A 56823-nucleotide genomic window follows, 5' to 3' on the forward strand; every position below is an offset into this window, starting at 1 on the left:
GATTGAGGACGCATTGAGCCAGACGTATTACGCAACTGGAATACGATATTATGTTTCATCCGAAAAAGGGAAAATATATCTGAGAAAGCGGAAGGAACAAACGTCTATGCCGATATTATCCTTAGATAGTAATATCCAAAGCTACGATATGTCCAGATCAATTTACAAGACGAGAACCAGGCTGACATTGGTTACTTCAAAAAATGCCAAGAAAGGTAGTTTCGTCAATTCTTCCCTTGAAAAAAAGATAGGTAAATTTGCAGATATTCAGACAGTAGATGAAGATGTTACAAAAACAGAGCTTAATCAGAAAATATCTACGTTCAAAAAAGATACCAGTATTGTAGATCAGGAGTTAAGCATTACCGCTACTGGTGATATGAGGTGTGTATCTGGAAAATGTGCTTATGTTCAAATTTCCCCTATTGGAGCCAAAAGGATTATGTTCATTGAGGAAGATACACATACTTTTGAAAATGGACATCACAAAATGAGCCTGAAACTCAGCTATGAAAAAACAAAATAAATGAGGGCAGAGGGGTGAAATATGGCACAAAATATTACGGAAATCATTAGAGCGATTGCAGAGCAGAATATGCCCCATATCGTTATTGGATATATACAAACAGTGGAGCCACTGGAAGTTATACTTGTTGATGATATAAATATCAGCCTGTCAGACCAGTCTGTGATTATTCCTTCTGGAAAGCAACCATTACAGGTAGGCGATCAGTGGTATTTGCTGGCAGTGAACAGAAACAAAATATACTATTTCTTAGACAAAATATGAAGGGAGGGCATGAAGCATGGATGAAGATGAAAATGTTGATTTGTTTTCTGATGAGGAAGATGATCTGGAAGAAAGCATAATCTATCGAACATACAGAATGGATTTTCAAAATAAACGAATTATCGGTATGGTTGATGGATTAGAGGCTGCCGGACAAAATATGTTTAAGGCATTGCAGACAAGAAGATATGCCTATGAAATATATGACGATCAATATGGTAGCGACATTATGAATAAATTAGGCAACCTTGATTTATCTCCTGGGTATCTGGAGGCCGATATACCAGCAATGGTATCAGATACCTTTTTGAATATGGAGGAAATTTTAGAAATTGACGATTTACAGTTTGAGATATTGGATGCGGATTCCATTTATGTTTCATTTGCAGCAGTAACTATATTTGGTGGAACCATAGTAGAGGGGGACATTAACGATGGCTGATACGATGGAGAAAAAAATACAGGATTTCAAAGCAGCAATGGCAGAAATGCTTGCAAACGCCCCTTTGGAAGTTGATACAGAACTCGTAGGAAAGCTGAAAAATATTGAAGATTTACCTTTGAATGAGATTACGCAGGATGTTTTAATCGAACAGTTTTATGATATAGGCGAATACCTAAATGTAGACACAAGGCAAGGAAGTATTTACTGGGATGCATCTATGGGCAGTATCATACGAACCAGTATGTTTCTTGAACAGTTGAAAATGGTAAAAGAAATCATATCTATATTCACCTGCACAGGCGATGTATTATATGAAAAAATGAGAGTACGGGGATTGAAGAAAAATCCAGAAAATCCTACGCCGGCTACATATTATGTTTCATTCGTTGGAATGGTTCCGGAAATGGACTCTAAAATGTCAGTAGATGATTATTTCTTTACATTATCAAGTGATTCGGAAGGAAGATACATTCTTATATCTGAAGATATGGGTACCGAAATGAATAATCTGGTACCTGGGACAAAAGTTATTCCCGAACTGGATGTAGATGGACTTATCAGTGCAACCCTCGGAGAGCTGGCTATTCCTGCGATTGATGCAGAAAGTGATGATTCCGCAAGAGAACGTTTGATAAATCGTATATCAGGACCGGACGAGAATGGAAATAGATCTCAGATACGAACATGGTGTGAATCTGTGGAAGGTGTTGGAGCAGCACGAATCATACCTTTGTGGGCCGGACCGAACACAGTAAAAGGTATTATCATTTCAGCAGTTGGAGGAGTGCCGTCACAGACAGTTGTAGATAATGTCCAAAATCATCTTGATCCTGGCTATACCGGAATGGGGGATGGGGTTGCCACTCTAGGACAGTTTTTTACCGCCGCTGCTGTAGAAGCAGTAAAGATTGATATTACTGTTTCTGTATTGAAGAAAAATGATGCGACATATTCTGGAATACAAGAAGCATTCAAAGAATTGATATGCAAGTATTTTGTGGAAATGTCATTGGAAGAATATACAAGCGGTATGGCAATCCGCTATGCGCATGTTGGTTCCATTCTTGAAAGTATGGACGAAGTTATTGATTATGACAAACTGAAACTGAATGGGAACTCGGCAAACATCTCCTTTTCCATTTTGCAGATTCCTGTACTTGGGGAGGTAACTGTTGATGGAAATATTTTATAATTCATCTGCACCTGGATATGAGGAAATTGTTAGCTATGGTCCAAAGTGGTGGACAGAGTACAAAGAAATGAACGCTGTTTATATGTTTGAAGGATGGCTTCTGGATATTATGGCAAAGAAAATGGAACAGGAAGTTAAAAACCAGTTTCCATCGCAAGCCGACCTTCCGACTTTACTTGCGTATGAAAAGATGCTTAGAATTGAGAGCGATGTGGAATTGACCATACAAGAAAGAAGGAGAATAGCTGATATATATTATTATGGAACTGGTCATTTAAGTGGTAGTGTTATCTTACAGCTTATCAGAGCATATACCGGTCACGAAGGAAAGGTGTACTGGGATGGATACACACTATGCATTGAATTTAATAATAATGATGGCAGCTTTATTTCTTTGGGAATTTTGCAGAAAATAATCAGGAGAAGAATACCGGCACACATCCCTTTCCAGACGAAATGTACCTGTAAAGTAAGCCTTGGGTTAAGTGTAGAAACAGGAGCATGGGAGAAGTGTTTTATACAGGCAGGCTTGCTTCCAGACGTAAATATGGGATTAGGCATAGCCTGTGATGGAATTGCTGTAAAAACAACAGCACAAGCTGTTAAGATTACATATCCAATTGCCGGTGATTCTGGAAATGCCGGTATATATCCAATAATCAGTACCGAATTGCAGACAGCAGGAGGAGATGTACTTCCGAAGGTAAAAACTGAAAGCTGGAAAGTAGTATATCCTGTCTGCGGTGATGCATTAGGAATATAAAAAGAAGGAGGCTCCAGGATGGCATTGCTTACAAATGCAGCAATTCAGGGGTATCGTGATTATACGAAACGCCGGATTGCTTATGCAAAGTATAAGATAGGCTCAACGTATTACAAAACGCCTATTGAATCAGTGACGATTACTTCAAACGAAATATTGGAGATAGCTTTCAAGATTGAGTTATCTTCCGGATCCGGTGAAGTGTCAGAAGTGCAACTGTATGATACTGATAACCAGTTATGGCTCTCTAAGGCAGAACGATTGAAAATGGATTCTGTTGCAGAGGGCTTTTCTTATATCGTACAGTTGGAAATCTCAGAAGTTCTGAAAACATCATAACGGAAAGAAGGTGAGAAAATGAGAAGTCTTGTGAACTGGAAAGACATGGTGTGCGAATTTCCCAATAGATTTGTACAGACTGTTGATGGGGACAAGGTTACCTTGCAGAGATCACCCGGAACAGTGAAAACGCAGGGAACTCCGCAGAATGCAACCAATTTTAATACAATGGATTTGGCTGCACTGGAAGCTATGCTGATGTCTTCCGAGGCAATGAGAATGTTGCTGCGACAGAATGAGGAGCTGAAAGGAATTACCGGTGAGGTAATCGAAGCTACTCTGACGAACAGCCAGGTATATCCGCATAACAACTCTATCAAAACCTTACAGATCGTTACTCCGAGAAATACCAAAGATTATACGATCACTGTTGAGGTTGTGAGCGTTACCGGCGGTGCGGCTGGTGAATTTGAAATCAGTGACAAATTACTGAATGGGTTCAAGATCAAATATACCGGTTCTGCTTCAAACGTTGCAGTTCGGTGTTATGTAAGAGGAGGCATCTAAAATGGCAAATGTGATCATTCCGAATCAGGAAAGAAGGGCAGATGCAGAATTTATCATGAAATCCTACGGGGTGGATAGAAATAATTCTGTAATGAGAGAAGCGGCGGAAGTAGCAGCTGCAAGAACAAATGAAGCAGTTAGATCAGCAGAGAGCAGAAGGAGATATTACTGATGAAAGTTATCAAATTGCCTGAAAATGGCACGAATTTTGTAGATTATGAAGTCAGTGGAAAATCTATTGATTTTGGCGATGGAGAAATGTCTTTCCGGGTTGATAAAAAAGAGAGAGACTACGAAGTGACTATTGATATTTGCCAGGATTATACCGGCGGTCTTGTAATGGGAGCCAGTGCCGGTGACAAATATGTAGCTCAGCTTACTATCCCGGCAAGGGAATATACAGAAACAGAGAAAGAAAATCCGAATTATAATCCGGATGCAGAAGGAGGAACTGAACAGCCGACTATTATGGAACGCAAAGCAGTTCCTTTTTCTATGGATAAATGTACACTGACTTTATGGGAAATGGAGGAGTAAACGATGCCGAATTTTGACGATCTGAAATTATCTATCGAAGCACTGTCCGGTGGAAAGAACACCGTATTATTTGATGATCTGGGAATGCCTTCTGTAATGGTTCCATTCCCGAAACTGAAAATGTCTGATCTGATTGCAGGAGGAAGTGAAAACATTCACCCGGCATTCAGTGTGGACGGAGTAGAAAAGAGCGTCATCTATGTTTCAAAATATCAGAACATCGTCCTGAATGAGCGTGGATATTCTCTTCCAATGCGTGACCCAAGAGCAAGCCTGAATTTCGATCAGGCAGTTACATATTGCCGAAATAAAGGAAAAGGATGGAGCCTTACACCTTACTCTCTGTGGTCCGCTATTGCTTTATGGTGTCGCAAAAACGGAACCATGCCGAGAGGCAACAACAATTACGGTGCCGATCACGCATACGGACATGAAAAAGGCGTTCCGACTCATTACGATAGTGGGAAAATTGCCCGATGTGCAACCGGATCTGGACCGAACACATGGAACCATAACTGGATGCCGGATGGAATTGCAGACCTGAACGGCAACGTTTGGGAATGGTGTGCAGGTATGCGGCTGAAGGATGGAGAAATCCAGATCATTCCATATGCAAACTGCATGGCTGCTGATGCAAGTATGGGTGCAAGCTCCACCCTTTGGAAAGCCATTGCCGCAGATGGCACACTGGTTGAACCTGGAACTTCCGGCACTCTAAAATGGGATGTTGTTTCTGGAAAGATTCAGCTTACTGAAGGCGATATAACACCGAAAGATCAGGGCTATTGGTTACCGTATAACACGATGTTAAACGATGGACTTTTCGTTGTTCCAGAGCTGGCAAAAGCTCTCCTTCTGTATCCGGATGAGCCGGGCGGTGATTATGGTGGAGATTATCATGGACTGAATACTTCGGGAGAGCGTTTGCCGATCTGTGGTGGCGGCTGGTCCGGCACTTCGAATGCTGGTGTGTTCCGCGTGCACCTGCACTATTCACGTTCCTACTCGTTCACGTGCATCGGCTTCCGCTCCGCTTACTGTGAACTGTAAAACTGAGAACTGTGTACTGTTCTGCCCTACGATAGTAGGGCAATAGAAAAATGGAGGCTGCGAAAGTATGGAGGAAAGCCAGAACACTGGAACTGTTACAAAAGATGATTCCTTCCAGATTCTTCAGAAGGTCGAAGATATGATAGGCTATGCATATCCGTTCATAAAGAAATGGAGTGTTGCCGATAAATATGCCATTGGAAATGATCTGATGGATTGCATGAAGAAATTACTTCGATTATCAGTAGATATCAGGGAGAAATATTATAAAAAAACTACTCTGGGAGATTTTGACAGAGAGAATAAAACTCTGCAAGAATTTATCAAAGTAGCATATGACCTGAATATTCTAAAAGGGTTGTCCAGTTACAAAGAATGGAACAGACGTTCAGAAGAAATAGGCAGAATGATAGGCGGATTCATTAATAAAGTGAATGAAATAAACTCTGTTGCTGACAATACGGCTACTCAACAACAGAAATCTTCCAGATATGGAAACAGCCGATACAAAAGACATTAAGTATTTTCGTAGGGAATGGGTTATAGCGTTTGCCGATCTGTGGTGGCAGCTGGAACAACACTTCGAATGCTGGTGTGTTCAACGTGAACCTGAACAATTCACGTTCCAACTCGAACACGAACATCGGCTTCCGCTCCGCTTTACCCTCATATGCCAGAATCGGGAACTCTAAGGACTACCGACAGTGCGAGGGGATAAAGGAACCTGTTTCCACTCCGGCTGAAAAGTAGGAGAAAAATGGTGCTGTGTTGATGGCACTTTGCAGACATGGCATCGGTTGTGGAGGCTGCCAGTACCTATGAGAAAACCGTCAAACACAACAAAATGATGAAATGCAGAGGGAGAATCAATGAAAATCAAGCATGTTTTTGACTTGATATTCTCTGACGAAAATCTGTATGAGGCAATCCAGGATGCATCAAAGGGCAGAAGATACAACAAAGATGTTCTTCGCGTCCAGCATGATATTTGGAATGTCATTGAACAGATACAACAGGATGTACGCTCTGGTGAATACACGATTGATAAGCATTATATCTTTTATGTTTATGAACCTAAAAAGAGAATGATCATGTCGATCACGTTTTACCACCGCATTGTGCAATGGGCGATATATCGTGTCATAAATCCCCTGTTGGTAAAAGGATATATCAAAGATTCTTATGGCTGTATTCCTGGAAGAGGTTCACTTGCTGCCATGCAAAGATTACGGTACTGGATAAAGTCTGTAGAACATAAGCCTGGCACATGGTACTACCTTAAACTGGATATCAGCAAATACTTTTACCGGATATCTCACGAAGTATTGAAGGAGATTCTGGAAAGGAAAATTAAAGATCAACAGCTTTTGCAAATTCTGTATAACATTATAGATTGCCAGCATACGCCATTTGGATTACCACCCGGCAAAAGTCCAGGAGAGGTGCCTTTGGAGGAAAGGCTTTATGATGTGGGTATACCGGTAGGAAATTTGTTATCGCAGGTATTTGCGAATATTTACTTGGATGTACTGGATCAGTTCTGTAAAAGAACACTGTGCATCCATTTTTATGTCAGATATATGGATGATATTATCATCCTGTCAGACAACAAAGAACAGCTTCACATATGGAAAGCTGAAATCCAGGAATTTATAGAAACAACATTACGGTTATCTCTGAACCAAAAGACTTGCATACGTCCAATATCACAGGGCATAGAGTTTGTAGGCTATCGGATATGGCCGCATTATGTAACTATCAGGAAAAGTACCACATTGGAGATGAAACGCCACCTCAGAAGGAAAGTAGAGGAATACAATGCTGGACTGATTGAGATGGAAGTGGTGACTGCCACATTGAAATCCTATTTGGGTATGCTGGATCACTGCGATTGCAAAGAGTTCCGGAAAGAACTGATTGATTCGGTGGTCCTTGATAGAAACAAGGTTATAGGAGAAATAGCCTATGAAGTTGAAAATTATAGCGAAGCTATGGTCTGCGGTTTATGACCTCCTGTTCTACATTGATGGAAAATCGAATAAAAGTCTCGACCAGATACACAATGATCTGGATATCATAGAGGCTATGTGTCGCCCGTATGCAGATGCAGACGATGTGGAATGGCAGGAAGAAACGTCAGGAGGGGGAGGAGGTGAGAACGATGGATGAGTATATCACTCGTGCCGAACACGAAGAGTTTTGCAGAAGGTTGGATTCTGAGAATAATCGGCAAAACCGCAGGATTGAAATCCTGGAAGGCACGACAAAGCAAATTTCAGAGCTGACAACCTCCGTACAGAAACTTGCAATGTCAGTTGAAAGTATGGTGAAAGAACAAGGCCGCCAGGGTGACAGATTGGAAGCACTGGAAAACCGGGACGGAGAAATGTGGAGGAAGGTTACAGGATATGTCCTGACAACCATCATAGGGATTGCAATCGGTTTCCTGTCAAAACAGATAGGCTTTTAAAGTTTTCCACATTTTTATCCACAAGCTCACATAAATGAGTTGATAACAAAACAGAGCTCGTTTATTTGCTGTTTTAACGGAGTTTTGTTCTTATGTGAGGAAATGTTTGCCAAAGTATTTCAAAGCTGTGCCTGAGCCTGTCAGAATGATTGTACAGCGTGTTAAGAGGTAGGAAGGAAGTAAAGAAGTTGAGTAGAAGAAATTCTCGCCGTAAGAGGCAGAAAAAAAGAAAAGTACAGGAGCTGATTAAAAAGCTTGGTACATTGAACATTGTGCTTATATGTGTATTCGTTTACATGATGTATATAAACTGGAAAATGCTTGCAGTATTCTCCCAGTGTGGTTCCGCACCGGAATCAGCGTGGTGTGCTTTGATTGCAGCATTGCTCGGTGAATGCGGCATCTGTGGATGGATAAAAACCAGTAAAGAAAAGCACAGAAGGAAACAAGACTATAATGAGCCGTCTGATCCTGGTGGAGAATATCAGGGAGATACAGGCGATAATGAAGGAATGGAGGATGAAGAATAATGATGAATTTTGAAACATTTTTACTGTTACTGATGATCGTATCTGTACTGACCGGACTTGTGACAGAAGGAATCAAGAAGCTACTGGATGAGGCAAAAAAACCGTACCGGTCAAATCTGCTTGCTGGAGTTGTTGCGGTCATTCTGTCCGTTGCAGTAGATACCGGATATATGATTCTGACTGAAACACTTATGAATGAAAAAATGGCAGTGATTTTAATTGCTTTAGTGTTGCTGTCATGGCTGTGTGCAATGGTCGGATACGATAAAGTGATTCAGGCAATTTCTCAGTTCAAAGTATTGTGATTACTGTTGCAGGCATTGCAGCGGTTGGAGGCATTTGCCTTCTGGCTGCACTGGCAAGAGAAACCGGAAGATGGTTTGAAGATGTCTGCGGATTTATGGACGAGCTGGACGAGACTGGAGGTGATCGGAGATGAAACAGGAAAACATTACCGTATTAAGAAAAATTCTGTATGCAGTGGAAAGTGGGGGTCAGGTATATGGCCGCCAAAGTTATTCTGCATTTGCAGGAGTAGGAGCAAATACACCGAATGAAAAGGCAATCACGATTGGAGCCGGTCAGTGGTATGCAGACGAAGCAAGATTACTTTTGCAGAATATCCAGAAGAAATATCCGACAGATTTTTCCAAACTTGATACTGCCGGTATTGCCGCTGATCTGAAAAAAAGCTGGGACAGATATGGAGTATCTGCCACATCAACCAAGGGGAAATGTATTATTGCGATTATTTCATCGGCGGCTGGTATTAAATGCCAGGACGAATTGATGGAAACGCAGATCAAAGAATACGCAGCCAGCCTTGGCAAGACGTATGGAACCATGCCAGATACAGCTATGATGGAGTGCATTAACATCTACCATCAGGGCGGTGCATCCGCATTAAAACGAATCCTGGCAAAAACAGCAAAACCATACACAGCAAAAGGGATTTATGCAGCATTGAATACGGATCCAGCCGACCCGGCACCGAATCAGGTTGGGGATTACACTGGCAGACAGAAAAAAGTGTATGAGTTTATTACAAAATATGCTGATGGAGGCACTGAACAGAAGGGAGGAACTACAGTGACAGTAAGAATGTCGAATTGCGGACATGACGAAAACGGGAGATATGCAGGAGGAAAAGCAGGGGACCAGACCGGAACAGAATGGTATCTTCGCTCTTGGTATGCATATCCAACTGGTGGATGGAATTATATTCTTCGATGGAAGGATGAAAGTCTTGGGAATCTGTTTGCTGATCTTGCCATCGAAGCAGCACTGAATGATATGATCGGTTACGACCAGGGAACCGCAGGAAATTCTGCTGATCGTTATACGTTTCGACAGCAGATGAAAGCGGTAGGGTATCGCCCTTCCAAAATCACAAAACCTTGTGAATGTGATTGCAGCGAAGGAACAATCGTACTTATTCAAGCTGTAGGACACTTGAAAGGCATCAAAGAGTTGCAGGAATGTAATGCTACATATACCGGTAACATGATGGATTATTTCAATTCTGCAAAGGGAAAGAAATATTTTACAGTTCTGCAGGGGCAGTACCTGAAGGATTCGAGCCTTGCAAAGAGAGGAGACATCAACCTGAATACAGGACACCATGTAAACGTAACTGTTGATAATGGCTCTAATGCAGGAAAAGGAAACGCAACAAATACTACCACAACAACGACAGGAGGCAGCGGATATATGTTTAGCGTAGGAAACGTTCAGAACGGAAGCAAAGGAAATGACGTTAAGTTATTACAGAGATTACTGAAAAGCAATGGATTCAAGGGGAAGGATGGAAAGAACCTGACTATTGATGGAGAATGCGGTACCAATACAGTGTATGCAATCAAAGCATATCAGACTAAAAAAGGCCTGAGTGTAGATGGATGTGCAGGACCGGCAACTTGGAAAAGCATTCTGCTCAGATAAAAATCTGATTGTAGAATTTTGTAGAACATGGTAACATAAATAAGTCGCGAACCTCCGACAGGAAGGAGGTGGAACCATGGAACTTATTATCACATTCATTGTCTCTGTACTGGCAGGTATTGTTAGCTACTTTATCTGTAAATGGTTGGAAGGAGACGAATAGCGACAACCAGCCTAAAGGAATAAGCCACCTTACATAAACGGAATAGAAAAAGCCAAGGGATTGCGGCCCTTGGCTTTTTCGTTTTCTCCGATGGAATTTGGTTCCATGGAAAATGCTATCACATTCATTAGCTACTATTATCATATGCTATAGCCAGTAAAAAGTCAACTTCAAAATATTGAGTTTACTACACTTCCCCGATGCCTGAATGGTGTCGGGGCTTTTTTATTTGCCCCGGTATAATCCTGGTGTAAACAGAGCATATGTATTTAACTATATTTATATACTCAAATACTAAGTTTAAATCTCGTCAAGCCATTTGTAAGCCAATTTGTCCCTGCCATTGTTGGAGAAAAAATCTGGTGCAAATGAGCATATATTTTTATCTTTTCTCTTAATCTTATTCTAAACCTAAACCTCAGTCAGCCAAAGGCTTAAAAGCGGCTGACAAATTAAAGCCAACAAATGTTGGAAAAACAACTCATTTTCGTGAGATGTGTAAACAAAAGAATAATAAAAAATTCGTGGAATATTTACAAAAATGAATTTAAAAGCAACTTGTTACAATGGCTTTGTAAATCTTATCATCAACTTCAATTAAGCTTCTTTTCCCATCTTTAAATGAAATAGCAACCACATAAATTCCCTTGCTTTTAGCTGAAACACCACCAGCAAGCATACCAACAGGGCCTAAAAGGGCACCTCCAACAAGTCCACGAGCAATGCCACTTTTGGCACTCTTTCTATGCTCATCTGTAATCAGCTCATAATTTTCTACAGTGTTTTTGCTAATGGACGTTTTTTCTTTTCCCCATCCTTTTTCGATTAATACAGTGCCGAGAAATGACGACACAGGTTGATTTTCGTAATCACCTGCGATAACTCTATTTTTTGCCTTTGCCATATTATTTTTCCTCCTTATGATGGTAAATATCTTCGTATCCAGTAAACTCAATTCCTTTTGGAGTGAGTTCGTAATATTTTTTTTCAAAACAGTTTGTATTGACGGAAAAGAGAACAGTATTAATAAGGTCCGCTTTTTTGCCAGATCCTTTTATTCCATTTTTATTGAGTAGATCTTTCAAATTTGGTACTGATAATTTAGACAATGTAAAAGAGACAGGAGCGTAGCATAAAAGTCCACTATCAAATGCTGATATAATCACTTTACAATAATCAATATGATACTCAAATGTAAAATATCCTGGAATATAATCAAGAGAAACCGGCTTATGATGTAAGTATTTTACGAATAAAAGTTCCTGTTCGGTAAATTCCATTGCAAACGTATCAGTAGGAAGATTGGCAACATGATTGATAATAATATTTCTGGCTGGTTTCAAAGCTGCTTCATGCTTATTTTGAGCTGCTTTAGATTTTGCCATTGATTTTGCTGTGAATTCATCCCATCTTCCCTCGTATTCTTTGTTAACATCATCCATATACTTTTGCCTCATAGCTGCAAGTTCTTCTTCTGTCATTCCTGTAGTAGAAGCATGCATAGACGATGCTCTTTTTACAGCTGGACTTGTTGGAGCAGGTGCATCCTCCGGAAGAGATGAATAAAAATTATGAATATTGCGTAGCCGGTCATATTCATGCTGATAATCCTTGCCTAATTTTCCCATAGTGTTATGCAGTTGCTGTTCATAGTCCGGATCATATTCTTTATCAAAATCTTTTGGTTTGTGCTGAATCATATCTTCTTCGGATATGTAGTTAGTATCGGTGGAGTAGATCAATTCATTTTGAGGAATAGCAAGCAGTGTTTTTACAATTCTTTTCACAGGAAGGTTTTTATTATCGGATAAAGCTGCTTGATATAATTCGAGAGCATTTCCGGTAATTCTATTTTTCTTATAACAATCCGCAAGCCTTTTCTTTGTTAGAGATAATTGATATTTGGACATATCTGGATAGGAATCGATACGATTCAATTTACTGAGAATGGCCTTTTCTGTATCAACAGAAAAAGACACTTCCAATGTATCGAGTAATTCTGAAATGTAGTTGTTGATTTCATAGGGAGATAAATGAGCCATAGCAACCCCCCCATGAAGATACAGAAATGATTAAGAAATTGTCAGATTTTTTTCGGGGGGGGGGGTGAAATTTTTGTTCTTTTTCATAAAAAAATCTCCTTTTTATTTTAATGATACCACTGTTAATGAAATGCAACAACCACAATAAAATGAGTTATGAGCTGGTCTAAGAAAAAACTCAAATTTTGTAAAATAGGGTATTGACAACTACCTACTACGTGTTATATTAAACTCAATAAAACGAGCTAAAACGCATAAAAACTCAATATAACGAGAGGATGGGAATAATGGCAAGCAGAAATTATAAGTACTATCAACCCAATGATAAGGATTTAAAGGATAATTACGGTGATTGCGTCATTCGTGCCTTAACAAAAGTCATGGATAAATCCTGGATGCAGGTATTTGATGATCTGATTCCATATGCTAAAAGACATCAATGTATGCCAAATGGAAAACAGTGCTATGAGAGTTATTTGAAAGAAAATGGTTTTACATATCATGGAATAAGTAATAAAAAAGGGGCAAAAAGACCAACTGTTGATCGCTTTGCGAAAGAACATAAAAACGGAACATTTTTTCTGAATGTTGCAAATCACTGCGTAGCAGTTGTAGATGGATATTATTACGATACATGGGATTCCGGATCCTGTTGCTTATACGGTTACTTGGAAAAAGAATAAGTCGAAACGGTCAGAAATGACCGTCCACCAGGAATGACCGCCTGGTGCTGATGATGGCAGGTCAAAGCGGTTGGTATTGGGCAACAAGTTTTACTGGTTTTTAAGGTGAAAATCAGGGGCGGTAAGCAAGACTGAGTAGAGAACGCCTGAAAATGCTCAATGACAGATAACAAGTTTGCTGATTTTAAAGCGAAATCAGATACGGGAGTGGAAGCACCGGAGCAGCACTGCACAGGCTGCAAAGTATGAGACAGCCATATAAAATCACATACCCAATCGCCTATTTTTTATGGCACGAAAGAAAGCACTTCGTAGATATTTATCTACGCCCTGGGCGGTACAGGGAAATGCCAGAGCTGAGAAAGAATGAAAAAGGGGCATAGAATAATGGACGGTTATGTAACGATTGCAGATTTTGGAGAATGGTCAATCGCAGAAGAATACGGAAGCGAAAAAACCATTCAGGAATCAGAAAGAATATTAAGATACTGCAATGAAAGAGAAAGAAGAAACCACAAAATAGAGGCGAGGAGGAAAGAGGAAATCGAAGCAATTCTTTCTAGTGCATTTCTTGGAGCAATTTCCGTAGGGGTTCCGGGAATCATGTTTATCTTGTGGCTTCTGGAAATTATATGATTCAAGGAGGGGCATGAACGATGAGCAAAGAGTACAGAAAAAGATTATTCGCTCTTATGGATGAGATTGATGATCTTGCAAAAATGGGAATCCGGTTGGAAAAAGAAGAGATTACAGGCAAGGTAGAAATGCCGCAGAAGCCAGAAAAAGTACAGCCTAAAATCGAAGTGAAGAAAAACAAGATGGAAGAAATTCCAGAGGAACCTACCGGTCCTAACCATGATACAACCAGACGGTATAGTGCAAGTTTCAAGAAGTTCATTGTAAATATGCATAAGATTCAGGGAATGACTTTCGATGAAATTACACAGCGATATGGAGTAGCAAAAGCTACTGTCACAAAATGGTGTACCGATGCAAGGTACATTGATGGAATTAATCTGGAGGTAATGAAGTCAAAAGCAGAGGCGTTGGAGAAAGAGAACGAAAAGCTGAGAGAAGAAAATGCAAGACTGCAGAAAATGATTGCTCTTGCATTCGGTCAGGGATTGGAGGCACAGGCATGAAATATTACCACGCTACAACCAAAGAATGTATTGCTAAGATTATAAAAGATAGAGTTATAAAGCATTCATGCGGCGGAGTTGTATTCCTCTGTACCAATCCAATAGATGCCTGTAAATTTATTGCGATTAGAGGAGAAAAAGAAGCGTATACAATCGAAGTTGATTTGCCAGAAGATTGTACAAAAGAATCGAATGATCATTCAGAAGACTTTTTCAAATGTAAAGCATATACATATTTTGGAGACATAAAGCTGATCGGAAAGGAAAAAGTTCAAAAATACAAATTTGATTTATGAGGAGGTCAAACAGAGGTGACAGCATTACAGCAGATATTCCAAGGATATTACGAAAATCGGATTGAGAGTGATGAACCGGATCCAGAAAGAATGGCAGTTACATATAAAAAAGTTATCGGCACTCTAAATAAGCTGCAAATCGGGCGTGACGGTATAGACGATATTATGTTATGGGTAAGTCAGTACGGAGCAGCAGCGGAGGAAACAGGATTCTATGCAGGGTTCAAGATGGCATGGGAATTATTGAAGAATATGCAGGAGGGCACAGAATAAAGCAAAAAGGATGGCTCAATAAAATGAGCTGTCCTTAATTTTTTCTCATTTTTTGTAAAACAGGGTATTGACACTACTAACCTACGTGTTATATTAAACTCATAATAACGAGTTATAAGTAAATAAAACTCAATATAACAAGTAAGGGTAAAGGTGATAGATATGACAAGAGAACAGAAGATTGAATGGTTAAAAAAAGCAAGTAATGAAGAACTTATGAAACAGTATGATTCTTCTTTAAGAAATAGTGATAAATATACTTTTAATATGGAGTACGCAGAGGATTTGGAAATTTGTAGAAATGAGATTTTATACAGAATGAGCAAATAGGTGAGTATATGGAACGATACGAATTGGCAAATGGAAAAGTGTACGAGATTAGCAGATGGAGTGATACCTGCACAGTAGCATATCAAGGTAAGGTAGTTTATACCGGTTCCTATGCAGGATGCAGAAAATACATTAACAACCAGAAATGAGAAAGAGAGGACAAAGGACATGGCACAGATCATTCAGTTTCCAGTAAAAACGCCGGAAGTCAGCAATAGTTATGATAATCTTTCCAGACTGATTGCTGTTGCAACTACAAAAGAGGTCCTTAATTTTTATATTGAGAACATAGGGCAGTTGGAAAAAACAGGAAAACTGCTGAATGGCGAAGCACAAAAGCTGACAGAGCAGGGACGAGAAAAACGATTGGAGATGGCAAGACCGGTTCCGATAGAAAAAGAAGTTGCCGAGGCTCCTGGAGTATACCGCTATACGCCAGAAATGGGAGGCCAGAAACCAGATTGCCAGATGGAGGCATCCAGAGGATATTACGGAAAACACTGGTTCATTGATACTCCACTGGAACTTAAAGGCAGAGGCATTGAGTTCATAAAGAAATATCAGGAAAAGGACTTCTGCTCAAAAGATCATAGAGTTGGTTGGAATGAATACCGGGTAACAAACAGAGCTTTTGAAAAGCTGAAAGAAAAATACAGCATCTCGCAGGAATGCCTGCTTGATTGATAAAGCAATCTGCCTCAGAAATCTGGGGCAGAAAAAATAAGAGGAGGAATCAAAGAAATGAAATATCGTTATTACAGCACGCAGCGTCCGGTTATGCCGGGAAGCTACCCTAATAACAGATACGTGAAGGTACTGGAAATCCATAATTTCGATCAGAAAGAATTTGTACAGGAGATCGGACAGGAAGCATGGGGCTATATTGAATATGATAAGCCGCTGGACTATTTTGAGGTTATGGCTTATGAGTTGGTCGCAGTAAAAATCAAGACACTTCATTTGAGATACAAGGGCGTAGACGATTGGGGTAGATATGTATATGAGGATGAGAACGGAAAACTCTGGAAGAATGTAAACTGCTGTACCCCAAGAGAGGTATGCGAAAGAAGAGGGGATACGTTGAACTCATCCGCAGGCAACGAATTTGACGGAGAGCCAGACTGCTATATGGGTGCACATATCCAAGTAGTATATTTGCCTGATGAGGCGGTGCAGGATGAATAATGCAGATAAGGCATACCGGAATAAAGAAACTGGAAAGATGTTCACATACAAGGAAATGCTGAAGGAATGGCGAGAACGGTATGAAGGCATCAATCCGGTGACAGGGTTGTATCAGTATCATTGGCATACCAGATATGATTATATACCTAAATGATCTGAAGGAGGCGAGACATTATGTGTGGAATACTTGGCGAAGATGAATACTGGGAACACCGCCGGGAGGAATGGGAGAACCCAAAGACATTCAGAAAATGCAGTGCATGGGATGGGGACGAGCCTGTATACGAAAACGGTAATTTATTCCTAGATGGTGAAATCGAGGAGATTGAAAAAGAACGGGGCTATCCGATGGAAGAACTGTACGAAGGCGATCTGCTTGAGATAGTGGAGGAACAGAAAGGAATCGTGGCTGATTCGGCAGAATGGAACGGTAACTGGGAGTGTATTGAATACAGATACCGAGTAGCATAGGAGGAAGAAATGCAGAGCATTGTAGAATTTATCAAAGAAGAAATGTCAAACAGAGGAATGACATACGATTTATTGGCAGAAAAAGTAGGGACAACCCGGCAGAATCTTTGGACGAAACTGAATAAGAATACCAGACCAAATTTCGAGACGGTACGAAAGATTCTTGCAGCTTTAGACTATGATCTGGTGGTTGAGAAAAAGAAAGGTACAGCGGATCCGGGAGAAAAAGAAATTGCAGATTTTTTTGCAAGTACAGATGAAGAACAGGTCAGCTATGAATGCATTCAGGCATTGTTTGCAACAATGGGGTATTCTCTGAAATTGAAAACTCATAAAATTGAGCAAAATGTAAAAGAGGGTATTGACAACTACTAACTACGTGTTAAATTATAGTCAAGAACTCAATATAATGAGTTTTGAGGAATAAGAACTCAGAGTTCTGAAAGGCAGGTGAGAAAGTGGAGGAATACAGCAACATGCCAATGACAGCAAAGGAAGCAGCCAGAGCAATGATGTGGGTAAAAGCACAGGGGCTGAGTGATAGCAAGGCAATAGAACTTATCAATTTTATCACTGACACAAATGTTCCGAATGGAACAGAGAAAGAGGAAACACCAGAAACAAAAGAATAAGGCTCCGGAGCCTACCTGAGAAATAGAACCGGAGCCAAAATCCAACGAACCGGGGCGGTTTTCACCTGCCGCCGCCTCGGTTTGATATTAACACAGGGGCAGGAAGAAAACAAGGGGGCATGACATTGAATGATGAAATTGTGATCTGCAAAGAATGCAAGAAACCTGAATACTGTGGCGAAATGAGATGGCTCAGTGGTCGGTGTGTATGTCGAGACTGCTACAAAGCAAATTATGAGCAGGAAACTAAAAGACCTTATACATGGGATGATCTGGACGGGAAGCGTCCAACGATGGATGAATACAGAAAACAGGAGCGAAGAAAATGCGAAAATATGAATTGAGTATCAGTGCAGATTATGTTCCGGGATGGGGCGTAACAGAAGCAGTAAGAGAGTTCTTCCAGAACTCCATTGATGAGGAAACCAGAGACAGCAGCAACAAAATGTTATTTGAATATGACAAGGCAGAAGAAAAACTGATAATCGGAAACAAGCATAGCGAACTGGATATTAAAACACTTCTGTTTGGCACGACCACAAAAAATGATGATGATACGATGATTGGGAATCATGGAGAGGGGTACAAGATTGCAACAGTTGTTCTTCTGAGATTAGGTAAAACAGTTGTATTCAACAATTACTGCAGGCGTGAAGTGTGGAGACCGAGACTGGTAAAATCCAGAAAATATGATGGAGCTTTAGTACCTACATTTTTTGTAGAAACTGCGGCAGTATGGGAGAAGGTACCAGAGCATAGCCTTATGATTGAAATTTCCGGAATTACACCAGAAGAATATGAGGCAGTTAAGAAGTCCAACCTTCATTTACAGGGAGATTACCAGAAAATCGAAACAATGTATGGAGATATTCTGGAAGGCCCGGAACATAAAGGAAAGATATTTGTCGGAGGATTATATATCTGTGAGGAATCCAGACTTGACATTGGAGTAGATTTCAAACCATGTTACGTGAGACTGGAAAGAGACAGAAGCATGGTAGATTCATTCGATGTTCGCTGGTATGCTTCCAAAATGGTTGAAAATGCTCAGAATGCAGAACTATTGAAAAAATCTATTGATTCATACAGTGGCCAGTTCATCATGTGTGAGTGCGTACCGGAAGACCTGAAAAATGAGATCGCAGAAGATTTTATCAATGAATATGGTGCGAAGGCCGCACCGGTTACAGACCAGAAAGATATGGAAGCCTTGAAAAAGAGAGGCTACAAGCCAGTCATTGTTTCCGAGGCAAAGAAAAAAGTTATCCTTGCTTCTACATATTTTGAAGATGTGGAGGAAGAAAACAGAAAGATCAGAGAATCTCAGAAACCGTTATGTGAAAGATTCTGTGATTTTGCAGAAAGAATCGAATTTAAGCTGAATGAGGACGAAATCATTGAGCTGTACGGATTCCTGGATGAATTATCAGACGAAGAGGAGGAAAAGGAAGAATGAAAGAACGAATCTACTACGAAATCAATGAGCAGTCTGCAAGGTCTGCTCATGAGATGATGTCGTTCTGGGATTACAAGGAAGGCAGCCTGACAGAGGAATACAAAGGATATGTTGGCGGGGCGTATGATCTGGCGGACAAGGTTGCTGAAAGCAGACCAGAGGAAGCCGACAGGGTATATGGCATTGCAGAGAGATATTCAAAAAAGATGGCTGCCAATCTGAATGATCGAAGTCGCATCGGATGTATGTGTCCATCCGTTATGATCTGCGGACCGGCAAACTTTCCAGTAAGGAAGAAAGAAAAACAGAATGCTGCATCCGATAGAAACTATCAAGAGTTCCAGGAAATCCAGAAGATGCTAAACCGGATCCGAAGCATTGGAAACGGGAAGGGCATTATCAAATCTGGCGATGTGGATGCAGTAGAACGTTTGGAAAAGAAACTGAACGGATTAAAGGAATTGCAGGAGAAGATGAAAGCTGCAAATACCTATTACAGAAAGAATAAAACTCTGGACGGTTGCCCTGTATTGACACAGGAACAGATTGACAGCCTGAAAACAGAAATGCAGAAAGATTGGCATTATGAGGACAAGCCTTTTGTCACATACCAGCTTTCAAACAATAATGCAGAGATTCACCGGGTAGAAGGCCGCATTAAGAAACTCAGAGCGGCTAAAACAGAAGGAAATACCGAGAGTGAAAATGAGTATTTCCGTACCGTAGAAAATGCGGAAATCATGCGTTTACAGCTGTTCTTTGATGGTAAACCGGAAGTAGAAGTGCGAGATATTCTGAAAAAGAATGGATTTAGATGGAGCCGAAAAAATAATTGCTGGCAGAGACAGCTTACAGATAATGCCAGATATTCACTGGAAAGAGTGAAAAAGGAACTGGAGGCGTTGAAATGACAATTCGAGAGGCCGGAAAAGGGATTGTTAAAAAGGGATACGGATATTTAAACACATATAGAATTGGATTTACAAATAAAAATGGAGAATCTGATGAGACAGAACTGGATGCTGAAGATATGAATGATCTTGCAAAATTGTGGAGTTCACTTTGCTCAGAATTTAATTGTAAAGCAAATAGTGTTACATATGTGGAGGTGAAAAGATAATGGCAAAAAGACGCATAGGAGGAGGGTACACAACTACCAGAGAAGTGTACAAGACCGTAAAGAAATATGATCATCAGCAGTTTGATGCGTTTTGCACACGTGTTTATACAAACGGTTTCAATGATGGCAAAAAATCAGTAACAGAAAAACCGGTCAGAACAATTACAGATGAACAGCTTATGGAAGTGATCGGAGAGGTCAAAGGAGTTGGACCGGCACTGAGAGGAAAGATCAAAGAGGCAATCGAAGCGAAGTTTGGGAGCATAGGAAATGGCAAGAAAACAGAGGAGCAGAAAGGAACAGCTTGCTGAGGTTATCCGGGAATCGCATGAACAGTGGAAAAGGCTCTGGGAAAATGGCGGCAGCGATCCGTTTTGGACTGATGGAGTAAACCTGAACCTGGTAAGGAATCACATCATATATGGGCGTAGGCTATGTGAGGAAGAATTGCAGGAAGGGGATTACCCGGAAGAATACTATTTACCGCTTCCAGAAAAGGTACCACCAAATTATATGGTGAAAAGTGATGAGATCAGGCGAAAAGCATCTGAGCTTATGCGAAGTATAAAGGAAAATCCAGATTATATAGGATTATTCGAAAAAAGCGAAAAGAGCCAGAAAGAAGCAACCATAATCAAATACATCTCTGGATATAGTCAGAGTATTTCAGAAAATGATCTTGTTGCAATGCGAAGATTCGTGCACTGGGATTTTTTAGGAATGATGCAATCCGCAAAAGAAGAACTGAGAGATACTGCACCGGATGTAAAAATAGAGAAGCCTTTACCAGAAGGACAATTATCAATATTTGATTTATTCAATGTTTAAAATACAGGAGGATTTGACTAAATGAGAGAAAATCTTTTCAAGGCAAAGAGACTTGATAACGGTGAATGGGTAGAAGGATATTACTACAAAATGTCAGAAACCACATATTGCTTCAAAGGAGACTATGAAAGAAATCCAGTTCCAACACATCATTATATTGTATTCAGCAGAATGACGGATTGGGGACTGCCAAACGTGTTGTATCAGGCAGAAATCGTACCGGAAACACTTTGTCAGTACACTGGTCTTACTGATAAGAATGGCGAAAGAATCTGGGAAAATGATATTTTGATGTGTCATGGAAATCCTATTGAACTTGTAAAAGCTGTGTTCGGTAAGTTTAAAGTAATGAGTATCAGAACAGGGAAGGCAATAGATGAAGTCATTGGATGGCACTACGAAGTCATGCCAACAGATGCAATCAGCAGAGCAGAGCCTTTCTGCTATCCAATGCCACTTACAAAATTTTATATTACACGCTGCGAGATGGAAGTAGTCAACAATCCAGAAATTAAAAAAGCATAGGAGGAAACGAAAATGGCAAAAGCAGTTTTTAAAGCAAGGGAATTTACAGTAAAAGCGAAAGGTTCTAAGGAATTTGTTTCAGAAGAAATGGTGCGAGCAAAGTTATTTGCCGCAAGAAAAAAGAAGGAAGCGGAATCTATGTCCGTATTTGCTGCGGTTATTAAACCGGAAAAAAGCGGTACAGAAGAGAAGATAACACCAACAGATCAGGTGGAGAATGGCGTGGAACATGAAGTCGTAGCAATTTACGATAACGCAGGAATCCCATCATTTATGCACCGTTTCCGTAAAGTGACAAATAAAGAGCTGTTCGGTGGAAGTGATAAAGTCCATCCGGCATTTATTGTTGGAGGAAAAGAGTACGATTCGATTTATATTTCAGTTTATCCGAATTGTGAGATCAACGGTAAACCATACAGCCTTCCACATCAGAAGCCTTGGACCAACATTACAAATGATGAAGCATCAAAGGCTTGCTTCTCCAAAGGCGAGGGCTGGCACATGATGACAAGGGCTGAATGGGGACTGCTTGCAAATCTTAGCCTAAAAGGTGGAACCTTGCCACATGGAAATACGAATTACGGAAAGTACCATGCAGATTCGGAAGAAAAAGGCGAACCGATTGATGACAGTGGAAAAACAAAGACAGGATCAGGACCGGCAACATGGACGCATAACCATAAAATAACCGGAGTGCATGATCTTTGCGGTAACGTATGGGAAATGGTAAGAGGATTACGAATCAAAAATGGTGTTCTGGAAGTAGCAAAGAACAACGATGCAGCTATGGATATTGACCTGACACCGGAAGGGGATTGCTGGGAGGCAATCAGAGATAATGAGGGAAAAATCGTCAGAATCTCAGTTGATGATGATAACATCTGCGTTACAACGGATCCGGAGATTGAACAGGACTATACCGGAACACGATGGAGTGATGTACAGATTAACTGCGATAGTGAGCAACTCAAAGAATTGGCATTATTCGTAGGGGAACCGGACACATATTGCTATATGGATTGTACAGACGGAGAATATTTGCCGATCTGTGGTGGCAGCTGGAGCCACGCTTCGAATGCTGGTGTGTTCTGCGTGAGCCTGTACTATTCACGTTCCAGCTCGAGCGCGTACCTCGGCTTCCGCTCCGCTTATTATGGGAAACTGGATAACTGATAAACTGCATTGCCCTGTGGAAACAGGGCAGAAAGGATAAAGAAAATGACCGAAGAAAAATATGTTACATACAGACACTTGAAGAAAGGCCAGGAAATATCTGGAGCCAAGCAGGGAAATTCCTGGCATGGTTTTAAAGGATATGTAAAAGAGATAAATGCAGCTTATGTAATTCTCGAATTATGGAATCCGGGAGGACCAGAAGAACGGTATCCATCAGAAGAAACTCTGTTCGGAGTAGAAATGACAGAGGATGAGATCAAAGAAAAATACAACAAAATGGCAGGAACAGTTGTAAAAGCAATTCAGAATTGCCTTGAAAACTACGAAATTGGTTATCACGAAATGTTTAATTCCTGGTTATCATCTGATCCATGGGAAATGGCACAGGCATGTGTGAAGAAAAACCTGACAATTATTGGAAGCTGCTATGATATTACCCCGAAACATGCAATGTTTTCAGGTGAATTACTGGACGTGGGAATTTGCGCAGAGGATGAGGACGGAGACCGCTTCTGGTGTCATTTTGGAAGTAGCGATATAGAAATTATGAAAAGAAGATACGAACGTTACCAGGGATATATGAAAGAAAAAGGAGCGCGGTAAATGGAAAGATTAACAGAAGATTCTGCTTTAGAAGGAAGAGCGTGGATAAAGCAGTGTGCGAGTGATTGCCCGTATGATGGTGAATATTGCGGAACGGATGAATGCCCTGTGTTGAGTGCAGTATCGAATAAGTTGGGAGAATATGAGAGAGCCGAGGAAGACGGCTTGCTGGTGAGATTACCGTGCAAGGAAGCGTATTCACAAGAAGGAGACAAGGCTTATCTTATTTATAATAATTCTGAAATTGTCGAATGTACGCATATTGGACTGACAATCAATATGATAAGTGGAAAACCTTATATTGCGCTTGCCACAGATGAGAGGGTTTCCCCTTATAGAAGATCAGACTTAAACAGAAGCTTTAGTACTACGGAGTGGTGCGATGGTACGACGGAGGTTGAGGCGAGCGAAATTGGTAAAACTTTATTTTTTGATCTTTGGGAAGCTGAGATGAAACTGAAGGAGATGGAAAAATGAAACCTATGCGCGCAAAAGAAGCAAAAGAACTTTTGAATGATATTGCAGACAGGATAGATAAAATTTATACCCTTACCGAAAAAGAGCGAGAAACGTTTGAACAGGCAAAACTGGCATTAGAAAGTCGGAGTCCAAAGAAACCTATACTTCGTATGAACGAGAAAAGTCCAGTATTTATAGAATATGCAGACGGGCATGGAGAATGCGAGATACAGACAAATAACTGGTGGAGATGTCCGGAATGTGGGACAGTAGTCGGAGAAAGGAAAATACTTTCTGGAAGGAAACCACGTGATTTCAGGAAAAAGGTGTTCTGCGAGAAATGCGGCCAGAAGCTGAAATGGGATACGGGGTTCGATATAGAAAATCTGACTGAAGAACAGAAAGAGGCTGCAACAGAGCTGTTTACATTGAAAAAGAGTTTTGTACTCACAAATGCAGACAGAATCCGGAGTATGACGGATGAAGAACTGGCAGAATGGTTACATAATATACAACCATTTGAAAAAAACGATGATTATTATATTTCTATGGCAGGAGAGGGAGAACAGGAAATCTATATCCGTGATAGTTATGGTGATATACTGGAGTGGATGAAAACAGAAAATACATTGGAGTATGCTGGGGACGATGAAAAAAATGGAACAGCGGAAAGGGATGGTTTATGATGGAGGGAAAGTGCAGACTAAGTTGTCCGGAAAATTTGGACTATTGCTGTATATGCTGTCCGAATAAGAAGGAATGCAAGACACAATGTGATAATCTGGACAGTTATGAGTACACAGAAAATTGTCCTGAATATGTAAAGGAGAAATTGTAGGTTATGAATAAAGTCATTTTGATGGGGCGTCTTACCAGAGATCCAGAGGTAAGATACTCTCAGGGAGATAATGCGACAGCTGTTGCCAGATTTACGCTTGCTGTAGATCGAAGAATCAAGAGAGACAATGAGGCATCCGTAGATTATATTAACTGTGTATCGTTTGGAAGATCAGCAGAGTTTGCAGAAAAATATTTCCGGAAAGGTACAAAGATTGTAGTTGCTGGAAGAATTCAAACAGGCAGCTATACGAATAAAGACGGACAGAAAGTATATACAACCGATATAGTGATCGAGGAACAGGATTTTGCAGAGAGCAAAGCCACCAGTCAACAGAATAATTCTGGAAATGGCCAGAATACTTCTAATAATCGACAGGCACAGCAGCCAAAGCCACAGACAAGTCCTGATGGATTTATGAGTGCGGACGATGATGATTTGCCATTTAACTAAGGGTAAATTACTTCCTATATAAATACCCAACAAATGTTAGATTCTGGTTACAATTCATAAATATCCGGGATGCCATGCTGATCCTCTAAAACAGGACTACCCTTTTTCTCTTTGATTTGCTATAATAGGCATATTGAAGAAAAAAAGGGTTTTTTTAACTTTAATACCTGAAATCTGGTAAAAAGAATATACCACCGAAAAGGAGAACGATATATGGATACACCGATCATTGCTCAGTACTACAAAGAGACGGAACCTGAGAAACGCAAAGCACTGCTCGATCAGGCATTCGCATCCGGAGAGGATATGGAGGCCAATGAGATTCGTCGTGAGATCTGGGAAGCAAGATACAAAGGAAATACCAATGATGGCGGAGTTGCTGACGGTTATCTTAAATTCTGGATGGCACTGGAGTTTAACCGTAATGCCGGACACAGGGTCTTTGGGGCGGGAAGAGCGCAAAAAGAGATACGGCGGGAACTGGACGATGTAAAATTCCGTGAGATTCAGAATAAGAGTCCGATGCACGAAGCACTGCTTTACAGAGAATGCAGACATCTTGTCAGATTTTATATGGCTCTCTGTGAAAAGGATAAGAATTATAACACAGTACTCTGTGGACTTGTTACGATCAAAAAAGACAGTGCAAAAGCAAAGCTTCAGAGAGATATTTATGAAACTGCAATACGTCTTCCGCAAGATCTGGGGCTGCAGGAGGATCTTGCGCTTGTTTCAAAAGCTGCCCGTGAAGTATTTGAAGAGCAGTTTCCTGGAGAAAGACTTCCAGAATAAATACAGTATATCAAGAAATACTATAAAAAATATGATATCTAATCTATAAATGGAGGCAAGAATGAATTTAGACAGTATAGAGGCATACAAATTAGTCAAAAAAGAAAAGCTGAATGATATTCGTTCTACTGGTTATCTGCTTCGCCACATCAAAACCGGAGCAAGAATCATGGTGATTGAGAACGATGATGAAAACAAAGTATTCAATATCGCTTTTCGTACCCCGCCCAAAAACAGTACCGGTGTTGCACATATTCTGGAGCACAGTGTACTTTGCGGTTCCCGGGATTTTCCATTAAAAGATCCTTTTGTAGAACTGGTCAAGGGTTCTTTAAATACTTTTTTAAATGCCATGACCTACCCGGATAAGACCTGTTACCCCGTAGCAAGCTGCAATGATCAGGATTTCCAGAATCTGATGCATGTATATCTGGATGCGGTATTTTACCCTAATATTTACAAAAAAGAAGAGATTTTCCGACAGGAAGGCTGGAGTTATCATCTCGAAAAGCCAGAAGGTCCTCTGACCTACAATGGAGTTGTCTACAATGAAATGAAAGGGGCATTTTCTTCCCCTGATGATGTGCTGGAAAGAGATATTATGAATTCTCTTTTTCCAGATATTACCTATGGCTGTGAATCTGGTGGCGATCCAGATAATATCCCTGATCTTTCCTATGAAGAATTTCTGGATTTCCACAGAACATATTACCATCCGTCAAACAGTTATATCTATCTGTATGGAAATATGGATATGGCAGAAAAACTTAAGTTTATCGATGAAAAATATCTGTCCGCTTTTGACAGTCTGCATGTAGATTCTGAAATCCGTGAACAGAAACCATTTGATAAAATGCGTGATCTCGTGATGGAATATCCGGTTGCAGAGAGTGAGAGTGAAGAAAACAATTCTTATCTGGCTTACAGTGTTGTAACAGGAACAGCAATGGACAGTCTGATGTGCACTGCTTTTGAGGTATTGGATTATGCGCTTTTAAGTACACCGGGCGCTCCGCTCAAAAAAGCTCTTCTGGATGCAGGGATTGGCTCTGATGTATATGGCTCTTATGAGGATGGTATCCGTCAGCCATATTTTGATGTTGTTGCCAAAGGGGCCAGTGCAGATAAAAAAGCCGAATTCCTTGCCATTATCCGCAAAGTACTGACAGAGACGGTGCAGAATGGAATTGATCCGAAAGCGCTGGAAGCGGGTATTAATTGCATGGAATTCCGTTATAGAGAAGCAGATTTCGCTTCCTATCCGAAGGGACTGATCTATGGGCTCGATATTCTGGATAACTGGCTTTATGATGATGAACACCCATTTGCACAGGTACAGCTGATTCCTGTATATGAACGACTCAAAGAACTGAAAAATCAGGGATATTTCGAAGAATTGATTCGTAAGTATCTGCTGGACAATCCGCATGGCTCTATTCTGACATTAAATCCATCCAGAGGTCTGACAGCACGAAAAGCAAAAGCACTGGAAGACAAACTTGCCACGCATCTTGCTTCACTCAGTGAAGAAGAAAAAGCAATGCTTGTCAAAAGAACCCAGGACCTGGAACAGTATCAGAGTGCACCGGAAGATCCGGAAGCGGCCAAATGTATTCCAATGCTAAAAAGAGAAGATATTCGCAAAAAGATCACACCATTTACTAATGAGGCACTGGATGTCGATGGAAGCCTTTTTCTGTATCACGAAGTTCCGACCAATGGAATAGGATATCTGGATCTGATGTTTGATCTCAAAGAACTTTCCGCAGAAAAAGTTCCATATCTAGGTCTCCTCAAATCAGTGCTGGGTTATGTAGATACCGCTCATTACACGTATGGCGAACTGACAAATGAAATCAATGCAGAGACTGGCGGCATCATGTGTGGCGTGGAAGTATTTGACCGGGCAGACTCTGTAGATGAATATCATGCTTTTTTCTCTGTCAGAGGTAAAGTTATGTATCCCAAGACAGATGTGCTGTTCAAAATGATTCGTGAAATTTTGAATACGTCCAGTCTGAAAGATACCAAGCGTCTCCATGAGATTATCTCACAGGTGAAATCAAGAGCACAATCCAGTCTGGTAAGTGCAGGACACTCTACAGCAGTACTGCGCGCAGCTTCCTACAGTTCACCGATGGCAGCTTTCCAGGACAGCCTTGCAGGAATTGCATATTATCAGTTTATTGAGAAAATTGATAAAGAATTTGAGAAATGTAAAGAAACACTTGTTCACGAACTTACGCAGCTTATGAGGGAGATTCTTCGTCCTGAATATCTCTGCATCAGTTACACAGCAGAAAGAGAATCTCTGGAAGACGTGCAGAAACAGGTAAAAGCATTGAAACAGTCACTTCATCAGGAAACAACAGAAATACATCAACAGATGTCTGTCTGCCAAAAGAAAAACGAAGGTTTTACAACTTCCGGACAGGTACAGTATGTTGCACAGACCGGTAATTTCCGTAAAAAAGGATATGAATACACAGGTGCTTTGAATATTCTGAAAGTTATTCTCAGTTACGATTATCTGTGGACCAATATTCGTGTTAAAGGCGGTGCATATGGCTGTATGAGCGGATTCAAATACAGTGGTGAGAGTTTCTTTGTTTCTTACCGAGATCCTCATCTGAAACGTACTCTGGAGGTTTATAAAGGAATTCCGGAATATGTTCGTTCTTTCCATGCAGATGAACGCGAAATGACCAAGTATATCATTGGAACTATCAGCGGTAAAGATGTGCCGCGTACTCCCAAAATGCAGGGGGCTATTTCAAGAAGTGCATGGTTCTGCGGCGTTACAGAGGAAATGGCACAGAAAGAACGTGATGAGATCCTGCAGGCAAAAGAATCCGATATCCAGGCACTGGCTCCGCTGATTGAAGCAGTTCTTTCCAATGATGCACTTTGTGTTGTAGGAAGTGAACCTGCGATCCAGAAGGAGAAGGAACTGTTTGATACCGTTCTTCCTCTGATCAACGGCTGATTTTGGATAAACTTTTTACAGATGTTAAATATAACAGGAGTTCTTATAGATGAAAGATAATTTTAAATCAGGTTTTGCTGCGATCATCGGCAGACCAAATGTTGGAAAATCTACATTGATGAACCATCTGATCGGACAGAAGATCGCAATTACCTCAAAAAAACCACAGACCACCCGTAATCGTATCCAGACAGTTTATACCTGCGAAGATGGTCAGATTGTATTCCTGGATACGCCGGGTATCCACAAAGCCAAAAATAAACTTGGTGAATATATGGTGCAGGTAGCAGAGCGTACCTTAAAAGATGTTGATGTGATCTTATGGCTCGTAGAGCCCACGACTTTTATCGGGGCAGGAGAACGTCATATTGCAGAACAGCTGAAAGGTCTGCATCTCCCGGTAATTCTTGTGATCAACAAAGTAGATACTGTTGACAAAGATGAAATTTTGAAGTCAATCGATACTTACCGCAAATTCTATGAATTCGATGAGATTATTCCGTGTTCTGCTCTTCGAAATCAGAACACAGAAGATATTATCCCATGCATTCTGAAATATCTGCCATATGGTCCGATGTTTTATGATGAAGATACAGTAACTGATCAGCCGCAGAGACAGATCGCCGCAGAAATCATCCGCGAAAAAGCGCTCCATGCACTGGATGCTGAAATTCCTCATGGAATTGCAGTTGCAATCGATACTATGAAAGAACGCCCTGGAAAACGTCAGCTTGTCGATATTGAGGCTACCATTATCTGTGAACGTGATTCGCATAAGGGAATCATCATCGGAAAACAGGGAGCCATGCTCAAAAAAATCGGCAGCAATGCCCGCTATGAACTGGAACGTATGCTGGATGCAAAAGTCAATCTGAAACTTTGGGTAAAAGTCCGTAAAGACTGGAGAGACAGTGACTTTATGATCAAAAACTTCGGATATGATAAAAAAGAGATTTGATTAAATTTTTTAAATCTGCAAGAGGAATTTTAATGGATGAGTGATCTGATCACAGTACAGGGAGTTGTAATTTCTGCAGCTCCTATAGGCGAATATGACAAACGGATCGTGCTCCTTACCAGAGAACGAGGCAAGATTTCTGCTTTTGCAAAAGGAGCCCGCCGACTGAACAGTCCGTTTATGGCAGCAGCGGATCCGTTTGTATTTGGAAACTTTACATTGTATGAAGGACGGACAAGCTATAATCTGAACCAGGTATCTGTTACGCATCATTTCGTAGAACTTGCGACCATGCAGCCAGGCGTGTATTACGGGTATTATTTTCTGGAACTGGCAGATTATTTTGGTCGGGAAGGTACCGATGAAAAGGAAATGATGAATCTTTTATACGTGACGGTAAAAGCACTGATGAATTCTCAGATGGACGATCGGCTGATCCGTTGTATTTATGAATTAAGAACGATGGCAGAACAGGGGCTTTGTCCCCAACTTTTTCAATGTGCGGAATGTGGGAGGGAACTTAACATAGAAGAAGCATGTTTCTTTTCTCAGGAAGTACATGGAATCCTGGATAGCTCCTGCGCCGTAGGGCAAAGAGACGCCAGAAGAATTTCTCCTTCTGCCTTATATGCCATGCGATACATAGTAACGGCTCCGATGGGAAAGCTTTATGCATTCCGGGTCGAACCGGATATTCTGTTAGAACTGGAACAGATCATCCACCTCTATACAGCCAGAAATACAGACAAAAAGTTTAAAACCCTTCAAATTCTGGAGGTTATGAAATAATGTATAAAATAAAAAACGTTGAAATATCTCTGAAATGCGGTATAATGATGAGAAAACGCAACGAATTAAGATGAAGAGGAGAATTATCATGGAAAAGACAATGGAAAAAATTGTTGCCCTGGCAAAAGCCAGAGGATTTGTTTACCCGGGTTCCGAAATTTACGGTGGTCTGGCAAACACATGGGATTATGGTAATCTCGGTGTTGAACTGAAAAATAACGTAAAACGTGCATGGTGGCAGAAATTCGTTCAGGAATCCCCATACAACGTTGGTGTTGACTGTGCGATTCTGATGAACCCACAGACATGGGTTGCTTCCGGTCATCTTGGTGGATTTTCCGATCCTCTGATGGACTGCAAAGAATGTCACGAACGTTTTCGTGCTGACAAACTGATCGAAGATTTCTGCGGTGAACATGACATTGCCATCGAGGGAAGTGTAGATGCATGGTCACAGGAACAGATGATGAACTTTATCAAAGAACACGAAGTTCCGTGTCCGTCCTGTGGCAAACACAACTTCACAGACATCCGTCAGTTCAACCTGATGTTCAAGACATTCCAGGGTGTAACGGAAGACGCTAAGAATACTGTTTACTTAAGACCGGAAACAGCACAGGGTATTTTTGTAAACTTCAAGAATGTACAGAGAACATCCCGTAAGAAGATCCCATTTGGTATCGGACAGATTGGTAAATCCTTCCGTAACGAGATCACACCGGGTAACTTCACTTTCCGTACACGTGAATTTGAACAGATGGAACTTGAATTCTTCTGTGAGCCGGATACAGACCTTGAGTGGTTTGCATACTGGAAGAAGTTCTGTCTTGACTGGCTGAGCTCTCTTGGTCTCAAAGATGACGAAGTACGTTATCGTGACCATGACAAAGAAGAACTGAGCTTCTACAGCAAAGCTACCACAGACGTAGAGTTCCTGTTCCCATTCGGATGGGGCGAACTGTGGGGTATCGCTGACAGAACCGATTATGACCTGACACAGCATCAGAATGTATCCGGTCAGGATCTGACATACTTTGATGATGAGAAGAAACAGAAATACATTCCTTACGTTATTGAGCCGTCACTTGGTGCTGACCGTATGGTACTTGCATTCCTTTGCAGTGCTTATGATGAAGAAGTTCTGGATGCAGAAAAGAACGATGTTCGTACAGTCCTTCATTTCCATCCGGTACTGGCTCCGGTCAAGATCGGTGTCCTTCCGCTGTCCAAGAAACTGAACGAAGGCGCAGAAAAAATCTTCCATCAGCTCAGCAAAAAATATAACTGCGAATTTGATGACCGTGGAAATATCGGAAAACGTTACAGAAGACAGGATGAGATTGGTACTCCGTTCTGCATCACTTATGACTTTGAGTCTGAAAATGATGGTGCTGTTACTGTACGTGACCGTGATACCATGGAGCAGGTTCGTATCAAGATCGACGAGCTGGAAGCATACTTCGCTGACAAGTTTACATTCTAAACAATAGAAATTAATTTAGTTATCTTTATCAGAAATAAAGATTCATTAAAAGTACTTAAGTATCAAATTATATGTTGCCACGAGAAATGATATTGTCTGAGCGAAAGCGAGTTGTGTCATTTCCCGTGGCGTTTTTAATATAATTTTATACTTTTAGTACTTTAGAATCCTTTTCACATGAGCAGAATTACAATATATCCAGTTGCTTTCGTTATGCATATAATATATAATGCACAAAAAAACTTGACTATTCAATTATCTTTTGGTAATATTATACATTATATGTGACGTAAAAAGGAGATGACAGTATGGCAAAAAAACGTAATATCATTGTAGGACAGTCCGGAGGACCTACATCCGTAATCAATTCCAGTCTGGCAGGAGTATACAAGAACGCCATTGAGCGTGGCTTTGATAAAGTATACGGTATGCTTCACGGAATCCAGGGGCTTCTGGATGAACAATATATCGATCTTTCCACACAGATCCATTCCGAACTTGATATTGAGCTTCTCAAGAGAACTCCGTCCGCTTTCCTGGGTTCCTGTCGTTTTAAACTGCCGGAGATTCACGAAGACAAATCCATCTATGAAAAGATCTTCGAGATTTTGAACCGTCTGGATATCGATGCCTTTATCTACATTGGCGGAAATGACTCCATGGATACCATCAAGAAGCTTTCCGATTATGCAATCCTTACAGGACAGAGCCAGAAATTCCTCGGTGTTCCAAAAACTATCGATAATGACCTTGCACTGACAGACCACACACCTGGTTTTGGAAGTGCAGCCAAATACATTGGCGCATCCACTAAGGAAGTCATTCGCGATGCACAGGGACTCACTTACAAAAAGAGTATGATCACCATTATGGAAATTATGGGACGTAATGCAGGATGGCTGACTGGTGCAACTGCACTTGCCAGAACAGAAGACTGCGATGGCCCGGATCTGATCTACCTCCCGGAAGTTCCGTTTGACATTGACAAATTCCTTGTAAAAGTTAAGGATCTCCTGAAGAAAAAATCCTCTGTTGTGATTGCAGTATCTGAAGGCATCCGTCTTGCAGATGGCCGTTACGTATGCGAACTTGGCAGTTCCGGAGATTATGTAGACGCATTCGGACACAAACAGCTGGCAGGAACCGCTACGTATCTTGCGAATTTCCTTGCAGCAGAATGTGGTTGTAAGACAAGAGCCGTAGAACTTTCTACCTTGCAGAGAAGTGCTTCTCATATGGCTTCCCGCGTTGATATCGATGAAGCATTCATGGTAGGTGGAGCAGCAGTAAAAGCAGCTGACGAAGGAGATACCGGAAAAATGATCGTTATCGACCGTGTTTCTGATGATCCATATATGGCCAAGACCGGTATTTACGATGTACATCGCATTGCAAATGAAGAAAAAGTTGTTCCTCGTAACTGGATGAACAAAGATGCTACGTATGTTACAAAAGACTTTGTAGATTACATCAGTCCTCTGATTCAGGGTGATTATCAGCCGATTATGGTAAATGGTCTTCCAAGACATCTTGTACTTAATTTAAAAAAGAAACGCTGATTTAAGAATGGATGGGTAAAGTTTTTTCTATTTTGATAAAAACTTTACCCATTTTTTGTCAGATTGACCTTGACTATTTGTACTAAAGTCTATACAATAATTGTGTGCGTATAAAACATATTTTTTATGTGAAAGAACAATAATTAGGAGGAAAATGTAAAATGGCAAAATGGGTTTACATGTTTACAGAAGGTAACGCTAATATGAGAAACCTTCTGGGTGGTAAAGGTGCCAACCTTGCTGAAATGACAAACCTTGGTCTTCCTGTACCGCAGGGCTTTACAATTACAACAGAAGCCTGCACTCAGTACTATGAAGATGGAAGACAGATCAATGATGAGATCATGGCTCAGATCATGGAAGCAATCACTAAAATGGAAGGAGTTACCGGTAAAAAATTCGGTGACAAAGAAAATCCTCTGCTTGTTTCCGTTCGTTCTGGTGCCAGAGCTTCCATGCCTGGTATGATGGATACTATCCTGAACCTTGGTTTAAATGAAGAAGTAGTTAATACTCTTGCAGAAAAATCCAACAACCCACGTTGGGCTTGGGACTGCTACAGAAGATTCATCCAGATGTATTCTGACGTAGTTATGGAAGTTGGTAAAAAATATTTCGAAGAACTGATCGACGAAATGAAAGCTAAGAGAGGCGTTAAACAGGACGTTGAACTTACAGCTGAAGATCTTAAAGAACTTGCAGAACAGTTCAAAGCTGAATATAAAGAAAAAATCGGTGCTGAATTCCCAACTGATCCAAAGGAACAGTTAATGGGTGCTATCAAAGCCGTATTCCGTTCCTGGGACAACCCGCGTGCAAACGTTTATCGTCGTGACAACGATATCCCGTATTCCTGGGGAACCGCTGTAAACGTACAGATGATGGCATTCGGTAACATGGGAGATGACTGTGGTACAGGTGTTGCCTTCACACGTGACCCTGCTACAGGAGCTAACGGTCTGTTTGGTGAATTCCTGACAAACGCTCAGGGTGAAGACGTTGTTGCTGGTGTTCGTACACCTATGCACATCACCGAAATGGAACAGAAATTCCCGGAAGCATTTGTACAGTTCAAACAGGTTTGCAAAACTCTGGAAGATCACTACAGAGATATGCAGGACATGGAGTTCACTGTAGAACACGGTAAACTTTACATGCTGCAGACACGTAATGGTAAGAGAACTGCTCAGGCTGCTCTGAAGATCGCTTGTGACCTTGTTGATGAGGGAATGAGAACAGAAGAAGAAGCTGTAGCAATGATCGACCCACGTAACCTTGATACTCTGCTTCATCCGCAGTTTGATGCAGCTGCTCTTAAAGCTGCTACACCGATGGGCAAAGGTCTTGGAGCCTCTCCGGGAGCTGCTTGCGGTAAGATCGTATTCACAGCTGATGATGCTGTTGAATGGGCAGAAAGAGGAGAAAAAGTTGTTCTGGTTCGTCTTGAGACATCTCCAGAAGATATCACAGGTATGAAATCTGCTCAGGGTATCCTGACAGTTCGTGGTGGTATGACTTCTCACGCAGCAGTAGTTGCCCGTGGTATGGGTGAGTGCTGTGTATCCGGATGCGGTGATATCGCTATGGATGAAGAAAACAAGAAATTCACACTGGCTGGAAAAGAGTTCCACGAAGGAGACTTCATCTCCATCGATGGTACAACAGGTAACATCTACGACGGAATCATCCCGACTGTAGACGCTACAATCGCTGGTGAGTTCGGCCGTATCATGGCTTGGGCTGACAAATACAGAACTATGAAAGTTCGTACAAACGCAGATACACCGGCTGACGCTAAAAAAGCAGTTGAGCTTGGTGCAGAAGGTATCGGTCTTTGCCGTACAGAGCATATGTTCTTCGGTGAGGGACGTATCGATGCATTCCGTGAAATGATCTGCTCCACAACAGTAGAAGAAAGAGAAGCAGCACTTGCAAAAGTTCTGCCATATCAGCAGGAAGACTTCGAAGGACTGTTCGAAGCACTGGAAGGCAACCCGGTTACTATCCGTTTCCTGGATCCGCCGCTTCATGAATTCGTTCCTACAGAAGATGCTGACATCAAGAAACTTGCTGACGCTCAGGGCAAAACTGTTGAAGAAATCAAAACAATCATTGATTCTCTCCATGAATTCAACCCGATGATGGGTCATCGTGGATGCCGTCTTGCAGTTACTTATCCAGAAATTGCTAAGATGCAGACAACAGCTGTTATCCGTGCAGCAATCAAAGTTCAGAATGCTCATCCGGATTGGACAATCAAACCGGAAATCATGATCCCGCTTGTTGGAGACATCAAAGAGCTTAAATATGTTAAGAAATTCGTAGTAGAAACTGCAGATGCTGAGATCAAAGCAGCTGGTTCCGACCTTCAGTATGAAGTTGGTACTATGATCGAGATCCCGAGAGCAGCTCTTACTGCTGATGATATCGCTAAAGAAGCTGACTTCTTCTGCTTCGGTACAAACGACCTTACACAGATGACATATGGTTTCTCACGTGATGATGCAGGTAAATTCCTGAACGCTTACTATGACGCTAAGATCTTCGAGAACGATCCATTCGCAAAACTTGACCAGGTTGGTGTTGGTAAACTTATGAAGATGGCAATCGAACTTGGAAGACCGGTTAACCCGAACCTTCATGTAGGTATCTGTGGAGAGCACGGTGGAGATCCGTCCTCTGTAGAGTTCTGCCATAAGATTGGTCTTAACTATGTATCCTGCTCACCATTCCGTGTACCGATCGCTCGTCTGGCAGCAGCACAGGCAGCAATCGCTGAGAAGAATGCATAAGAACAGAAAGTTCTGAAAAATCGTATAAATCAGAGATTTGTACATCGTGTCCAAACAGAGTAATATAATTTTTATAGACCTCGCATTACAGTTTCCTGTAATGCGAGGTTTTTAAAACTCATATAATTAATGGGGGAGTAGTTTTGAAAAACAATAAATATGAAATTGATATGTGCAATGGCTCGATCATGGATAAACTGATCTCCTTTTCATTGCCATTAATGCTTTCCGGAATCCTGCAGCTGATGTTTAATGCTGTAGATATTATTGTCGTTGGACAGTTTACTGGAAGCGAAGCACTTGCAGCAGTCGGATCGACCACCGCTCTGATCGCTGTTTTTACAAACTTATTTATCGGAATATCTCTTGGGGCAAATGTACTTGCAGCACGTTTTTACGCCTCAGGTAAACATAAAGAAATGTCAGAGACCGTACATACTTCCATTGCTCTGGCATTGATAAGCGGCATCATCATGGCATTTGTAGGACTGATTTTTTCACGTTTTGCTCTGGAAATCATGGGCACTCCGGAGAATGTCATTGATCATTCCACATTATATATGCGTATCTATTTCCTTGGAATGCCGTTTTTTATGCTGTACAATTACGGTGCGGCAATTCTGAGAGCAGTAGGAGATACCAAACGTCCACTAATGTACCTGGTCGTGTCCGGTCTGGCCAATGCAGGACTCAATCTGCTTCTGGTTATTGTTTTTGATATGGGTGTAGCCGGTGTTGCGATTGGAACAGTAGCATCTCAATGTATTTCCTGCATTCTTGTATTACGCTGTCTCTACCGTTCAGACGGAAGCTATCAGCTCAGATTTTCAAAACTTACAATAAAGAGCTTTTATCTGAAACAGATTTTTCAGGTGGGAATCCCGGCAGGCATTCAGAGTACCGTCATTAACCTTTCCAATGCCCTTTTGCAGTCTTCTGTAAACTCATTCGGCTCAATTGCTATGGCAGGATATACCGCTGCAAACAATATTTTTGGATTTCTATACGTATCCGTCAATTCCGTTACCCAGTCTTGCATGAGCTTTACAAGTCAGAATTACGGGGTACGAAAGACTAAGCGTATGGATAAAGTTCTTCTGGATTGTATTATTTTATCCTTTACAGTTTCCTTTACTTTAGGATGTGGAGCATATTTCTTTGGAGACAAATTACTGCGTCTGTATACCAGTGATCCGGATGTTATTCAGTGCGGCATCGAAATTCTTGCATACACAACAGTTCCTTATTTTTGCTGTGGTATCATGGACCTGATTCCGGGAGCACTCCGAGGAATGGGACGTTCTGGTGTGCCGATGATCCTTTCTATCATAGGAACTGTCGGGACACGTATTGTATGGATCTTCGGATTATTTCCGCACCACAGAAGCCTGTCGTTCTTATTTATCTCTTATCCGGCTTCATGGATCTTTACAATTATTTTGCAGGTAATCTGCTATTATTTCGTAAGAAAAAAAGTACATAAAACACTTCTGATAGCAGTCTGAACATCGGACTGCTGTTGCTTTTTATGAAAATATATTTTTCACATATAAATTTTTCGAAAAATCAGACAATATGTAATTGTATATTCGACAAAATCATGGTAATATGTTTATATATCTACATAACTTGCACAGATGGAAGGAGATTTCTTATGAATCGAACCAGACAGATTATGAAAAAAACAGCTGCAACCGCATTAGGCATTTCTTTGGTCGTATCCGGAAGCAGTAGCGTATTTGCAGCCGGTTCCTATCAGGAAACAGAAAAAGCCGCCCTTAGCAGACTTACAGAGAATCTTCCTCAAAGTTGGGATGCATATCTCGAAAATTACCAGAAAGCGTCTGCCGGAACAAACAGCAGCATTACGCTTCAGGTGGAAGATACGGGAAGGGCACTGGTTGGTGCACTGATGGGTGGAACAGATGTCTCCTGGCTTAAAACTCTTAGCATTGACAGTAATATTTCAATCAAAGACGGAATAGAAGCTGTTGTATCTTCCGTTCTTCTTAATGATGGACAGATCTGCAATTTCAATGTCTTTATGGATCTTGCCAATATGATGGAATATATTCAGATCCCGGAGTTATCTGATTCCTATATCTCAGCACCGATTTCTGCAGATTCAGAAGATTCTGATGAAGAAACAGAACAGTTTATGAACACTTATATGACCGTTCTCTCGGATCTTACTTCCATGCTTCCGGATTCCAAGACCGTTACGACTCTTCTTGACCGTTATGGTAATATTATAATCGACAATACTGAAGAGGGAGCTTCTGTTGAAGAAAGCGTCTCTGTAGATGGAATCAGCGAAAATTGTACAGCATACGAAGGGACGGTTTCTGAAAAAGCTTTCACTACAATGACAGAAAGCATTTTAACTACCGCCAAAGATGATGCAGAAATCAAAGATCTGTTTGCACAGTGGGCAGATGCTTCTGATGGAGAAGATCAATATCAGGAATTTCAGAATGCAATAGAAGATGCGTTAAAAGATGTCACTTCTGATGAAGCAGGAAATGAAAATACAGTTTTTTCTTCAAAAGTATGGGTAAATGCTGATGACAAAATTGTTGGACGTGAGATTGGTATTGTAGACGATACAGATGTTACACCTGTATTTACATGGAAAGCACCTTCAGAGGGCGACAGTTCTGCATTACTGCTTGAAGTATCAGCCGATGATTCTTCCTTTACGCTGACCGGAAGCGGTAAGACAGCTGATGGTGTTCTGAATGGAGATTATATCCTGGCACTGGACGGTACAGAAGCAGTAGACATCAATGTTGAAAATCTGCAGACCGAACCAGAAAAGCCTGGATATTATAACGGTACTTTCCATCTTACCTTCCCGGAGGGGACTACAGAAGATGATACCGACGAAGAAACATCTTCAGATGTAAATCCACTTGCAGGTTTTGGAGTGGATATCAAACTTATTTCCGATGCTTCCAGCGATATAAGCAGTCTTGAACTCACGCTGACAACTTCCGGTGCCCCACTTGCAACACTTACTGTAACAGGAAGTTACGGGGACAGCATCGAGCTTCCGGATCTTGGAGCTCTTACTCAGACCTATGATGCAACGGATGATAACGATATGACCGGTTATTTCACGGAAGCAAATTGGGATGCTCTTCTTACAAATATAAAGGCAGCCGGTGTTCCGGAGGAACTTGCCGCTCAGCTTGAGGAAGTATTACAGGCAGCTGTTGAGAGTGCGTCTCAACCTGAAGAAAATGATGTTGAAACAAATGAAGAGGCTGCAGAAGATGAGGCTGCATAAATAATTGATTCAGACACTTGTAATTAAAATATAATTTAAAAGAGGATACCCCTCAGGCAGAAGCCTTAAGGATATCCTCTTTTTTTATTTTGCCTAAAACATATTCTGCATTACAAAGAGCAAAGGCAGAAACAACCGGCACGATTCCAATCCAAGCCCCTTTCAGATCAAGCATCTGACAGGCAACAAATGAAAAGGCAACACCGCCATAAAAACTGATTAGAACTTTTCCAAAATAGATTCCTCTGTGAAGAGCTTGTTTATCTCTACTACATATATATTCTGTAAAGCCAGTTACGCACTGCCGCAGATTGTTAGTACAGAAAATACTGGAACTGACAAATCCATCTGCGCCTTTGAAAGAACACCATTGAAAAGCAGTTGCAAAAAATATCGGAAATAATGCGACAAACGGATTCATTTCTGCAGGATAAAATCCAATGATCAATAATACAGCACCATCAATCAGAATGCTTAGTCTTTTTAAGTTCATTTTTGAAATTTTGTGGGAGACGATTACAGTTGTTGATACAGCAACAATATAGATCACCAGTGCCAGAATACGGAAAAACCACTGCTCATCTGTATGACCGACCACATCCATCGCAAGAGCAGTCATATTTCCTGTCTGTGCAGATCCAAGTATGTCATGCCGGCTCAAAACACCATATCCAACCATAAATCCACCGATCAGTGTCATATTCAGATGCAGCCTTCTTTCCAGTGTTGCTTCATCCATTAAAACCATTCCTTTTTCTTTTTTTCATTGGTTTTATTATAATCTTGCATATATATATTGTAAAATTGATATTTTATCTATATAATATAAATTACTTTTATATTATATTTATATTATAACATACGGAGGAAAGATTTTGACATACCAGGACATACATACTTTTCTTACCATAGCATCCAGCTCATCTCTCTCAAAAGCAGCAGAGAGCCTTTTTGTATCACAACCTGCACTCAGCCATCGCCTGTCTGCACTCGAAGAAGAACTCGGAACAGAATTGGTTATCCGCCGCAAGGGATCTCGTACCTTGGAACTTACTGATGCAGGACAACGTTTTATTCCCATCGCACGAAAATGGGAACAGTTGTGGATTGAAACCGGAAAGATTAAATTTGAACAGCCATCTACACAATTACGGATTGTAAATGTAGACAGTCTGAACTTTTATTTTATGCCTCAGGTAATTGAGGATTTTCTGAAAGAAAATCCCAAATGCAGTCTGCACATTAATACTATGCAGTCAAATCTTTCTTATAAAACGATAGAAAACAAAGAAGCAGATCTTGGTCTCATCACCAATCCCCACTTCTTTAAAAAGGTACAGACGATTCCGCTTTTTGAGGAGCAGCTCGTATTTGTATGCCATCAGGATGCCTGTTACCAGGATGGACTTCTTCCATCTCAGCTTGACAGCAGCAACGAAATTTATATTCCATGGAGCAACACGTTTCTTATGTGGCATGATTACTGGTTTGGAAATGATCCCGAAGTCAAAGTCATGCTTGATAATATGGCACTGCTGCGTCAGTTGCTTGATTTAAAAGATGCATGGGCAATCATGCCGGCAACTCTTGGACGCAAACTGGCTGAAAAAGAAAACTGTCGAATCGTCTCATTGGAAAACGGTCCTGAGTATCGTACTTGTTATGCAATCATGAATGACCAGAGAAACGCGCATCCATTGGTCACAGAATTTCTGCAAAAGCTCCTGACTACTGTAAGCAGCATTCCGGAAATCAGACTTCTGGATCCTCAGTTTCATCAGCATCCGTAAATCCCTCAGAATCTTCCTCATCCATTTCATAAAAATTCTCACTTGTGTCATCTGAGGAAGATTCTGTATCTTCTTCCAAATCATTTGCCGTGTCTCCAGCAGCAATCCAGGAACTTCTTTCCTGGATTTTCTGCATGATACGGTTGGCTTCTTCACCTTCAGCAGGAGTAGGCTGATAATTGTTATAACCTGAATCCGACGAGATGGAGCAGGGAATGATATTGGTCACATTATCCTCTTTTACTCCATTCTGGTCGATCGTAAAAGTCTGTTGAAAGATCATAGTGTCCATATCGCTTGGATAGGCATTTCCTCCAAAGCAGAAGTTGCCAAGGCTATACACAATATTCTTTCCTTTATATTCTTCAATTCCCTGAAGAACATGCGGATGATGTCCACATACCAGGTCTGCACCTTCATCAATTGCAAGATGCCCAAGCGTTTTCTGATTCTCATCCGGAACTTCCTCTTTTTCATTTCCCCAGTGAAAGATAACGACCACAAGTTGAGCCCCTTCTGCCTTAACTTTCGCAATATTCTGTTTTAATTGTTCTTCTCTGCCAAGATGATCATTTAATTCATAAATTCCAACAAGACCTACTTTTACATCTTTTATTTCGGTAACAGCAGTCTCGTCATATCCAAAATGAATGATATTAGCTGCATCCAGAGCTTTCAATGTATCATTGAAACTTTCTTCACCATAATCATGACTGTGATTATTAGCTGTATTTACTGCTTCTATCGAACCAGCAGTAAGTATATCTGCATAAGAAGCAGGTGCTTTGAACGCAAACTGTTTATCTTCACGTTCCGTGGATTCTGTGAGTGTTCCTTCAAAATTTGCAATTGTCAGATCATCTGCTGAAAAAATGTTTTTTACATTTGCCATAAAATAATCTGCACCATAATTTTCATAGTAGGTATTTAAACTGGTGTCATAGTCAAAATTTTCATCGGTTCCTAAAGTACAATCACCTACAACGCTAAGGGCCAGTGATACCGGCGTCATTTCTGGTTCTGGCGTTACAGTCAGAAGCGTTGTACTAGCTTCGCTTTCCTGTTTTGTTAGTTCGCCGGATCCTGAAGCAGAAACGGCCTGTTCTGAATGAGTTTCTCTGACCACAACCAGCACAGTCAACAAAATAAGCAGTAATGCAGCTCCGCCGATTCCAAGATACAAAAATTGCTGCTTTTCTCTGTAATATCTGGATTTTTTCATGATCTTTCTTTTTCGATGTTTTGTCTGTCTGTTTTTGGTTTCCATTCCATTCTCCTCCCCAAATGCAGGTTCTGCGAAATTTGTCAAAATCTGTCACTTAAGAAGAGTATATGAAGTTTGACAGATTCCGTCAATAACTTTAAGATAAGTATATACAAAATTACAAAAGGAGAGTGTTATGACAACTTTATATATCGGCAATCATACTTCATCATCTAAAGAATACGCAGCCATGGGAAAGCAGACTGTAAAAAACGGTGGAAATACATTTGCATTCTTTACCAGAAATCCTCGTGGCGGAAAAGCAAAGACAATCGATGAAACAGATATTCGGAAATTTCTTTCCCTGGCAGAAGAGGAACATTTTGGAAAAATTGTGGCACATGCCCCATACACTTTAAATTGTTGCGCTGGTAAAGAAGACCTTCGAATCTTTGCACGTGATACATTTGCGGATGATCTTCAAAGAATGGAATATACACCTGGAAATTATTATAATTTTCATCCGGGAAGTCATGTTGGCCAGGGCACCGAGATCGGTATACAGAAAATTGCAGAGATCCTTAACGATGTTCTTACTGAAGAGCAGACCACGACAGTTCTTCTGGAAACAATGTCTGGAAAAGGAACGGAAATGGGAAGGAATTTTGAAGAACTTAAAGAAATTCTGAATCGAATAGAGAAAGAAAATAAAATGGGCATATGTATGGATACCTGTCATGTCTGGGATGGCGGTTACGATATCGTTCATAATCTGGATGGTGTTCTGAATGAATTCGATCGTATCATTGGACTGTCTCGGTTAAAAGCAGTTCATCTCAATGACAGCTTGAATGATCTTGGCAGCAACAAAGACCGACACGCCAGAATAGGAGAAGGAAAAATTGGGCTGGAAGCTCTTATTCGCATAATAAAGCACCCTGCTCTGGCAGGAATTCCGTTCATTTTGGAAACACCAAATGACGATGCCGGTTGGGCAGAAGAGATCCGTATTCTGAAAGAAGCTTTTTATCACTAAATCGGATTCAGAGGGGGCAGCACACCCTCTGAATCAATTCTGCACCTCATTTTTTAAGTCCAGTCCGGTACGGAAAGCTTCCGCATTTTGTAGTGTTGTTTCTGCAATATTAGTTAAAGCCTCCTCAGTAAAAAATCCCTGGTGAGAAGTCAATGCCACATTTGGAAAAGAAAGCAGTCTCTGCACTGTAGAAGTTTTCAGAATATATTCGGACATATCTTCATACACGAAATCAGATTCTTCTTCATATACATCCAGACCAACCGCCTGAAATTTATGATCACGAATCCCTGCAATTAAATCATCGGTACAGATCAGACCACCACGGGAAGTATTCACAAGAATGACCCCATCTTTCATGCGGGAAATGGACTCATTATTAATCATATGGTGTGTTTCTGGTGTAAGAGGGCAGTGCAGACTGATCAGATCGCTGACCGCAAGAAGTCTGTCCAGAGAAACATACTCCAAATCAGATTCCATATTGGGGTATAGATCATAAGCAAGAATTTTCATTCCAAATCCATTGCAGATTCGTGCCATTGCCATACCGATTTTTCCGGTACCTACAATTCCGGCTGTTTTTCCATACAGATTTACACCCATAAGTCCATTCAGTGAAAAATTGTTTTCCCGACATTTGATATATGCTTTATGGGTATGACGATTGGCGGTCAGCACCAGCGCCATGGCATGCTCAGCAACAGCTTCAGGGGAATAACCCGGGACGCGCAGTACTTTGATGGCGCATTCCTTTGCTTTCTGGATATCCACATTATTGTAACCGGCGCATCGCATCAAAATCAGCCGGATTCCCTGATGCCGGAGTTCTTCAAGAACTGTTTCTCCCAGATCTGCATTAACAAATGCACAGATTCCATCGTATCCGGCGGCAAGAGAAGCAGTTTCTCTGTATAAATTTGATTCAATAAAAACAAATTCAATGTGCGGATATTCCGGTTTCAACTTATCAAAAAAATACTGATCATAATCTTTTGTACCATAAAATAGAATTTTCATATGATGCCTCCTGTCGTCCTAATCTGATACAGAACATTGCTGCATTTTATTGAGAATTTTATCTTCCTTTAGAATATCCATTGATATGCCCAAATATGTATCTACATAAAAAACCTGTCATTTCACATTTTTCATGCAAAAGACAGGTTTCATTTTTGTTTTGTATAAATCTTTTATGAAAAGATTATTTTCCCAGGCTGTAAAGATCCTGATAGAATTCCGGATAGGAAATCTTTACACAGTCACCATTCAGAATGTCCAGAGGACCATCGCAGATCGTACCTGCAACTGCAAAAGACATTGCCACACGGTGATCCAGATGAGAATCGATCGTTGCACCGTGAAGAGGCTTGCCGCCATGAATGATCATTCCATCATCAGTTCCCTCAATATCCGCACCCATACGTTTCAGATTATCTACCATAACTGCAATGCGGTCAGATTCTTTGACTTTGAGTTCCTGTGCATCACGGATGATCGTTGTTCCCTCCGCAAACGCTGCCATAACTGCGATCATCGGGATTTCATCGATCAATGCAGGAATGATTGCACCTTCAACTGTTGTACCCTTAAGACTGCTGGTGCGGATCAGAAGATCTGCTGTCGGTTCCCCTTCTGTGCTCTGATTCAGAAGTGTAATATCTGCACCCATGTCCATACATACCTTTAGCATACCCGCTCTGGTCGGATTGATGCCGACATTTTTCAGGAGAATCTCGCTTCCAGGCGTCAGGAGTCCAGCAGCAATAAAATATGCAGCTGACGAAATATCTCCCGGAACTTTGACCTCTCTTCCCTCCAGTGCCGGCTCCGGAAGAATAGAAGCTGTTGTTCCCTCAGATGTGATCTGAGCACCAAAATAATTCAGCATAATCTCTGTGTGATTACGGGACAGAAAAGGTTCTGTCACACTGGTTACTCCGTCTGCATACATGCCGGCAAGCAGTACGCATGATTTTACCTGTGCAGAAGCGACCGGAGAATCATAATGGATCGCATGAAGTTCTTTTCCATGAATCAGAAGAGGAGCGCAGCCATTATCCTTTTTGCTGATGATATCTGCGCCCATGGCAGTCAGTGGTGTCATGATTCGTTTCATAGGACGAGTACGAATGGAATCATCGCCATCCAGTTCAGATACGAATCTCTGACCTGCAAGGATTCCGGAAATCAGGCGGGTTGTTGTTCCACTGTTTCCGACATCTAAAATTTCAGTCGGTTCGGAAAGTCCGTGAAGCCCCTTTCCGTGAACAAGGATTTCTGAACCGTTACGCTCGATTTCAATTCCCATTTTGCGGAAACAGGAGATTGTAGAAAGACAGTCTGCACCTTCAAGAAAATGAGAAATGCGAGTAGCTCCTTTGGCAAGGGATCCGAACATAACTGCTCTGTGAGAGATTGATTTGTCTCCTGGTACTGTTAAAGTACCTTTTAAATTTGTCTGTTTTTTGATTTCCATATAGTTACCTACCGTTCGTATACTATGTAGTTACGTTTTTTCAGAAGCGCACAGCCTTTTTCCAGTGCATTCTGCTCATAAAACTCAATCTTCAGAACGCCCTGTTCGAATTCACGATTGTGGATGATACCGATATTTTTAATGCTGATTCCCTCCATTGCGAGGATTGTAGCAATTGTAGCAATTCCACCTGCTTCATCTACAATATCAATATAAAGCATATATGTTTTATTGATCAGACCGGAAGAGGTGATATCAATAGAATCACGATAGTCTCTGGATCTGGCAAACATGTCATAGAGATTATCTGCTTCCTGATTGTCGATTGAACAACGGATCTGAATCAGCATACGAATATATTCATCAAGGACTGTGGAAATATTTTCATGGTTTTCCACACAGATCTGTTCCCACATGACAGGAGAAGAAGATGCAATCCTTGTGATGTCGCGGAAACCTCCGGCAGCGATCGTTTTCATATATTCTGCTTCATTATCCAGTTGATTGACCAGATTTACAAGAGAAGAAGCAATGATATGTGGCAGATGACTGACACCTGCTGTAATAAAATCGTGTTCTTCTGCTGTCAGGACCATTGGAATTGATCCAAGTGAATCGATCAGCTCTGAAAACTCTGTAAGTTTTTCCAGTGGAACCTGTCCGCCTGGTGTCAGGATATAATAAGCATTCTCTAACAGATGATCTGAAGAATGTGCGAAACCGGACTGCTCAGAGCCGGCCATTGGATGCCCTCCGATAAAACAGTGATCCATTCCAAGCTCATTTACCGCCTTGTGAATTGGTCCTTTAACACTTCCTGCATCTGTGATGATACAGTCGTCAGAAATCACATCCTTCAGATATTTCAGATATTCTATATTGTATTCTACCGGTGCACAGAGGAAGATATAATCGCAGGTACGGTATCGCTCATCCTTTTCTTCCAGTACGGCATCGATTGCATTACAGTTTAATGCAGCTGCCAGAGTTTCTTTGTGTTTTGCATATGCCAGAATATGATAGTCTGGATGAAATTTGCGGATCGTTTTTGCGATAGATCCTCCGATCAGGCCAAGCCCGATAAAACCAATGGTTTTCATGATGTTTGATATCCTTTCCAAGTTAAACTATGTTCTTATTTTAAAAGAATATACTTTAAATGTCAAATAAAGCCATAAAATCAGTAAATTCGTTAATAATTTACACAATTCAAATAAAAAATGTTGTTAAAATTATATAAAATACTTGAAAAGTGCGAGAAATTTTAGTAGAATATGAACATATCAGACATACAGGGAGGTATTACATATGGACGTTTATAGAACTGACCGAATCCGCAATGTGGTTCTTTTAGGTCATGGGGGATCCGGAAAGACCACATTAGCAGAGGCAATGGCTTATCTGGCAGGAATGACTAACCGCCTTGGCAGAGTAGAAGATGGAAATACCGTTAGTGATTTTGATAAAGAAGAGATCAAAAGACATTTTTCTGTTTCGACTACTTTGATTCCGGTACCATGGGATAAAGTAAAGATCAACGTACTTGATACACCGGGATATTTTGATTTTGTGGGTGAAGTAGAGGAAGCTGTCAGTGCAGCAGATGCAGCGATCATCGTTGTTTCAGGTAAAGCAGGTGTACAGGTTGGTACACAGAAAGCATGGAATCTCTGCGAGAAATATAAACTGCCACGTATGTTCTTCGTAACAGACATGGATGTGGACGACGTCAGCTATCGAAAAGTAGTAGAAGATCTGACAGAATTATATGGCAAGAAAATCGCACCTCTTCATTTCCCGATTCGTGAAGATGGCAAGTTTGTAGGATATGTGAATGTTGTCAAACAGGCAGGTCGTAAATACATTGACAAAGCAGGTAAAGAGCCTTGCGATATTCCAGAATACCTGAATGAATATCTGGAAAAATATCATGATATCCTTATGGAGTCTGTAGCAGAGACCAGTGAAGAATTTATGGATCGCTATTTCGAAGGAGATGAATTCTCTGTAACAGAAGTTTCCGCAGCACTTGCAACAAATGTACAGGATGCAAGCATTGTACCTGTATGCATGGGCTCTCCGATCAATCTTCGTGGTGTTTCCAACCTTCTGGATGACATCTGTGGATATTTCCCAAGTCCGGACAAACGTTCCTGCAACGGTATTTCACAGAAAACAAATGAAATTTTTGAAGCAAATTATGACTTTGCAAAAACAAAATCTGCGTATGTATGGAAAACAATTGCAGATCCGTTCCTTGGTAAATATTCTCTGATCAAAGTAGCTTCTGGTGTTATCAAATCAGATGATACTCTGCTCAATGTAGAAAAAGGAAATGAAGAGCGCCTGAACAAACTTTATGTGCTGGAAGGATCCAAACCACTTGAAGTCCCTGAACTTCATGCAGGTGATATCGGTGCAATCGCCAAACTGGCAAGTGTACAGACCGGTGACAGTCTCGCTGCCAAGGCATCTCCGGTTGTTTATCCAAAAGCTATGATTTCTATACCATATACTTATAAGAGATACAAAGCAGTCAAAAAAGGAGATGAAGACAAGATCGCACAGGCACTTGCAAAAATGGCAAGTGAAGACAAAACTCTCCGTATCGTAAATGATTCTGCCAACAGACAGACATTACTTTATGGTATGGGAGATCAGCATCTTGATATCATAGTAAGTAAGTTAAAAGAACGTTATAAAGTAGACATCGAGCTTTCAAAACCAAAGGTTGCTTTCCGTGAGACCATCCGCAAGAACTCCGATGTAGAGGGCAAACACAAGAAACAGTCCGGCGGACATGGACAGTATGGACATGTTAAGATGCGTTTTGAACCATCCGGTGATCTGGAAACTCCATACGTATTTGAGCAGGTAGTCGTTGGTGGTGCAGTACCGAAAAACTACTTCCCGGCAGTTGAAAAAGGCCTGCAGGAATGTGTCCTGAAAGGACCTCTGGCTGCATATCCGGTAGTCGGTGTCAAAGCAACCCTTTACGATGGTTCTTATCATCCGGTAGACTCTTCGGAAATGGCATTCAAAATGGCAACCATCCTTGCTTTCAAGAAAGGCTTTATGGATGCATCTCCTGTACTCCTGGAACCAATCGTGTCCATGAAAGTTATTGTTCCGGATAAATATACCGGTGATGTCATGGGTGACCTCAACAAGCGCCGTGGTCGTGTTCTTGGAATGAATCCGGATCATGAAGGCAATACCATTATCGAAGCAGATGTTCCACAGCTTGAAATCTACGGATATTCCACAACTCTTCGTTCCATGACTGGTGGAAGTGGAGATTTCTCTTATGAATTTGCACGTTATGAGCAGGCTCCGAGCGATATCCAGGCAAAAGAGATCGAAGCCAGAGCAAGTAAGGTAGATGCAGCTGAATAATCTGTATTTGTAGAAAGACTTAACAATAGAAAGCCCTTCACTTCAAAATGAGGTGAGGGGCTTTTCAGTATATAAAAAGTGCGCCTCACGACGCACCTTAAAATTAAATAATATTCATTTTTCAGCTTTCCAGATAGAAGTTACCAACTACCATTGCTGCCATAACTGCTATGATGACTGCGAAGTATGTCATAACCGTTTTCCTCCTTTCTGGTTCTGGAAGCAAATGCTTCAAGTTCTTCTAAAGTTATTTCTTCCAGCTGACAGGAACTTTTTTCCTGATATTGTTTGAGGATATGAAATATCGAATAAGTCATCTTAAAGCACGCTCCTTTCGTTTTTGCTTGTTTTGTTCTTTTCTTTGATATCATTATATTGATAAATCCTATATATTTATATATAATTATGGATGTAAAATATAAGAATAATGACAAAATCATAATATAATATTGTATTCAGGAGAACTATATGAAAAGAGAAGCAGTAAATGTAAATGCCCAGAATATTCAATTGAATTATAATCAACGGGAAACGGTGGCAGGTGTGACGACAGAATATCCCTACAGTATGCATATCGCAGATTTTAAGGCTGGTCCGATTCCATGGCACTGGCATGAAGAAATTGAATTTGGTTATGTCCTGAACGGTCAGATAGAGATCACACTCGCGAACCGTACATATATTGTACAAAAAAATCATGGATATTTTACAAACAGCAATGTTCTTTCACGATTTTCCAAGGCAACAGATACGGTACTTGCGCATACGCATCTGTTTCATCCGATTTTCCTGAGCGGACATTTTAAGAGCATTTTTGAAACGAAATATCTGGATCCGGTAATCCACAACAAAAATATCGATGCCCTTATTTTTACCGGCAAAACTCCTAATCAGCAGAAGATTCTTCAGAAACTCCGTCAGGCAAGTGCCCTGCAGCATCAGGAAAATGTAGAATTTCAGACAAGAAATCTCTTTTCTGAACTCTGGCTTCTCCTCCTTGAAGAAATCAAAGAACAGCCAACGCATACCGTCAACTTTCAGAATCAGGAACGCGTCCAGAACATGCTTACATTCATTCACGCACATTACAGCGAGAAACTGACCCTGAATGATATTGCAGCAGCAGCCTCCGTCAGCACCAGAGAATGCATCCGCTGCTTTCGCAATACGATCCGGCAGACACCACTTGAATATGTTATGGAGTATCGTTTGAATATGGCAAAAAGACTGTTGGATGACACAGAAATCTCAATCACTGAGGTCAGTTATCATTGCGGCTTTTCATCAAATGCTTATTTTGGTAAGATATTCCGTGAAAAGTGTGGCATGACACCCCTCCAGTACCGCAATAGAAATATTGACAAACGGGACGTATTGAATTAGAATTAATTTTTAGATAACAATGTTGGAGGAAACATAGAAATGAAATACTTGTTTAAAAAGATTGAGCCTAAGTGGCAGGCAAAATGGGAAGAAAGCAAAGTCTTCGAAGCCAAAGACAACAGTGACAAACCAAAGTTCTATGGCCTGGTAGAGTTTCCATATCCAAGTGGTGCAGGTATGCATGTAGGACACATCAAAGCATACTCAAGCCTTGAGGTTATTTCCAGAAAACGTCGTATGGAAGGATACAATGTACTTTTTCCGATCGGATTTGATGCATTTGGTCTTCCTACCGAGAACTATGCAGTCAAGACAGGAACACATCCACGTATCATCACAGATGAGAACATCAAGAAATTCTCCAACCAGTTAAAGAAAGTTGGATTTTCCTTTGACTGGAACCGCGTGATCGATACAACCGATGAGGATTACTACAAATGGACACAGTGGATCTTCCTCAAAATGTTTGAGAAGGGTCTTGTATTCAGAGACAGAACTCTTGTAAACTATTGCCCGCACTGTAAGGTTGTTCTTTCCAATGAGGACAGCCAGGGTGGCAAATGTGATATCTGCCACAGCGAAGTTGTGCAGAAATCCAAAGATGTATGGTATCTGAGAATCACCCAGTATGCAGACAAACTTCTGGAAGGTCTCAAGGACGTTGACTATCCGGACAATGTAAAGCAGCAACAGGTTCACTGGATCGGTAAATCCAAAGGTGCTTTTGTAAACTTCGACATCGATGGAATTGACGAGAAGCTTGAGATCTATACAACCAGACCGGATACTCTGTTCGGTGTTACTTTCATGGTAATCGCACCGGAACATCCGATCATCGACAAATACAAAGACAAAGTCACAAACATGGACGAGATTACTGCATACCGCAATGAATGTGCAAAGAAAACTGAGTTCGAAAGAACACAGCTTGTCAAAGACAAGACAGGTGTGCGTATCCAGGGTCTTGAGGGAATCAATCCGGTCAACGGTAAGAAGATCCCGATCTACATTGCAGATTATGTAATGATGGGTTACGGTACAGGTGCGATCATGGCAGTACCGGCTCATGATCAGCGTGACTATGATTTCGCAAAGAAATTCGGCATCGACATCATCGAAGTTATCAAAGGTGGAGATATCACCAAGGAAGCCTACACAGGTGACGGAGAGATGGTTAACTCTGAATTCCTCAACGGTTATACCAAGAAAAAAGATTCTATCGAGCGTATGCTTGAGGAACTTGAAAAGAAAGGCATTGGTAAAGCTGGCGTTCAGTACAAAATGAAAGACTGGGCATTCAACCGTCAGAGATACTGGGGCGAACCGATTCCGCTGATCCATTGCCCGAACTGCGGTGTTGTAGCAGTTCCGGAAGAAGAACTTCCGCTTCGTCTGCCGGATGTCAAAGACTTTGAACCAGGTGAGGACGGACAGTCACCACTGGCCAAGATTGATTCCTTTGTAAACTGCACCTGCCCGAAATGTGGTGCTGCAGCAAAACGTGAAACAGACACCATGCCTCAGTGGGCAGGATCTTCCTGGTATTTCCTGAGATATACAGATCCGCACAATACTCAGGCACTGGCTGATATGGACAAGCTGAAATACTGGATGCCGGTTGACTGGTACAATGGCGGTATGGAGCACGTTACCAGACATATGATCTACTCCAGATTCTGGCATCATTTCCTGTATGATCTGGGTGTTGTCAACACTCCTGAACCATACGCGAAACGTTCTATCCAGGGACTGATCCTCGGACCGGACGGAGATAAGATGAGCAAATCCAAAGGAAATGTTGTTGATCCGCTTGATATCGTAGAAGAGTACGGTGCAGATACACTTCGTACTTATGTATTGTTCATGGGTGATTATGGTGCAGCAACTCCTTGGAGTGACAGCTCTGTGAAAGGCTGCAAGAAATTCCTTGACCGTGTGGCGGGCCTGACAGATATCCTTTCCAACGAACCTGTTTCTGAGGAACTGGAAATGAAGATTCACCGTACTATCAAGAAAGTTTCTTCTGACATTGAGAATCTGAAGTTCAACACAGCGATTGCCAGCCTGATGACACTGATCAATGAGATTACAGCAGAAGGACATATCAGCAAAGATGATTTAAGTATCTTTATTAAACTCTTAAGTCCATTTGCTCCGCATCTCTGTGAAGAAATCTGGGAATTTCTGGGTGGGGAAGGACTGCTTGCAGTTGCTCCATGGCCGGTATATGATGAAGGCAAAACTGTAGCCAAGACTGTTGAGATTGGTGTACAGGTAAATGGTAAAGTAAGAGGAACCGTAGTTCTGCCTAATGGCTGTGATAAAGAAAAAGCTTTCGAAATCGCAAAAGCAGATGAGAGAATTGCTTCCTTCCTGGATGGTAAGAATCTGATCAAAGAAATCTATGTTCCAAACAAGATCATCAACTTTGTTGCCAAATAATATCAAATAAAAATCACATTTAATGTATAAGAAAAGCCCACCAGTTTGTTAAGACTGGGGGGCTTCTTTAATGTCTGTGATATCCGGAGCAGCCATGAGAGAGTAGTTCGTATAATAAACTACAAATCCCGGTTTTGCACCGCCTGGTTTCTTGACGTGTTTTTTCTGAATATAATCAATTTCTACCTTTGGAGCAGTTCGGCCTTTGGAATAGTAAGCTGCAAGGCGACCGGCTTCCTCAAAAGTACGGTCCGGAAGTTCTCCATCCGGTGTTTTAACTACTACATGAGAGCCTGCCATTTTTTTTGCATGAAACCACCAGTCGTTGCCGGTTGCCATTTTAAATGTCAGCTCATCATTCTGGAAATTGTTCTTTCCGACATAAATATCAAATCCGTCACTGGAAATATAATGGAACGGTTTTGATTTTGCCTGTGCTTTCTGACCTTTCTTATTAGAGTAGTGCTTTTTGATATAACCATATTCTGTCAGTTCTTCTTTGATCTGGCTCAGATCACTTTCTGCCCGGGCAATATCCAGTGCATTGGAAATAGATTCAAGATGTTCAATTTCTGATTCAGTATCCGCGATCTGTTCTGTCAAAGCTTCCTCTGTTCGCTTCAGTTTTCCGTAACGGTCAAAATATTTCTTGGAATTCTCACCTGGAGTCATTGTCGGATCTAAGGGAATCGTGATTTCTTCATTTGTATAATAATTCAATGCTTTGAAAGACTTACATCCTTCCTCCAGACCATAACCATATGTATTGATCAGTTCACCATACACTTTGTATTTATCCTTTTTGGCAGTATCTTTCATCTGTTTCTGCTGAAGCGACAGTTTCTTGCGGTTTCTCTCCAGTGCTGTCTGTACAACTCTTCGAAGATCTGATGATTTCTGACGAATTCTGGTCAGGATTTCTTTGGACGCGTAATACGTTTCCAGCATTTCAGATACAGATGAAAAAGTCACACTGTGGTATTCAGGTCCATATTGTGTAAGCGGAAGAACTGCATATTCAACAGGCTCCTCATCACGATAAATGATGTTCGGAGTAAAATCTCCTTCCTGAACCTGCTCGATCAGACGTTTAAACGTATGATACAAATGTATAGATGCATTCTCATCCAGAGACTGTGCGGCATCACTTCCGTCAATAGAAGCACGATAGCAGATTTCTTCCGCAATGAGCGGGCTGATTCCGGTCAGTGTTGTATAAATTGCCTTTGCAATATTACATGGTTTTTGGCATACAGTAGTACGGAACTCTTCTTCTGTAATAGTCAGAGGATCATATTTTTCCTGTGTCTGTGGCAGGAAATAATCCCTTCCCGGCAGGACTTCGCGAACAGAACTCATATGAGAAGAAACATGTTTAATACTGTCCAGGATCATGCGATTTTCGTCACAGAAAATAATGTTGCTGTATTTTCCCATCAACTCTACAATAAGATATTTTTTGCACGGGTCTCCAAGTTCGTTCAGATGCTCCAGTTCAAATTCGACAACACGTTCCAGACCCGGCTGGGAAATGCTTCCAATCCTTGCACTTCCAAGATGCTTGCGAAGAAGCATGCAGAAATTTGGAGCTGTCAACGGGCTTGGCTTGTTTTTTCCGGTAAAGTAGATCAGCGGAAGCGAAGGACTTGCCGATACAAATAAGCGACATTGCCCATTCATCCCTTTTCCTGTGATCATCAATGCATCAGACTCTGGCTGAGCAATCTTATTAAATCGACCATTGTCAAGATTTTTATGTAATTCCTGTACCATTGCAGCAATGGTAATACCATCAAATGCCATTCATTTTCTCCTCTAATTCAAAATTAAACACTGTGAAAACCTTTTCCGATAATCTCACTCGTGTTGGAAATCAGCATAAAAGCACTCGGCTGGTTTTCTTTGATATAGTTACGCAATCGTACAGCCTGCGGACGATTCAGAACAGTAAATACAATATACTTGTCTTTACCGGAAAAAGCCCCCTGTGCATGAACAATCGTTGCACTTCGGTTAAGCTCATGAACCAGAAAATCACAGATGGGTTCCGGTTCATCGCAGACTACATTGAAATATTTTGAAAGATTAAAACTCTCGATAAAGTTATCGATCATAAACGACCGGATCGTCAGACCAAGGAAAGAGTACAGCCCTGTTTTGATATCAAATACAAAACAACCTGCGATCGTGATCATGATATCCGTTACAAGAAGTGCCTTGCCAATATCAAAACTACTGTATTTCTTTAAAATCATCGCAATAATATCCGTACCGCCGCTGGAAGAACCGATGTTAAACAAAATTGCAGAACCAAGTGCCGGAAGTGCAATCGCGAAGCAAAGTTCCAACATCGTCTGATCTGTCAGCGGATGATCCATTGGACAGACACGTTCCAGTGTAGAAAGTGCAACCGACAGAAGAATACTGCAGTACGCTGTCTTTGCAGCAAACTTCTTTCCGAGTACAACAAATCCGAGTACGAGCAGTAACATATTTACAATAAACGAAAAATCACTGGCAGAAATAGAGGTTTTATCTGCAACCAGAACCGCAAGACCTGTAATTCCTCCAAACGTAAAATTGTTGGTAAACTTAAAAAAGTATGTACCTACTGCCATGATCAGTGTACTTGCTGTCAGTAGTGAAAAATGTTTTATTTTTTCTTTCATATTATAATGATTTCCTCCCCATTGTATTTCATCCGAAGCCATTGTAACGCGACCGGTACAGAAATGTCAACGGACGACTCTATGTGTTTCTAAAATATTTCTGAAAAAAACAAATTGACTACCTTTTTATAATGCACTATAATAAATCTGTATGTAGAAAATGAGACTTGCAAAGTGAGAGAACTTATGATAAAAAGTATGACAGGCTTTGGCCATGCAGAAAAAGTAACCAGCCAGTGCAAGATTACTGTAGAAATGAAATCCGTTAATCATCGATATCTGGATCTGAACATCAAAATGCCACGTCGTTTCAATATGCTGGAGGGACAGGTCCGGAATCTGATGAAGCAGTATATGCAGCGTGGAAAGGTTGATGTCTTTATTACATATGAAGACTATACATCCAGTGATTATACACTGAAATACAACAAAGATCTGGCGGCGGAGTATCTTCACTATCTGAAGCAGATGGCAGAAGAGTTTCAGCTTGAAAATGATGTTCGCGTAACAACATTATCCAGATATCCGGAAGTATTA

General features: G+C 41.0%; 67 protein-coding genes and 1 other RNA gene (2 of these 68 only partly in view). 58 read left to right on the forward strand and 10 right to left on the reverse strand.

The annotated features are described in order from the left end of the window. The 18 genes from KQI91_RS11510 to KQI91_RS11595 form a co-directional block, all read left to right on the forward strand. Window positions 1-526, forward strand: the 3' portion of a protein-coding gene (locus KQI91_RS11510) for an XkdQ/YqbQ family protein (RefSeq protein ID WP_216392919.1). It extends 443 nt beyond the left edge of the window; 526 of the gene's 969 nt are visible here — the last part of the coding sequence; its start codon lies off the left edge, out of view; it ends in the stop codon at window positions 524-526. A 21-nt stretch (window positions 527-547) separates the two neighbouring features. After that, entirely contained in the window at window positions 548-790 is a 243-nt protein-coding gene (locus KQI91_RS11515) for a hypothetical protein (protein ID WP_216392920.1), read from the forward strand. A gap of 16 nt (window positions 791-806) precedes the next feature. Further along, window positions 807-1232: a DUF2634 domain-containing protein gene (locus KQI91_RS11520; RefSeq protein ID WP_216392921.1), complete on the forward strand. Its 426-nt coding sequence runs from the start codon at window positions 807-809 to the stop codon at window positions 1230-1232. Continuing rightward, entirely contained in the window at window positions 1225-2427 is a 1203-nt protein-coding gene (locus KQI91_RS11525; RefSeq protein ID WP_216392922.1) for a baseplate J/gp47 family protein, read from the forward strand. Before KQI91_RS11520 ends, KQI91_RS11525 begins: the two co-directional genes overlap by 8 nt. After that, window positions 2411-3190, forward strand: coding sequence for a putative phage tail protein (locus KQI91_RS11530; protein ID WP_216392923.1), 780 nt, complete (start codon window positions 2411-2413; stop codon window positions 3188-3190). The genes KQI91_RS11525 and KQI91_RS11530 overlap by 17 nt, the downstream gene beginning before the upstream one ends. A gap of 18 nt (window positions 3191-3208) precedes the next feature. Then, window positions 3209-3529, forward strand: a complete 321-nt coding sequence (locus tag KQI91_RS11535; RefSeq protein ID WP_216392924.1) for a hypothetical protein — start codon at window positions 3209-3211, stop codon at window positions 3527-3529. Window positions 3530-3547: 18 nt separating this feature from the next. Continuing rightward, on the forward strand, window positions 3548-4036 hold the full coding sequence (locus tag KQI91_RS11540) for a hypothetical protein (protein WP_216392925.1): 489 nt from the start codon (window positions 3548-3550) through the stop codon (window positions 4034-4036). 1 nt (window position 4037) lies between these two features. Continuing rightward, window positions 4038-4208, forward strand: a complete 171-nt coding sequence (locus KQI91_RS11545; RefSeq protein ID WP_216392926.1) for a hypothetical protein — start codon at window positions 4038-4040, stop codon at window positions 4206-4208. Further along, window positions 4208-4573, forward strand: a complete 366-nt coding sequence (locus tag KQI91_RS11550) for a hypothetical protein (RefSeq protein ID WP_216392927.1) — start codon at window positions 4208-4210, stop codon at window positions 4571-4573. Before KQI91_RS11545 ends, KQI91_RS11550 begins: the two co-directional genes overlap by 1 nt. Before the next feature lie 3 nt (window positions 4574-4576). Beyond that, complete coding sequence (locus tag KQI91_RS11555; RefSeq protein WP_216392928.1) at window positions 4577-5623, forward strand: SUMF1/EgtB/PvdO family nonheme iron enzyme; 1047 nt, start codon at window positions 4577-4579, stop codon at window positions 5621-5623. A gap of 67 nt (window positions 5624-5690) precedes the next feature. Continuing rightward, complete coding sequence (locus KQI91_RS11560; protein WP_216392929.1) at window positions 5691-6143, forward strand: four helix bundle protein; 453 nt, start codon at window positions 5691-5693, stop codon at window positions 6141-6143. Window positions 6144-6492: 349 nt separating this feature from the next. Then, window positions 6493-7632, forward strand: coding sequence for an RNA-directed DNA polymerase (locus KQI91_RS11565; protein WP_216392930.1), 1140 nt, complete (start codon window positions 6493-6495; stop codon window positions 7630-7632). Further along, window positions 7589-7792, forward strand: a complete 204-nt coding sequence (locus tag KQI91_RS11570) for a hypothetical protein (RefSeq protein WP_216392931.1) — start codon at window positions 7589-7591, stop codon at window positions 7790-7792. The genes KQI91_RS11565 and KQI91_RS11570 overlap by 44 nt, the downstream gene beginning before the upstream one ends. Further along, entirely contained in the window at window positions 7785-8093 is a 309-nt protein-coding gene (locus KQI91_RS11575) for a hypothetical protein (protein WP_216392932.1), read from the forward strand. Before KQI91_RS11570 ends, KQI91_RS11575 begins: the two co-directional genes overlap by 8 nt. A gap of 188 nt (window positions 8094-8281) precedes the next feature. Further along, window positions 8282-8623 (forward strand): hypothetical protein, encoded by a 342-nt coding sequence (locus KQI91_RS11580; RefSeq protein ID WP_216392933.1) that lies wholly within the window; start codon window positions 8282-8284, stop codon window positions 8621-8623. Next, complete coding sequence (locus tag KQI91_RS11585) at window positions 8623-8928, forward strand: aminopeptidase (protein ID WP_216392934.1); 306 nt, start codon at window positions 8623-8625, stop codon at window positions 8926-8928. Before KQI91_RS11580 ends, KQI91_RS11585 begins: the two co-directional genes overlap by 1 nt. After that, window positions 8925-9062, forward strand: coding sequence for a hypothetical protein (locus KQI91_RS11590; RefSeq protein WP_216392935.1), 138 nt, complete (start codon window positions 8925-8927; stop codon window positions 9060-9062). The genes KQI91_RS11585 and KQI91_RS11590 overlap by 4 nt, the downstream gene beginning before the upstream one ends. Next, the gene (locus KQI91_RS11595; RefSeq protein ID WP_216392936.1) at window positions 9059-10564 is read left to right on the forward strand and encodes a peptidoglycan-binding domain-containing protein; all 1506 of its coding nucleotides are present in this window, start codon (window positions 9059-9061) and stop codon (window positions 10562-10564) included. Before KQI91_RS11590 ends, KQI91_RS11595 begins: the two co-directional genes overlap by 4 nt. Before the next feature lie 710 nt (window positions 10565-11274). Here KQI91_RS11595 and KQI91_RS11600 read toward each other — a convergent pair. Together KQI91_RS11600 and KQI91_RS11605 are read right to left on the reverse strand one after the other, a co-directional pair. Continuing rightward, window positions 11275-11631: a hypothetical protein gene (locus KQI91_RS11600; protein WP_216392937.1), complete on the reverse strand. Its 357-nt coding sequence runs from the start codon at window positions 11629-11631 to the stop codon at window positions 11275-11277. A gap of 1 nt (window position 11632) precedes the next feature. Next, the gene (locus tag KQI91_RS11605; protein WP_216392938.1) at window positions 11633-12769 is read right to left on the reverse strand and encodes an SAP domain-containing protein; all 1137 of its coding nucleotides are present in this window, start codon (window positions 12767-12769) and stop codon (window positions 11633-11635) included. A 287-nt stretch (window positions 12770-13056) separates the two neighbouring features. Here KQI91_RS11605 and KQI91_RS11610 point away from each other — a divergent pair, with 287 nt between their 5' ends. The 34 genes from KQI91_RS11610 to KQI91_RS11775 all read left to right on the forward strand — a co-directional run bounded on the left by KQI91_RS11610 (window position 13057) and on the right by KQI91_RS11775 (window position 39887). Further along, entirely contained in the window at window positions 13057-13452 is a 396-nt protein-coding gene (locus tag KQI91_RS11610; protein ID WP_216392939.1) for a hypothetical protein, read from the forward strand. Further along, window positions 13452-13518, forward strand: an RNA gene (locus KQI91_RS11615) — hammerhead ribozyme type II. The genes KQI91_RS11610 and KQI91_RS11615 overlap by 1 nt, the downstream gene beginning before the upstream one ends. Window positions 13519-13839: 321 nt before the next feature. Beyond that, window positions 13840-14088: a hypothetical protein gene (locus KQI91_RS11620; protein WP_216392940.1), complete on the forward strand. Its 249-nt coding sequence runs from the start codon at window positions 13840-13842 to the stop codon at window positions 14086-14088. Between the two features lie 20 nt (window positions 14089-14108). Then, on the forward strand, window positions 14109-14594 hold the full coding sequence (locus KQI91_RS11625; RefSeq protein WP_216392941.1) for a transposase: 486 nt from the start codon (window positions 14109-14111) through the stop codon (window positions 14592-14594). Further along, window positions 14591-14890 carry a hypothetical protein gene (locus KQI91_RS11630; RefSeq protein ID WP_216392942.1) on the forward strand — a complete coding sequence of 100 codons (300 nt, stop codon included), beginning with the start codon at window positions 14591-14593 and terminating at the stop codon, window positions 14888-14890. Before KQI91_RS11625 ends, KQI91_RS11630 begins: the two co-directional genes overlap by 4 nt. Before the next feature lie 15 nt (window positions 14891-14905). Beyond that, window positions 14906-15163, forward strand: coding sequence for a hypothetical protein (locus KQI91_RS11635; protein ID WP_216392943.1), 258 nt, complete (start codon window positions 14906-14908; stop codon window positions 15161-15163). 162 nt (window positions 15164-15325) lie between these two features. Next, complete coding sequence (locus KQI91_RS11640; RefSeq protein ID WP_216392944.1) at window positions 15326-15493, forward strand: hypothetical protein; 168 nt, start codon at window positions 15326-15328, stop codon at window positions 15491-15493. A gap of 168 nt (window positions 15494-15661) precedes the next feature. After that, the gene (locus KQI91_RS11645; RefSeq protein WP_216392945.1) at window positions 15662-16177 is read left to right on the forward strand and encodes a hypothetical protein; all 516 of its coding nucleotides are present in this window, start codon (window positions 15662-15664) and stop codon (window positions 16175-16177) included. A gap of 57 nt (window positions 16178-16234) precedes the next feature. Further along, a complete protein-coding gene (locus KQI91_RS11650; RefSeq protein WP_216392946.1) occupies window positions 16235-16678 on the forward strand; it encodes a hypothetical protein in 444 nt (147 codons plus the stop codon). Further along, window positions 16671-16832, forward strand: coding sequence for a hypothetical protein (locus tag KQI91_RS11655; RefSeq protein WP_216392947.1), 162 nt, complete (start codon window positions 16671-16673; stop codon window positions 16830-16832). Before KQI91_RS11650 ends, KQI91_RS11655 begins: the two co-directional genes overlap by 8 nt. A gap of 20 nt (window positions 16833-16852) precedes the next feature. Further along, window positions 16853-17149 (forward strand): hypothetical protein, encoded by a 297-nt coding sequence (locus KQI91_RS11660; RefSeq protein ID WP_216392948.1) that lies wholly within the window; start codon window positions 16853-16855, stop codon window positions 17147-17149. Between the two features lie 9 nt (window positions 17150-17158). Beyond that, window positions 17159-17524: a helix-turn-helix domain-containing protein gene (locus tag KQI91_RS11665; RefSeq protein ID WP_216392949.1), complete on the forward strand. Its 366-nt coding sequence runs from the start codon at window positions 17159-17161 to the stop codon at window positions 17522-17524. A 101-nt stretch (window positions 17525-17625) separates the two neighbouring features. Continuing rightward, complete coding sequence (locus tag KQI91_RS11670) at window positions 17626-17781, forward strand: hypothetical protein (protein WP_216392950.1); 156 nt, start codon at window positions 17626-17628, stop codon at window positions 17779-17781. Between the two features lie 125 nt (window positions 17782-17906). Beyond that, on the forward strand, window positions 17907-18125 hold the full coding sequence (locus KQI91_RS11675) for a hypothetical protein (RefSeq protein WP_330654558.1): 219 nt from the start codon (window positions 17907-17909) through the stop codon (window positions 18123-18125). Further along, complete coding sequence (locus KQI91_RS11680) at window positions 18107-19237, forward strand: hypothetical protein (protein WP_216392952.1); 1131 nt, start codon at window positions 18107-18109, stop codon at window positions 19235-19237. Before KQI91_RS11675 ends, KQI91_RS11680 begins: the two co-directional genes overlap by 19 nt. After that, on the forward strand, window positions 19234-20148 hold the full coding sequence (locus KQI91_RS11685) for a hypothetical protein (RefSeq protein WP_216392953.1): 915 nt from the start codon (window positions 19234-19236) through the stop codon (window positions 20146-20148). Before KQI91_RS11680 ends, KQI91_RS11685 begins: the two co-directional genes overlap by 4 nt. Next, window positions 20145-20357 carry a hypothetical protein gene (locus KQI91_RS11690; RefSeq protein WP_216392954.1) on the forward strand — a complete coding sequence of 71 codons (213 nt, stop codon included), beginning with the start codon at window positions 20145-20147 and terminating at the stop codon, window positions 20355-20357. The genes KQI91_RS11685 and KQI91_RS11690 overlap by 4 nt, the downstream gene beginning before the upstream one ends. Beyond that, entirely contained in the window at window positions 20357-20668 is a 312-nt protein-coding gene (locus tag KQI91_RS11695) for a glutathione peroxidase (protein WP_216392955.1), read from the forward strand. Before KQI91_RS11690 ends, KQI91_RS11695 begins: the two co-directional genes overlap by 1 nt. After that, window positions 20628-21185 (forward strand): hypothetical protein, encoded by a 558-nt coding sequence (locus KQI91_RS11700; protein WP_216392956.1) that lies wholly within the window; start codon window positions 20628-20630, stop codon window positions 21183-21185. The genes KQI91_RS11695 and KQI91_RS11700 overlap by 41 nt, the downstream gene beginning before the upstream one ends. Window positions 21186-21206: 21 nt before the next feature. Then, on the forward strand, window positions 21207-21710 hold the full coding sequence (locus tag KQI91_RS11705; RefSeq protein WP_216392957.1) for a YopX family protein: 504 nt from the start codon (window positions 21207-21209) through the stop codon (window positions 21708-21710). A 12-nt stretch (window positions 21711-21722) separates the two neighbouring features. Continuing rightward, entirely contained in the window at window positions 21723-22883 is a 1161-nt protein-coding gene (locus KQI91_RS11710) for an SUMF1/EgtB/PvdO family nonheme iron enzyme (protein WP_216392958.1), read from the forward strand. Between the two features lie 45 nt (window positions 22884-22928). Next, entirely contained in the window at window positions 22929-23489 is a 561-nt protein-coding gene (locus KQI91_RS11715) for a hypothetical protein (RefSeq protein ID WP_216392959.1), read from the forward strand. Continuing rightward, entirely contained in the window at window positions 23490-23966 is a 477-nt protein-coding gene (locus tag KQI91_RS11720; RefSeq protein ID WP_216392960.1) for a hypothetical protein, read from the forward strand. It begins immediately after the preceding gene. Then, window positions 23963-24634: a hypothetical protein gene (locus KQI91_RS11725; RefSeq protein WP_216392961.1), complete on the forward strand. Its 672-nt coding sequence runs from the start codon at window positions 23963-23965 to the stop codon at window positions 24632-24634. Before KQI91_RS11720 ends, KQI91_RS11725 begins: the two co-directional genes overlap by 4 nt. A 155-nt stretch (window positions 24635-24789) precedes the next feature. Further along, on the forward strand, window positions 24790-25239 hold the full coding sequence (locus tag KQI91_RS11730) for a single-stranded DNA-binding protein (RefSeq protein ID WP_216392962.1): 450 nt from the start codon (window positions 24790-24792) through the stop codon (window positions 25237-25239). Between the two features lie 213 nt (window positions 25240-25452). Beyond that, window positions 25453-26031, forward strand: coding sequence for a DUF6553 family protein (locus KQI91_RS11735; RefSeq protein ID WP_216392963.1), 579 nt, complete (start codon window positions 25453-25455; stop codon window positions 26029-26031). A 61-nt stretch (window positions 26032-26092) separates the two neighbouring features. Further along, window positions 26093-29017, forward strand: a complete 2925-nt coding sequence (locus KQI91_RS11740; RefSeq protein WP_216392964.1) for an insulinase family protein — start codon at window positions 26093-26095, stop codon at window positions 29015-29017. 49 nt (window positions 29018-29066) lie between these two features. Next, window positions 29067-29975, forward strand: coding sequence for a GTPase Era (gene era, locus KQI91_RS11745; RefSeq protein ID WP_216392965.1), 909 nt, complete (start codon window positions 29067-29069; stop codon window positions 29973-29975). A 36-nt stretch (window positions 29976-30011) separates the two neighbouring features. Continuing rightward, a complete protein-coding gene (recO, locus tag KQI91_RS11750; RefSeq protein WP_216392966.1) occupies window positions 30012-30764 on the forward strand; it encodes a DNA repair protein RecO in 753 nt (250 codons plus the stop codon). 88 nt (window positions 30765-30852) lie between these two features. After that, on the forward strand, window positions 30853-32247 hold the full coding sequence (locus KQI91_RS11755; RefSeq protein ID WP_216392967.1) for a glycine--tRNA ligase: 1395 nt from the start codon (window positions 30853-30855) through the stop codon (window positions 32245-32247). Between the two features lie 308 nt (window positions 32248-32555). Beyond that, window positions 32556-33806 carry a 6-phosphofructokinase gene (locus KQI91_RS11760; RefSeq protein ID WP_216392968.1) on the forward strand — a complete coding sequence of 417 codons (1251 nt, stop codon included), beginning with the start codon at window positions 32556-32558 and terminating at the stop codon, window positions 33804-33806. A gap of 161 nt (window positions 33807-33967) precedes the next feature. Continuing rightward, complete coding sequence (ppdK, locus tag KQI91_RS11765; RefSeq protein ID WP_216392969.1) at window positions 33968-36598, forward strand: pyruvate, phosphate dikinase; 2631 nt, start codon at window positions 33968-33970, stop codon at window positions 36596-36598. A gap of 170 nt (window positions 36599-36768) precedes the next feature. Continuing rightward, window positions 36769-38103, forward strand: a complete 1335-nt coding sequence (locus KQI91_RS11770; protein ID WP_216393060.1) for an MATE family efflux transporter — start codon at window positions 36769-36771, stop codon at window positions 38101-38103. A 149-nt stretch (window positions 38104-38252) separates the two neighbouring features. Continuing rightward, window positions 38253-39887 carry a DUF6583 family protein gene (locus KQI91_RS11775; RefSeq protein WP_253288560.1) on the forward strand — a complete coding sequence of 545 codons (1635 nt, stop codon included), beginning with the start codon at window positions 38253-38255 and terminating at the stop codon, window positions 39885-39887. A 52-nt stretch (window positions 39888-39939) separates the two neighbouring features. Here the strand turns inward: KQI91_RS11775 and KQI91_RS11780 are convergent, their stop codons facing one another. After that, window positions 39940-40626: a YoaK family protein gene (locus tag KQI91_RS11780; RefSeq protein WP_216392971.1), complete on the reverse strand. Its 687-nt coding sequence runs from the start codon at window positions 40624-40626 to the stop codon at window positions 39940-39942. 136 nt (window positions 40627-40762) lie between these two features. Between KQI91_RS11780 and KQI91_RS11785 the strand changes: the two genes are divergently transcribed. Continuing rightward, window positions 40763-41677, forward strand: a complete 915-nt coding sequence (locus KQI91_RS11785) for a LysR family transcriptional regulator (protein WP_216392972.1) — start codon at window positions 40763-40765, stop codon at window positions 41675-41677. Here the strand turns inward: KQI91_RS11785 and KQI91_RS11790 are convergent. Further along, complete coding sequence (locus tag KQI91_RS11790; protein WP_216392973.1) at window positions 41640-42944, reverse strand: CapA family protein; 1305 nt, start codon at window positions 42942-42944, stop codon at window positions 41640-41642. The genes KQI91_RS11785 and KQI91_RS11790 overlap by 38 nt on opposite strands. Window positions 42945-43077: 133 nt before the next feature. Between KQI91_RS11790 and KQI91_RS11795 the strand changes: the two genes are divergently transcribed. Next, a complete protein-coding gene (locus KQI91_RS11795) occupies window positions 43078-43917 on the forward strand; it encodes a deoxyribonuclease IV (RefSeq protein WP_216392974.1) in 840 nt (279 codons plus the stop codon). Between the two features lie 33 nt (window positions 43918-43950). On the opposite strand, the gene KQI91_RS11800 is transcribed toward KQI91_RS11795, so the two are convergent. The 3 genes from KQI91_RS11800 to KQI91_RS11810 all read right to left on the reverse strand — a co-directional run bounded on the left by KQI91_RS11800 (window position 43951) and on the right by KQI91_RS11810 (window position 47496). Further along, window positions 43951-44937, reverse strand: coding sequence for a 2-hydroxyacid dehydrogenase (locus tag KQI91_RS11800; RefSeq protein WP_216392975.1), 987 nt, complete (start codon window positions 44935-44937; stop codon window positions 43951-43953). Window positions 44938-45121: 184 nt separating this feature from the next. Then, the gene (gene aroA, locus KQI91_RS11805) at window positions 45122-46396 is read right to left on the reverse strand and encodes a 3-phosphoshikimate 1-carboxyvinyltransferase (RefSeq protein WP_216392976.1); all 1275 of its coding nucleotides are present in this window, start codon (window positions 46394-46396) and stop codon (window positions 45122-45124) included. An 8-nt stretch (window positions 46397-46404) separates the two neighbouring features. After that, complete coding sequence (locus KQI91_RS11810; protein ID WP_216392977.1) at window positions 46405-47496, reverse strand: prephenate dehydrogenase; 1092 nt, start codon at window positions 47494-47496, stop codon at window positions 46405-46407. Window positions 47497-47704: 208 nt separating this feature from the next. Here KQI91_RS11810 and KQI91_RS11815 point away from each other — a divergent pair, with 208 nt between their 5' ends. Beyond that, window positions 47705-49792: an elongation factor G gene (locus tag KQI91_RS11815; protein WP_216392978.1), complete on the forward strand. Its 2088-nt coding sequence runs from the start codon at window positions 47705-47707 to the stop codon at window positions 49790-49792. A 140-nt stretch (window positions 49793-49932) separates the two neighbouring features. Here the strand turns inward: KQI91_RS11815 and KQI91_RS11820 are convergent, their stop codons facing one another. Further along, a complete protein-coding gene (locus KQI91_RS11820) occupies window positions 49933-50109 on the reverse strand; it encodes a hypothetical protein (RefSeq protein ID WP_216392979.1) in 177 nt (58 codons plus the stop codon). 151 nt (window positions 50110-50260) lie between these two features. On the opposite strand from KQI91_RS11820, the gene KQI91_RS11825 reads away from it, so the two are divergent. Next, complete coding sequence (locus tag KQI91_RS11825; protein WP_216392980.1) at window positions 50261-51175, forward strand: AraC family transcriptional regulator; 915 nt, start codon at window positions 50261-50263, stop codon at window positions 51173-51175. Window positions 51176-51214: 39 nt separating this feature from the next. After that, window positions 51215-53617, forward strand: coding sequence for a leucine--tRNA ligase (gene leuS / locus KQI91_RS11830; RefSeq protein ID WP_216392981.1), 2403 nt, complete (start codon window positions 51215-51217; stop codon window positions 53615-53617). A gap of 48 nt (window positions 53618-53665) precedes the next feature. Here leuS and KQI91_RS11835 read toward each other — a convergent pair whose 3' ends face one another. Further along, entirely contained in the window at window positions 53666-55420 is a 1755-nt protein-coding gene (locus KQI91_RS11835; RefSeq protein ID WP_216392982.1) for an Rqc2 family fibronectin-binding protein, read from the reverse strand. 23 nt (window positions 55421-55443) lie between these two features. Further along, complete coding sequence (locus KQI91_RS11840) at window positions 55444-56286, reverse strand: YitT family protein (protein ID WP_216392983.1); 843 nt, start codon at window positions 56284-56286, stop codon at window positions 55444-55446. 186 nt (window positions 56287-56472) lie between these two features. Between KQI91_RS11840 and KQI91_RS11845 the strand changes: the two genes are divergently transcribed. Continuing rightward, a protein-coding gene (locus KQI91_RS11845; RefSeq protein ID WP_216392984.1) for a YicC/YloC family endoribonuclease crosses the window boundary here: on the forward strand, window positions 56473-56823 show its beginning. It continues 528 nt past the right edge of the window; only the first 351 of its 879 coding nucleotides appear in the window; it begins with the start codon at window positions 56473-56475; its stop codon lies beyond the right edge, outside the window.

This window comes from Blautia sp. MSJ-19, from assembly GCF_018918125.1.
Classification (GTDB): Bacteria; Bacillota; Clostridia; order Lachnospirales; family Lachnospiraceae; genus Blautia_A.

Bases quoted from the DNA above. Each gene is read 5' to 3' on its own strand.
- KQI91_RS11515 (WP_216392920.1), top strand. From the start codon at position 548: ATGGCACAAAATATTACGGAAATCATTAGAGCGATTGCAGAGCAGAAT.
- KQI91_RS11520 (WP_216392921.1), top strand. From the start codon at position 807: ATGGATGAAGATGAAAATGTTGATTTGTTTTCTGATGAGGAAGATGAT.
- KQI91_RS11525 (WP_216392922.1), top strand. From the start codon at position 1,225: ATGGCTGATACGATGGAGAAAAAAATACAGGATTTCAAAGCAGCAATG.
- KQI91_RS11530 (WP_216392923.1), top strand. From the start codon at position 2,411: ATGGAAATATTTTATAATTCATCTGCACCTGGATATGAGGAAATTGTT.
- KQI91_RS11535 (WP_216392924.1), top strand. From the start codon at position 3,209: ATGGCATTGCTTACAAATGCAGCAATTCAGGGGTATCGTGATTATACG.
- KQI91_RS11540 (WP_216392925.1), top strand. From the start codon at position 3,548: ATGAGAAGTCTTGTGAACTGGAAAGACATGGTGTGCGAATTTCCCAAT.
- KQI91_RS11545 (WP_216392926.1), top strand. From the start codon at position 4,038: ATGGCAAATGTGATCATTCCGAATCAGGAAAGAAGGGCAGATGCAGAA.
- KQI91_RS11550 (WP_216392927.1), top strand. From the start codon at position 4,208: ATGAAAGTTATCAAATTGCCTGAAAATGGCACGAATTTTGTAGATTAT.
- KQI91_RS11555 (WP_216392928.1), top strand. From the start codon at position 4,577: ATGCCGAATTTTGACGATCTGAAATTATCTATCGAAGCACTGTCCGGT.
- KQI91_RS11560 (WP_216392929.1), top strand. From the start codon at position 5,691: ATGGAGGAAAGCCAGAACACTGGAACTGTTACAAAAGATGATTCCTTC.
- KQI91_RS11565 (WP_216392930.1), top strand. From the start codon at position 6,493: ATGAAAATCAAGCATGTTTTTGACTTGATATTCTCTGACGAAAATCTG.
- KQI91_RS11570 (WP_216392931.1), top strand. From the start codon at position 7,589: ATGAAGTTGAAAATTATAGCGAAGCTATGGTCTGCGGTTTATGACCTC.
- KQI91_RS11575 (WP_216392932.1), top strand. From the start codon at position 7,785: ATGGATGAGTATATCACTCGTGCCGAACACGAAGAGTTTTGCAGAAGG.
- KQI91_RS11585 (WP_216392934.1), top strand. From the start codon at position 8,623: ATGATGAATTTTGAAACATTTTTACTGTTACTGATGATCGTATCTGTA.
- KQI91_RS11595 (WP_216392936.1), top strand. From the start codon at position 9,059: ATGAAACAGGAAAACATTACCGTATTAAGAAAAATTCTGTATGCAGTG.
- KQI91_RS11600 (WP_216392937.1), bottom strand. From the start codon at position 11,631: ATGGCAAAGGCAAAAAATAGAGTTATCGCAGGTGATTACGAAAATCAA.
- KQI91_RS11605 (WP_216392938.1), bottom strand. From the start codon at position 12,769: ATGGCTCATTTATCTCCCTATGAAATCAACAACTACATTTCAGAATTA.
- KQI91_RS11610 (WP_216392939.1), top strand. From the start codon at position 13,057: ATGGCAAGCAGAAATTATAAGTACTATCAACCCAATGATAAGGATTTA.
- KQI91_RS11620 (WP_216392940.1), top strand. From the start codon at position 13,840: ATGGACGGTTATGTAACGATTGCAGATTTTGGAGAATGGTCAATCGCA.
- KQI91_RS11625 (WP_216392941.1), top strand. From the start codon at position 14,109: ATGAGCAAAGAGTACAGAAAAAGATTATTCGCTCTTATGGATGAGATT.
- KQI91_RS11630 (WP_216392942.1), top strand. From the start codon at position 14,591: ATGAAATATTACCACGCTACAACCAAAGAATGTATTGCTAAGATTATA.
- KQI91_RS11640 (WP_216392944.1), top strand. From the start codon at position 15,326: ATGACAAGAGAACAGAAGATTGAATGGTTAAAAAAAGCAAGTAATGAA.
- KQI91_RS11645 (WP_216392945.1), top strand. From the start codon at position 15,662: ATGGCACAGATCATTCAGTTTCCAGTAAAAACGCCGGAAGTCAGCAAT.
- KQI91_RS11650 (WP_216392946.1), top strand. From the start codon at position 16,235: ATGAAATATCGTTATTACAGCACGCAGCGTCCGGTTATGCCGGGAAGC.
- KQI91_RS11655 (WP_216392947.1), top strand. From the start codon at position 16,671: ATGAATAATGCAGATAAGGCATACCGGAATAAAGAAACTGGAAAGATG.
- KQI91_RS11660 (WP_216392948.1), top strand. From the start codon at position 16,853: ATGTGTGGAATACTTGGCGAAGATGAATACTGGGAACACCGCCGGGAG.
- KQI91_RS11665 (WP_216392949.1), top strand. From the start codon at position 17,159: ATGCAGAGCATTGTAGAATTTATCAAAGAAGAAATGTCAAACAGAGGA.
- KQI91_RS11670 (WP_216392950.1), top strand. From the start codon at position 17,626: ATGCCAATGACAGCAAAGGAAGCAGCCAGAGCAATGATGTGGGTAAAA.
- KQI91_RS11680 (WP_216392952.1), top strand. From the start codon at position 18,107: ATGCGAAAATATGAATTGAGTATCAGTGCAGATTATGTTCCGGGATGG.
- KQI91_RS11685 (WP_216392953.1), top strand. From the start codon at position 19,234: ATGAAAGAACGAATCTACTACGAAATCAATGAGCAGTCTGCAAGGTCT.
- KQI91_RS11690 (WP_216392954.1), top strand. From the start codon at position 20,145: ATGACAATTCGAGAGGCCGGAAAAGGGATTGTTAAAAAGGGATACGGA.
- KQI91_RS11695 (WP_216392955.1), top strand. From the start codon at position 20,357: ATGGCAAAAAGACGCATAGGAGGAGGGTACACAACTACCAGAGAAGTG.
- KQI91_RS11700 (WP_216392956.1), top strand. From the start codon at position 20,628: ATGGCAAGAAAACAGAGGAGCAGAAAGGAACAGCTTGCTGAGGTTATC.
- KQI91_RS11705 (WP_216392957.1), top strand. From the start codon at position 21,207: ATGAGAGAAAATCTTTTCAAGGCAAAGAGACTTGATAACGGTGAATGG.
- KQI91_RS11710 (WP_216392958.1), top strand. From the start codon at position 21,723: ATGGCAAAAGCAGTTTTTAAAGCAAGGGAATTTACAGTAAAAGCGAAA.
- KQI91_RS11715 (WP_216392959.1), top strand. From the start codon at position 22,929: ATGACCGAAGAAAAATATGTTACATACAGACACTTGAAGAAAGGCCAG.
- KQI91_RS11720 (WP_216392960.1), top strand. From the start codon at position 23,490: ATGGAAAGATTAACAGAAGATTCTGCTTTAGAAGGAAGAGCGTGGATA.
- KQI91_RS11725 (WP_216392961.1), top strand. From the start codon at position 23,963: ATGAAACCTATGCGCGCAAAAGAAGCAAAAGAACTTTTGAATGATATT.
- KQI91_RS11730 (WP_216392962.1), top strand. From the start codon at position 24,790: ATGAATAAAGTCATTTTGATGGGGCGTCTTACCAGAGATCCAGAGGTA.
- KQI91_RS11735 (WP_216392963.1), top strand. From the start codon at position 25,453: ATGGATACACCGATCATTGCTCAGTACTACAAAGAGACGGAACCTGAG.
- KQI91_RS11740 (WP_216392964.1), top strand. From the start codon at position 26,093: ATGAATTTAGACAGTATAGAGGCATACAAATTAGTCAAAAAAGAAAAG.
- era (WP_216392965.1), top strand. From the start codon at position 29,067: ATGAAAGATAATTTTAAATCAGGTTTTGCTGCGATCATCGGCAGACCA.
- recO (WP_216392966.1), top strand. From the start codon at position 30,012: ATGAGTGATCTGATCACAGTACAGGGAGTTGTAATTTCTGCAGCTCCT.
- KQI91_RS11755 (WP_216392967.1), top strand. From the start codon at position 30,853: ATGGAAAAGACAATGGAAAAAATTGTTGCCCTGGCAAAAGCCAGAGGA.
- KQI91_RS11760 (WP_216392968.1), top strand. From the start codon at position 32,556: ATGGCAAAAAAACGTAATATCATTGTAGGACAGTCCGGAGGACCTACA.
- ppdK (WP_216392969.1), top strand. From the start codon at position 33,968: ATGGCAAAATGGGTTTACATGTTTACAGAAGGTAACGCTAATATGAGA.
- KQI91_RS11770 (WP_216393060.1), top strand. From the start codon at position 36,769: ATGTGCAATGGCTCGATCATGGATAAACTGATCTCCTTTTCATTGCCA.
- KQI91_RS11775 (WP_253288560.1), top strand. From the start codon at position 38,253: ATGAATCGAACCAGACAGATTATGAAAAAAACAGCTGCAACCGCATTA.
- KQI91_RS11780 (WP_216392971.1), bottom strand. From the start codon at position 40,626: ATGGATGAAGCAACACTGGAAAGAAGGCTGCATCTGAATATGACACTG.
- KQI91_RS11790 (WP_216392973.1), bottom strand. From the start codon at position 42,944: ATGGAAACCAAAAACAGACAGACAAAACATCGAAAAAGAAAGATCATG.
- KQI91_RS11795 (WP_216392974.1), top strand. From the start codon at position 43,078: ATGACAACTTTATATATCGGCAATCATACTTCATCATCTAAAGAATAC.
- KQI91_RS11800 (WP_216392975.1), bottom strand. From the start codon at position 44,937: ATGAAAATTCTATTTTATGGTACAAAAGATTATGATCAGTATTTTTTT.
- aroA (WP_216392976.1), bottom strand. From the start codon at position 46,396: ATGGAAATCAAAAAACAGACAAATTTAAAAGGTACTTTAACAGTACCA.
- KQI91_RS11810 (WP_216392977.1), bottom strand. From the start codon at position 47,496: ATGAAAACCATTGGTTTTATCGGGCTTGGCCTGATCGGAGGATCTATC.
- KQI91_RS11815 (WP_216392978.1), top strand. From the start codon at position 47,705: ATGGACGTTTATAGAACTGACCGAATCCGCAATGTGGTTCTTTTAGGT.
- KQI91_RS11820 (WP_216392979.1), bottom strand. From the start codon at position 50,109: ATGACTTATTCGATATTTCATATCCTCAAACAATATCAGGAAAAAAGT.
- KQI91_RS11825 (WP_216392980.1), top strand. From the start codon at position 50,261: ATGAAAAGAGAAGCAGTAAATGTAAATGCCCAGAATATTCAATTGAAT.
- leuS (WP_216392981.1), top strand. From the start codon at position 51,215: ATGAAATACTTGTTTAAAAAGATTGAGCCTAAGTGGCAGGCAAAATGG.
- KQI91_RS11835 (WP_216392982.1), bottom strand. From the start codon at position 55,420: ATGGCATTTGATGGTATTACCATTGCTGCAATGGTACAGGAATTACAT.
- KQI91_RS11840 (WP_216392983.1), bottom strand. From the start codon at position 56,286: ATGAAAGAAAAAATAAAACATTTTTCACTACTGACAGCAAGTACACTG.